Origin of the sequence: Pseudoalteromonas sp. PA2MD11 (assembly GCF_017808125.1) — a bacterium.
GTDB classification, from domain to species: domain Bacteria; phylum Pseudomonadota; class Gammaproteobacteria; order Enterobacterales; family Alteromonadaceae; genus Pseudoalteromonas; species Pseudoalteromonas simplex.
Window position 1 is genome coordinate 57,672 of sequence record NZ_JADKNF010000017.1, and the last position, 54,874, is coordinate 112,545.

The window sequence follows — 54,874 nt, forward strand, 5'->3', positions numbered from 1 at the left end:
TTAGAGTAAATAGCTGTCTTGCATCAACATCTTGCGAATCGACACCTAACTGATTTAGATAAGCGGCCAATAAACGCGCCGACCACACTTCACCATGAGCAAGTAAAGGGGCTTCAAGTAACTGCTGCTGACTAATTAATTCATTTAATACAGCAAGTTCATCTTTTAACTGTGCCAACGCCTGTTGTTTATTCTGCCCTATAAGTAGCTGCTCAATAAGCGCACGTTGATTGTTATCAATAAGCAATAGAATATCGCTAACAGCTTGGCTATCTTGCTGCTGGTAACTTTGCCAAAGCTTTACCAGGGTATCGGTTGTTTTACCCGATGCCGACACAACGACGCAATCGCCCTGCTCTGTATTAGCAAGAACGATGTTCGCTACCGCATGATAACGATCTGCCGAGCTTAAGCTTGAGCCACCAAATTTATGAACAATATTTACCATTTTTCTACCACAATGCCGTATGTGCTGGCGTTAACTTAAATGACGCGTTTTGTTGTGTATCTTGCTGTGCTTGCTTAGCTTCAGCTTTTGTAACTTGCTGGCCTTGACCTGGCTTAACTAAATTGAAAACACGGTCTAAGTCAGCAATGAGATCTTTTACGTCTTCAATGCCTACAGAAATACGGATCAAGGTATCGCCCACACCGGCTTCAAGACGCGCTTTAGGCTCCATGCCTGCGTGGGTCATTGTTGCAGGGTGACAAATCAAACTTTCTACCCCACCTAACGACTCAGCAAGGCTAAAGTCTTTAAGGCTTGTTAAAAACGCAGCAGCATCGTTGATGTCGCCTTTAATATCAAAGCTCACCATGCCACCAAAACCACGTTGCTGTGCCTTAGCAAGCTCATGTTGTGGGTGAGAAGCAAGGCCAGGGTAATAGACTTGGCTTACATAAGATGAGTTTTCTAAATACTCAGCAATGGCAAAGGCATTTTCTTGGTGCTGCTTTAAACGTACATTTAAAGTACGTAAACCACGAAGCGTTAAGTAGCTGTCAAATGGTGCTCCAGTAATACCGATATTATTCGCCCACCAAGCAAGCTCGTCGCCTAGCTCTTGCGTTGCAGCAATCACTGCACCGCCCACTACATCAGAGTGACCATTAATGTATTTAGTGGTTGAGTGCACAACAATATCAACACCAAACTCAATGGGGTTTTGTAATGCAGGTGATAAGAAGGTGTTGTCAGCCGCAACCAAAGCACCGCACTGCTTAGCAATGCTAGTGATTGCTTTAATATCTGTTAAACGCAAGATTGGGTTACTTGGCGTTTCAATCCAAATCAACTTAGGTTTAATCGCTAAAATTTCTTGGAGATTTTCAGATTTAGTTAAATCCAAAACTTTCAGTTTTAACAGGCCACGTTTTTCAAGCGAGGTGAATAAACGGTAACTACCGCCATAACAGTCATGTGGGATCACTAACGTATCGTCACTGTTTAATAGCTGAGTGGCTAAATGCACTGCAGACATACCTGTTGCAGTTATAATACCTCTAGCACCACCTTCAAGCTCAGCTAAGGTTTCAGCTAAGATATCGCGATTTGGATTACCGCTGCGCCCATAGTCATACTGGCGCTTAGTATCAAAATCAGCAAACGAATAGGTGGTTGATAAGTAAATTGGCGGTACAACCGCACCATGATGTTTATCGGCTTCAATGCCGTGACGAACAGCAATCGTCGCTTTATTTTTTTCGCTCATTTCATCACCTATTCTTTAATTGGATGTTTAGACGTCTAAAAGGTTAGATGATCAAATATGAGAAGTCAAAGCATTTATCGCTCACGCATAGAAGTTTATACATTTACACCACTAGATGGCCAAATAACTAGTATTTGACTATCTTTTTTAAAGAGATAGAATTTCCGCATCTTGCGCTGTGAATAAGGCGTAAATCACTGACAACCGAGGCAACGAAACAACTTATGGCTAAATGGAACGGTGAATACATTCACCCATATGCAGAACACGGTAAAAAATCAGAACAAGTAAAAAAGATTACCGTATCAATCCCACTCAACGTATTAAAAGTATTAACTGACGAGCGTACACGCCGCCAGATCAATAACCTGCGTCATGCGACGAATAGTGAGTTATTGTGTGAAGCTTTCTTACATGCTTTTACAGGTCAACCATTACCAAATGATGACGACCTACGTAAAGACAACCCTGAAAAGGTACCTGAAGAAGTTAAAAGAATTATGCAAGAAATGGGATTAGATATCCCAGTGCTTGATTCAGAATAAGTATTTCGGCCATCGGATCACCGCCGATAATCGCAGATATAAAAAAACTCAGCCTAGGCTGAGTTTTTTATTGCGCGTTATACCTAAGGCTAATTAAGTTTAACGCATGTAATCTTCTGGCATATCGATTTGCGCCACACCCGACTCTACAGCTGCTTCAGCAACAGCACGTGCAATACGTGGTAATAAACGCGGATCCATAGGCTTAGGAATGATGTACTCGGCACCAAACTCAAGTGACTCAACGCCAGCTGCTTTTAATACTTCACTTGGTACAGGCTCTTTCGCGATGCCGCGAATAGCATGAACTGCAGCAATTTTCATTTCATCATTAATTGCCGTTGCACGAACATCTAACGCGCCACGGAAAATGAATGGGAAACAAAGCACGTTATTTACTTGGTTAGGGAAATCTGAACGACCCGTTGCCATAATTAAATCGTTACGCGCACTGTGTGCAACTTCTGGAGCAATCTCAGGATCTGGGTTTGAGCATGCAAACACGACTGGCTTGTCTGCCATCAGCTTAAGATCATCTGCAGTTAACAGGTTAGGACCTGATACACCAACGAATACGTCGGCATCAGCAATAACATCTTGTAATGTACGCTTATCGGTATTGTTAGCAAATAATTGCTTATACTCGTTTAAGTCATCACGACGTGTATGGATCACACCTTTACGGTCAAGCATATAAATGTGTTCACGCAGTGCGCCACACTTAATTAAAAGCTCCATACAAGCAACAGCAGCAGCACCGGCACCTAAACATACGATGATGGCATCTTCGATGTCTTTACCTTGCACTTCAAGAGCGTTAAGCATACCAGCAGCAGTCACAATAGCGGTACCATGTTGGTCATCGTGGAAAACTGGAATATCACAGCGCTCGATAAGCGCTTTTTCGATTTCAAAACATTCTGGTGCTTTAATATCTTCTAGGTTGATACCACCAAACGTATCAGCGATGTTAGCAACCGTATTAATGAAATCTTCTGTTGTGCGGTGTTTAACTTCAATATCAATTGAGTCAAGGCCAGCAAAACGTTTGAATAGTAAGGCTTTACCTTCCATTACAGGTTTTGATGCAAGCGGACCTAAGTTACCTAAACCTAAAATTGCGGTACCGTTTGAAATAACTGCAACCATGTTGCCTTTGCCTGTGTATTTATAGGCGTTTGCTGGATCAGCAGCAATTTCACGGACTGGTTCAGCCACACCTGGGCTATAAGCTAAAGCGAGATCGTTAACCGTTTCGGCTGGCTTGGTTAGTTCAACACTAATTTTACCTGGAACGGGGTGGGCGTGGTAATGTAATGCTTGTTCACGAAAATCTGACATAACGCGATAGTATCCTGCAAAAAGTTAAAAAGTGAGAGAGCTTGCATCAGTACGATACCTGTAATGTATAAAAATTCCAAGTATTATCAGGTCTATCCTGTTATATGCTATATCGCTTAATTTTAAAGGATTTCCCAACAATTTCTGTGCATAGTTGCGATTAATCAGACATAAAAATTCATCTATTTATGACCTTTTAAGCACGTGTTGTTGTATTTTATGCGCACGTACACTGCAATTAGCCGAAATTAGCCCAAAACAGCCATTTCAACGAAGTTCACAGCATTTACTAACAAAGTTATTTAAATTTATTATTTCTAATAACTTTTAGATACCAATACGCTTAATTAAGTAGTCTATTTTGAGGCAATGAAACCTTGTTGATAGCAAGGCAAAAATTTCGTTATTTAGTTGTGTTCTAAATCAGAAATTTTTAACGCAGGTAGCGACAGGTTTAATCCCTCAAAATGATTAAGTATTATTGCGGATTGGTATACTCATTTATACAAAAAAGAATATAGCCAAGGGGTGGCACTTTGTCTGCAAAATTAGCGACATAATGGGCATAACAGCCAGAAATAGTTATGCAAGATACATAAGTGAAGATGATAAGTAAGTGGCAGGTTATACCAATTTGCTTAATTAAGTGATCTATTTTGAGGCAATAAAACCTCGTTGATAGCAAGGCAAGAATTTCGTTATTTAGTTGTTTTAAATCAGAAATTTTTAACGCAGATAGCGACAGGTTTAATCCCTCAAAATGATTAAGTATTATTGGAATTGGTATCAATAATGTCGTTTGTAAGTTTTAGGTATAAAAAAAGCACCCTAAGGTGCTTCTTTCAACTAAACAGCAGAGATTACTTCTTGCTGCTAAGTGCACCGAAGCGCTTGTTGAAACGATCAACACGGCCGCCAGTGTCTAAAATCTTTTGCTTACCAGTGTAAAACGGGTGACACTCAGAACATACGTCTAAGTGGATGTCTTTACAAAGAGTTGAGCTAGTTTCGAATTTGTTACCACATGAACAAGTTGCAGTGATAGCTTCGTACTTAGGGTGAATACCTTCTTTCATAGGGAACCTCTAGTTAAGGCCGTATCGCTCTCCAAACCCGAAGTCTGGCACCATACGCAGTTAATACAATTAATAGGCCGCGTATTTTATAGCTCAAGAAGCCTTACGACAAGCTTTAAATACATCTTTCGCTAAAAAAATAACCAAGTGGTCTGTTGTTCAGTATTTGTTGGTAGGTTTTTAACTGCAATTTTAGTACATTATCTTTCTATCTTTGTTTCAGTTGAGTTGTTATGCACTTTGTAGAAGTTGCCATAAAAGTCCCTTTACAGCGTACCTTCGATTATAAAGTTGAACAGCTGCTGCATAGCCCTGAGTTAAAGCCAGGTATGCGGGTTCGCGTGCCATTTGGTAGTCAAAAAAAGGTTGCCGTGGTACTGGCTCTTAAAACATCAACCGATGTTCCCGCTGACAAAATCAAGCCGATTATTGATGTTATAGACGACACGCCAGTGTTATCTGAGCAACATTTAGCATTACTAAAATTCACAGCACGCTACTACTGTTACCCATTGGGCGAGACCATTCATACGGCACTTCCGGCTGCATTAAGGCAAGGCGAATGCCCAGATAAAACCAGCATTAACATGGTTGAGCTAACCGATAAAGGTGCAAAGCTGCCGTCGCTGAAAGCAAAAACCCAGTTAAGTTTATTAAAACAGCTAGCCGAATCAGGCAAATCATCAGTTACAGAATTAAAAGCACTCGGATTTACCAAAAAAACCATCGACAGTCTGCTCGATAAAGAACTGATCACTCAATTTATTGAACATGATAACCAATGGCAGCAACGCGCGCCGACTGTTGGTAGCAAGCCGGTGCTTAATAAAGAGCAAGCTGTTGCCTGCACCAGCATTAACCAAGCTCGTGGCTTTACCAGCTTTTTGCTTGAAGGGGTTACCGGAAGTGGTAAAACCGAAGTGTATTTGCAATGCCTAGAAGAAGTGCTAAAAAAAGGTCAGCAAGCCTTAGTATTAGTGCCTGAAATTGGCTTAACACCACAAACGGTAAACCGTTTTCGTCGTCGCTTTCCTGATACACCAATTATGCTATGGCACTCAGCCCTAACAGATAACGAACGCTTACAGACCTGGCGTTTTTGTGAAAAAGGCAGCTGCGCTATAGTGATCGGCACACGTTCGAGTATTTTCTTGCCCTTTTTATCTCTTGGCATGATCATCGTTGATGAAGAGCACGACAGTTCGTTTAAGCAACAAGATACACTTCGCTATCATGCTAGAGACCTAGCCGCTTATAGGGCATACCAGCATAATATTCCTCTGGTTTTAGGTAGTGCCACACCAGCACTTGAGACCTTACATAAAGCAATTAATAACAAATATCAGCTGTTGAGCCTCACTGAACGGGCCCAAACCAGTACTGATAACCAGTTCCAATTAATGGACATGAAAGGTCAGCCTGAGCAAGCAGGGATTGCCCATGCCAGCCTTGCCTATATGCGCCAGCATTTAGAACGTGGTAAGCAAGTGATGGTGTTTTTAAACCGTCGTGGTTTTTCGCCTACCCTCATATGCCATGAGTGCGGTTGGCTAAGTGAGTGCTCACGTTGCAGCACTAGTGCAACCTTTCATAAAGCTATTGGCCAGATGATTTGTCACCACTGTGGTGAACAACACCAAGTGCCTCATCAATGCCCTGATTGTGGCAGTACGCAGATTTTTCCAAATGGCAAAGGCACTGAACAAATCGAAGAGTTTTTAACACAAACCTTCCCTGATATTCCGATTAGTCGTATCGACCGAGATTCAACTCGTCGTAAAGGCAGCTTAGAAAAAGCCCTTGATGATATTAACCAAGGCGGTGCGCGCATCTTAGTTGGCACGCAAATGCTGGCAAAAGGCCACCACTTTGCCGATGTTAGCCTTGTTTTAATCCTAGATGTCGACAGTGGATTATATTCGTGTGACTTTCGCGCCACTGAACATTTAGCGCAACTTGTTACGCAAGTGGCAGGCCGTGCAGGTCGCAGTGGTGAACCAGGGCAAGTATTATTACAAACTCACTTTCCTGAGCACCCGCTACTGCAAGACTTAGTTAATAATGGTTACCAAGATTTTGCCCGTTACGCACTGACAGAACGAGAAGACGCGCAACTTCCACCAATCACAAATATGGCTATGGTGCGTGCCGAAGGACATAACATAAATCAAGTGATGGATTTTTTAACTGATTTGGTTCCTGTCCAGAACGTATCTGGTATACAATTGCTCGGTCCGATACCCGCACCACTAGAACGTGTGGCAGGTAAATATCGCTTTCAGTTACATATTCAGGCGCAGGAACGCTCCCACTTACACCAATATTTAGCGCAAATGGTCGACTATATAAGTACCAGTAAATTAGCGCAAAAGGTGCGTTGGAGCTTAGATGTCGATCCTATAGATATGATTTAAAGGCCAATTAAGAGTCATGGCACAGCACGATTACATAAATAAAAAACCAGCAAATCGAAATAATAAAAAACAAGCCCCGGCGAAAAAGCCTTTCCCTATTATTCTTGTTTTAATTGCGCTTATCTTAGTAGGCGGGTTTGGTTACGGCCTATGGTATATCAAACATAATGCTGATCCTGAGTTAGTAGAGCAGCAAGCAAACCCGACTAAAAAAGAAGAAGTAGTTATTCCACCACCTAAGACACCTGAATTTATCAAAGAGATTAAAGAGCACGAAGTTCAGGTTGAAGTAAAAGAGATTGAACAAAAAGGCCCATATGTAATGCAATGCGGCTCTTTTAGAACATTAGAGCAAGCACAAACATTAAAAGCTAAAATTGCTTTTGCTGGCTTAGTGGCCGAAGTGAAGAAAACACAAGGCAGCAATGGTATTTGGTATAAAGTGCGCTTAGGCCCATACGAAACCAAACGTTTAGCCGAAAGTGACAAGAATAAACTTAAACGCATCAAAATAATGGGCTGCGGAATTTGGCTTTGGACTTGATTTTAGTTCATTCACCCATATAAACACCTCATCAATCGCTTTTTACGAGCGGCCTTGCCGCTCGATGATGAGGAATAATCATGACCACTATTGTAAGTGTACGCCGCGACGACAAGGTCGTTATTGGTGGCGACGGCCAAGTTTCACTTGGTAACACCGTAATGAAGGGCAACGCCCGCAAAGTTCGACGTCTTTATAATGGCAAAGTAATCGCTGGTTTCGCTGGCGGTACTGCTGATGCCTTCACCCTTTTCGAACGATTTGAAAGCAAATTAGAAATGCACCAAGGCAACTTAACCAAGGCTGCCGTTGAAATGGCCAAAGATTGGCGTAGTGATCGCGCACTTAGAAAGCTCGAAGCACTATTAGCAGTCGCAGACGAAACTGCTTCATTAATTATCACAGGTAACGGTGATGTTGTGCAGCCAGAAAACGACCTAATTGCGATTGGCAGTGGTGGTAACTTCGCACAATCAGCAGCCACAGCGCTACTAGAAAACACCGACCTAAGTGCACGTGACATTGTAGAGAAAAGCCTAACGATTGCAGGCAACATCTGCGTATTCACGAATAATTTCCAAACTATTGAAGAATTGTAATAGGAACTGCCATGTCTGAGATGACGCCAAGAGAAATCGTTCACGAGCTTGATCAACATATTATTGGCCAAGCTAAAGCTAAAAAAGCAGTTTCAATCGCGCTACGTAACCGCTGGCGCCGTATGCAACTGAGCGATGATTTACGCGCAGAAGTAACGCCTAAAAACATTTTAATGATTGGCCCTACTGGTGTGGGTAAAACTGAAATTGCTCGCCGCCTAGCTAAACTTGCTAATGCGCCTTTTATTAAAGTTGAAGCAACAAAGTTCACCGAAGTGGGCTATGTTGGTAAAGAAGTTGAAACGATCATCCGCGATTTAGTTGATATCTCAATTAAAATGACGCGTGAACAGCAAACCAAAAAATTCAAACATCGCGCTGAAGAAGCGGCAGAAGAGCGTATTTTAGATGCTCTTTTACCACCAGCACGCGATACCTTTGGTGAGTCAAAGACAGAAGAGAACTCTTCTACTCGCCAATCTTTCCGTAAAAAATTACGTGAAGGTCAGTTAGACGATAAAGAAATTGATATCGATGTTGCACAAGCTCAGCCAAATGTTGAGATCATGGCTCCTCCTGGTATGGAAGAAATGACCAACCAGCTTCAGAGCATGTTCCAAAACATGGGTGGCGATAAGCGCAGCAAGCGTAAGCTAAAAATCAAAGAAGCATTTAAGCTATTAGTTGAAGAAGAAGCAGCAAAGCTTGTTAACCCTGAAGAGTTAAAAGAGCAAGCTATCTTCGCAGTAGAGCAAAACGGTATCGTGTTTATCGATGAGATCGATAAAATCTGTAAACGTGGTGAAGCATCTGGCCCAGATGTTAGCCGTGAAGGTGTACAACGCGACTTACTACCATTGATCGAAGGTTCAACAGTAAGCACTAAGCACGGTATGGTTAAAACTGACCACATGTTGTTTATCGCATCTGGTGCATTCCAAATGGCTAAACCATCAGACATGATCCCAGAGCTACAAGGTCGTTTACCAATTCGCGTTGAGCTTGAAGCACTAAGTGCTGATGACTTTAAACGTATCTTAACTGAGCCTCATGCTTCATTAACTGAGCAACAACGTGAGCTGTTAAAAACAGAGCAAGTTGACGTTGAGTTTACTGATGATGCCATTGAACGTATCGCGAAAGCGGCTTGGCAAGTCAATGAGAAAACCGAAAACATCGGTGCCCGTCGCTTGCACACAGTGATGGAAAAACTAATGGAAGAAATTTCATTTGATGCTTCAGAAAAAGCAGGTTCAACACTAACAATTGATGCTAATTACGTTGAGCAGCATTTAGGTGCACTTGTTGAAGATGAAGACTTAAGTCGCTTCATTCTTTAATCAACAAATTAGCGTTATAATTAAAAGCCTCCAGTTGGAGGCTTTTTAGTTTATAAATCGTAGATTCGAGGCTGACATGAAAGAAGTCACTAAAGTGCATTATCACAGCGTTAGCAAAGTATTAGATGTTCATTTTGATGATCAGACTATTGCTCAATTTAGTGCTGAATTTTTGCGTGTTCACTCACCTTCTGCTGAAGTACAAGGTCATGGCAATGAACCAATGAAACTCGTACTTGGTAAGCAACAAGTAGGAATTAGTAAAATTGAGCCGGTTGGTCATTATGCGATTCGACTGGTGTTTAGCGATAATCATAATAGCGGTTTATTCAGCTGGCACTATTTAAGTGAGCTGCAAGCTAACCATGATGAGCTTTGGCAGCAATACCAAACAAGAGTCTCTGAGCACGAAGCAAGTAAAGACAGCGTGCCTATTAAGTTTGTGCCTTAGCGCCTAGTGAATTAGTTCCGAGAGCTAACCAAGCAAACTAAAAAACAAAAAAGCGCGATGACGACACCGTCACCGCACTTTTGTCTATATATAAAGTATCAAGTAATTATTAAACTTTAAACTTATCGATTGCCTGATAGAGGACACGCGCTTGCTCTGATACTTCTTCGCTGGTTTGTGCATTAGTCGCTGCGTGACCCGATGCCTCTTGGGCGATATCACGAATACGAACCACGTTTTTATTCACCTCAGAAGCCACTTGGCTTTGCTCATCAATCGCTGTGGCAATGTGAGTGCTCATATCCATAATGGTTTGTACATCTTCGGTGATAGAACGAAGTAACTCACCGGCTTTACTTGCCTGTGCTGCACTTTCGCCACCTTGCGTACGACATTGCTGCATAATGCTCACCACTTCTTGCGTACGCCCTTGTAAGGTCGAAATGATGCTCTCGATCTCTTGTGTTGAATCTTGAGTACGCTGCGCAAGTGAGCGAACTTCATCTGCTACTACCGCAAAGCCACGGCCTTGTTCACCAGCACGCGCCGCTTCAATAGCCGCATTGAGTGCCAGTAAGTTTGTTTGCTCAGCAATGCCACGAATAACATCCAGTACAGAGCCAATCGTTTCAGCGTCTTTTTCTAATTGCGACACCACACTTGACGCATTACCGAGTGAGTCTGATAAGTGATTAATTTGCACTACCGTTGATTCAACCTCAGAACGACCTTGCTGCGCACTTAAGTTAGTCGACTCTGCTTTTTTCGCTGCTGCTTCAGTATTGTGAGAGATATCTTGAATCGTCGCCTGCATTTCTGTTGCAGCAGTAGCAACCATATCAGCTTCATGAAGTTGCTCTTGCATACCAGAGCTAGTTGCCGCTGTCGTTTCTGATAAATGCTCTGTTGCCACATTGAGTGTGCCTAGAGCGGTATTGACTTCGTAAATTAGCTTTTTAAAGTCACTAATCAAGCTATTAAAGTCAACTGTCATCGTGGTGATTTCATCTTTACCTGACTGCTCAATAGACATACTTAAATCATTACTGCGACGTATTTCATTAATCGTGTGATATACACGCTCAATAGGCATAATGATTGAACGACTAGTAAAATAGACTAACAGCATGACCAAAACGCTGGCGACAATGAAAACAAGCAGTGCAACGAGTTGCGCTCGCTCGGCGCTAGACTCAACAAAAGCCTTAGTTTCCGTTGTTAATTGATTAACAATCGCATCGCTCTTTTCTACACTTTGCTTCATTTCACCTAGTGCGCCTGAGTCTAGATCTAAACCTAGGGTCACCTGTGCATCGACAAGCGCTTTAAATTTAACTTGGTAAGTAGCCAAGTTACTAAGTAATTGCTTCTCATAGCTAGTTTCAAATCCTGCATTTTTAATTTCAGACTGAAAATCACTCACTAAATCATCAAATTTAGCCAGATACTTCATATCAAATCGCAGCATAAAGTCTTTCTCTGCGCGACGAAGTTGCAGCATCAAAGTTAATAGCTGATAGTTTTCACGTTCACTGAGTAAGGTTTCAACTTGATGCACGGCTCCACGTAGCTCACCATACAACGCATCTTTAGGATGCAAACCAATTTTCTTTTGCAACACAACAACTTCATTAAAGTCATCGTAATATAATTTCGCTAAGCTTCTAAATTCATCAAGTTTTGCTGACTCCATTGATAAGTCATTAACTAGCTCGTCAAGACGTGCCATTTTAACTTTAAGCTGTGCATACTCTTTTTCAAAAAGCTCGAGACTTTCGACATCTTTATAAAACAAAAAGTTTTTTTCATGCTTGCGCATTGCAAGTTCATGAATATCAAGTTCCTCCGCATTTTGAATTGTTTCATTGAGTTTTAGCATCATGCGCGACTCAAGGATAATTACACACAGCATCACAATCATTGCAAGACCAACAACGAGCGCGTTTAATTGCAAACGACGCTTAATAGTTAAGTTTTGTAATACATTCATTCAAAGTGCCCTATAGAAACATGCATTTAAGAGTATAGCTAAACTATCTAAAGCAGCTAATAAAAAGTGATTAAACTTGTCGCACATTTTCTAATATTAGGAAGGTTTAAACAATTAGTTTTTGTTCTAAATCAACCTGTTGCCACAGGTATTTATGGAGCTTATCCACCTTTTCCCATTGCTTTTTTCTTATCCACTCAACCAAAGGTGCTGGATCGCTTGGGAAGTTGAGTTTTTTATTCTGTGGAGATTGCAGCCAATCATCCATCGCATTGGGGTTTAAATAACTCATCACATGAGCTGCCCCCATCGACAATAAAGTCTGTGCATTAATACCTTGCTCAAATTGTTTACCTAGCGGTTTTAACAATAATTTTTTACCAAGTTGTAATGCTTCACTTGCAAGTTCGAATCCAGCATTACCAATCACGCCACCCGCATTAGCAAGATCATTTAGAAACCCAACGCGTGATGGTGCTCGCAGATGGATATTACCAACTGAACAATCCTTAGCATCCGGGTGATAACAATAAAACTCTCTTTCAGGAAAATCTTTTAAGTACTCGACCACATTGTTAAGATTTTCGAATGGCAGATACACCAACACCTTATTTTCAACCATCACTGGGTTATCGTGATGATGAGTAGCAATAAATGGAGGGATGATATTTTCAGCATAAGGTTGCCAATGTACGCCTAAATAAACACTGGCTGGCGCATAGTTACGGATCAGCGCACGGCGAAAGAATGCGCGGCCAAACATCGGCACTTTATCAGATAAAAATGCCGCTTGATGACTCATGCCAATTACCGGAATATTTTGTTGTTTAGCAGCCCATGCTGTAATTGGCTCAAAGTCATTAAATACCAAATCATAATGACGTAAATCAAGGCCTTTTATATCTTTAATTAGTTGTAGTGGACGTGCATTTTTCAATGTTTTAAAGCTATCAACCTGCCCCGATTTACTGGTAAACGACAAACCTCGAAAAACTCGGTAATCAGCAAAATCATCCATATCAAAGTAGTCTTGCTCTTTTCGGCCAGAGAACACATAGTCAACATCGACTCCTAAAGTCCTAAAAGTGCTAGCCATCACACGTGCTCGCGTTATGTGCCCATTGCCTGTCCCTTGAATACCGTACAAAATTCTCATATAGACTCCACCACCATCACAGCTAATACAGCACAACTAGATCCCATTACTGCACCAATAACCACATCAGCGGGGTAATGCACACCAATAATCACTCTAGATGCAGCGACCCCTGATGCCCAAACCAACCACAAACCGGCAAATTCAGGTAAATACATAGTTAAAATTGTCGCCACTACAAATGCTCCCGCACTATGCCCCGATGGCAAACTAAACCTATCACTCGGCACTAAATAAGCACCTTGTACTAAGCAATCACAAGGTCTTACCCGAGCAATTCGCTTTTTAGCTAAAAAATAAATGGGTCGCTCAATGACAAAACCTACCAGTAGACTCATTGCAAGTTGTTGAAAATACGCTTGCTCCGTAAACCACCAAAAGCTCAAAAATAGTGCAACATAAAGACCGCCATCACCACTTTTTGAAAAGCCAATGGCTGATCGCCTTAACCACACTGGCGAAGCATCATTAAACACACTTAAGAACAGCTGTTCGTCCACCTTTGCCAATTTTGTAAGTATGTTGTTTGCCATGGTGAGCTCCTTGTCATACTTTGCGTCTAATTTTTATACTCACCTCAGCTTAGGCGCTAAAAATAACAATTAAGTGACGCTTTTGAGACACTAATGTTGCGGTGACAAAATTCCTTTGATTTAAACCAATAATCCGCTATTAAGTCGTTGTTATTGAGTTGTATCAGGGTATACTGAGTACTAAACAGACAGTCTCTTTAGAGGATGAAAAAATGGATTACAGCACTTCTGATTTATGCGACCACTTTGCAGATGTGGTTGATGTGCTCGAACCAATGTTTATCAATTTTGGTGGACGCCCAAGCTTTAGTGGTCGAGTAAAAACCGTTAAATGCTTTGAAAATAACGAGCTGATCCGCGAAATTTTATCAACCGATGGCACCGACAGCGTGTTATTGATTGACGGAGGTGGTTCAACCCGACGTGCCCTAATTGATATTGAGCTGGCTGAAATCGCATTAGAAAACAACTGGCAAGGAATTATTGTCTACGGTGCTATTCGCCATGTTGATGAGCTTGAAGAGCTAGACCTAGGCATTCAAGCAATTGCGTCTATTCCTGTTGCTGCCGATAGTGAAGGTGCAGGTGAAGACGGTATTGGCGTTAACTTCGCAGGTGTTTCTTTCTTTGATGACGACTTTGTTTACGCTGATAGCACCGGTATTATATTATCTGCTGAAGAATTAGAGTTAGAAATAATAGAAGACTAATCTCGGTGACAAACTACCTTAAAATTTATGATGAAGCGGCGGTAAAGCACTTATGTGTCCGCCGCGCTAACGAACTCAAAGCTTGGCAAGCCCTTGCCCTTCTCGACACTCAAGTTAACGCCCCACAAGCACTCATCGATGCAAAGCATTTCGGTATTCGCTATGTTTTAGTTGGCGTATGTGAGGATATTGGCCCTCGCGCTAACTTAGGTAACGGTGGCTCAGGACAAGCGTGGCAAGCATTTTTAAAGCGCTTTTTAAACCAAACGCATAACCAGTTTTTAAACCACGAGCGTGTGTTGCTACTCGGCGAAGTGGCCCTTGATGACTTAAACCAACAAGCTGCTGACCTTGATAATAAAAACGACGCCGACTTAGCCAAACTACGTGAATTATGCGCTGATATAGACACCCGCGTTGAGCAAGTGATTGCGATGATTTTTGCAGCTGGTCTTGAGCCAATTGTAATCGGTGGCGGCCACAACAACTGCTTAGGTATTTTACGTGCCCTTAGTAAGCAAGATGGTAAACCAGTAAATGCTATTAACTTAGACCCTCATGCTGATTTCAGAGAGTGTGAAGGCCGCCATAGTGGCAATGGCTTTAGATATGCTTACAGCGAAAACCACCTCGCTGATTATCACGTGATGGGGTTACACGAATTTAAAAATAACCAAGCGATTATTGATGCCCTGACAAACGCAAACTTCACGTTTGATAGTTACCAAGACATTCAAGTACGTCGTAAAGTTGATTTATCTTCAGCATGTCAACACGCACTAGCTCAGTTTGATAATGCCTCGCTTGGCGTAGAAGTAGACTTAGACAGTATTTCGTTAATGCCAGTTAGCGCATACACCAACTGTGGTTTTAATGTGAGTGATGCAGAACACTTTGTGCATTTAGCTGCCAGCCAAGCAACAGCCCGCTACTTACATTTATGTGAAGGCGCACCATCACAACACCCGGTTAGTTTAGAAACAGGTATGAACGATGCAGGCCAAATAATCACAGCTTTAGTAAACGCCTACCTGCAAGCCAGAGAGTCTTCTTAACTTGCATTAGGCGCTATTCTTACTGAAACGTCTACTTTGCGAATAAATTCACACCTGCTGCAAACAAGGTGATTTATTCGCCAAGATTTAACGATGGTAATAGCTCATCTTCAAACCAATCAGTAATTAAACGCTTGTCGTAATAATAGGCTTCATCACGCCCCATTTTCATGCGGTCCATAAAGCCCATATCTTTAAGCTTTACGTCTTTTGCTTCACTAATCACTTTACCGTCTTTATCAGTAATCGAATAATTAAGGTCTATGCGTGGGAAATAAATTGGCTTGATAATGCGCAGTTCATTCATCGTTCCAAAACGCACATCACCAGCAAGGTCAAGCTCTGTTACTTCCACATTGAAGGTGTAGCCATCAGGTAACTGTTCAGCAAGCTTGTTAAAGTGCTTCTCAAAGCTCTTTGCCACGTTTTTATGAAATGCACCTTTTGGTGAGTTATTTCCGGGGCGCACATCACGGTAATCGTTAAAGTCATGCCATTTAACCTTAGCCTCCCCTGCGTGAGCAAAAGCAGGTAGTGCAATAACCATTGCTAAGGCCATTTTCTTTACAATTTTCATCTTTATCTCCACTTAACAGGAATAGCTTTTGATTAAAATTTAGCAGCTGACAATTAACTATAGCTTAATAACTCAACGCTTGGATGTAACCAATATGGTGCAAAATGTAATCAAAAACAAGACACTGATATTTCTATTAAAGAAGATTAATCACATTTTATTCATGTAATTTAACGCGAAATGTGATGAAATAAGACTAATTCAACCAGGTATAGTTCATGGATATTTTATGACCATTTTAGTCACCGGCGGAGCCGGGTACATCGGTTCTCACACCGTTTTAGAGTTACTACAACAAGGCACAGACGTTGTTGTACTTGATAATTTAAGCAATTCATCAAATGAGTCATTGGCTCGGGTAAAACAAATCACCGGCAAAGACGTCACGTTTTATCAAGGTGATATTTTAGATAGAGCCTGTTTAGACAAAATCTTCAGTGAACACACGATTGATAGTGTTATTCACTTCGCTGGTTTAAAAGCGGTTGGTGAATCGGTTGTAAAACCTATCGAGTATTATCAAAACAACGTACAAGGTACACTGACTCTGGTTGATGCTATGCGTGATGCTGGCGTGTTTAAGTTAGTATTTAGCTCATCAGCAACCGTGTACGGTGACCCAGCAAGCTTACCAATTCGCGAAGACTTCCCAGTTGGCGGCACGACTAACCCGTATGGCACATCAAAGCTTATGGTAGAGATGATGCTGCAAGATATCGCGAAATCAGATGAACGCTTTGCCTTTGTTATCTTACGTTACTTTAACCCTGTAGGCGCACATGAGTCTGGCCTTATTGGTGAAGACCCTAATGGTATTCCTAACAACTTATTACCTTATATTTCGCAAGTTGCTGTGGGTAAACTAGAAAAGCTTGGTGTGTTTGGGGATGACTACGATACTGTAGATGGTACAGGTGTTCGTGACTATATCCACGTTGTCGATTTAGCATTAGGTCACTTAAAAGCACTGAACCGAATTGCAAGTGATACAGGTGCGCACGTATTTAACCTAGGCACAGGTAATGGTTATTCAGTACTGCAGATGGTTACCGCTTTTGAGAAAGCCAGCGGTCAAGCCGTACCTTACCAAATTTCGCCGCGTCGAGCGGGCGATATTGCAGCTTGCTACGCAGCTCCAGAAAAAGCGTTAAAAGAGCTTGGCTGGCAAGCTGAGCGTGGTATCGATGAGATGATGCAAGATACATGGCGCTGGCAAAGCAATAACCCGAACGGTTACAAATAGTCAGAAGAATTAAAAGGCACTTACAAATAAGTGCCTTTTTACTGGCTACTTTATAAAATCCTGCGTTTCAAAATAAACTATTTGGCTGTACTCACATTCTTTAAAGCTATTTGATAATTGCGTAAATGTTGGCACGTTTACTTCTACCTGCAAACGCTCAGCTTCACACTCTCTTACTAAAGCAATGGCGTCAAATGACGGGCTGGCCTGTATTTGATGTACCAATATTTGTATTCCTTGTTCATTTTCCGCTTTATTTATTCTTCGCCAGCGCGGTTGCGACACGTGCTGAGTCGATGACAGTGCTCGTTTATATACAAGAGAAACAAACTTAAAGTTTTCATCCTTTAGCCATTTTTTACCGCCTCGTTCGAAGTGACCAAAGAATAACTGGCTGGGCACACTCAGTGTCTGCCCTGCAATTAACTTATTCAAGTCAAACTTAGCAGGCAATAGAGTGATCATAGAGTTTAAATACTGAGGAATTGAATCACTTTCTTGCACAGTAAGCCAACGAATTAGTTCTTTCTCATAGCGAGTTTCTACACGATAAATTAATTGGTAATCATGCGGGGCGTGGTACAAAGGAAGGTGGCTGGCATAGAGCTCAACGCCATCGGTGAACAACACCATGCCATGCATACCAACTCGGCTATGCGCATGGAAATGCTTAACCTCTTTTGCTATGCTTTTAAAACTGACAATTAAACAGCAAAGTAACAACAGAACAGCGAAATTTGCTTTCATTTTTTAATACCTTTTATTTAACACGAACAATCGCTTTACCGATATTCTTCCCTTCGAACAATCCCTCAAGCGCGCTTGGTAAATTTTCAAAGCCATTAATTTCGGTTGTTTTAAATTGGATCTCTCCTGCTTTTAACCACGGCAAAATATGATTAATCATTTCAAGCATACGGTGAGTAAAGTCTCTTGCTAAAATCCCTTGAATTGTCGCTCGTTTATAAAGTAATTGATGAAGAAAGCGAGGGCCTAGTTCGGGGTTGTCAAGTGAACCATCGTACTGCGAGATTTGCCCGCAAATCACTACGCGAGCACGCAAGTTTAAGCTGCTCAACACCGCATCAGTGTTCATCCCGCCAACATTATCAAAATAAACATCAACACCTCCAAGCTCCATCAACCTTTCGTGCAACTGTTGGGCTGAGTCAAATTGCTTATAGTTAAGCGCATAAGCGACCCCGAGCTCTTCTAACCAAGTACATTTTTCTTCAGATCCAGCTAAGGCAATAACACGACAACCATTTTTTATCGCAAACTGAGTAACTAACGAACCCACAGCTCCTGCAGCACCTGAAACGACAACTGTCTCGCCGGCTTTTGGTTTACCTGCTTCCATTAAACCAAACCAAGCTGTTCGCCCAGGCATACCTAAAACACCTAGTGCCGTTTTTACATCGGCATCATTAGGGTTTAAGGCTTGTATTTCATTGGCATGGACAACTGCATGAGTTTGCCAACCTGAATAAGCGCTTACCCAATCACCTTGCTTAAAACGCTCGCTGTTTGACTTTAAAACCTGAGCAACAACCGCAGCCCCTTGCACTGTATTTAATGCATGAGGTTGCTCCCAGTTCGGCTTAGCAGCCTGTTGAATACGCATATATGGATCGACAGAAATATACTTTGCCTCTAGCAGCACTTCGTTTTTAGCCAATGTCGGCGAAATTACAGATTCTCGCAATGCATAATGCTGCTCACTGACACGTCCATCAGGGCGCTTAACATAAAACCACTGCTTAAGATTGTAAGACGTCATCGCTCTCTCATTTAATGAAATTTAATAACGAAATTATTGCACTTAAACAATTAACCATTAAGCTATTAAAACTATCTATACGTTTCCATATTGGAATTAGAGGCAAACTTGGATACAGAAGATTTACGAAAGTTTTTGGTCATCGCAAAGCACAACAACTTACAGCAAGCATCTGCAACATTAAATGTCACACCTGGCGCGCTTTCGAAGGTCATAAAACGGCTCGAAATTAAGCTAAATACACAACTATTTAAGCGAATTGGTCGAAATATAAAACTAAATCAGCAAGGTGAAAAATTTCGCCATTATGCGCTTAATTTGGTTCATGAGGCTGATCAAGCTATCAGCGAGTTTAATGGAAGCACGAAAAATACGGTTGTTAACTTATCTGGCCCCTCTTTGCTGCTACAGCATTACCTGCCTTTATTATTATCGCAATTTAATGTGCAAGGTTTTCAATTTAATATTGATACAAGTTGGGAAGGTCAAGCCATTGAACAGGTTGCCAGCGGCCATGCCCATTTAGCTTTAGTTACCGAAGTGGCATTAAATGAAAGTACTCTGCAAAGTGACTTTGAACGTATATATTTAGGCACAACTACTTTCAAAGTTGTAGCTGCGCACTCGCATCCATTATTCGAACAGTTTAGTAAGGGCTCACTCACCAACAGAGAGCTTTTTCAATTTAGTTTTGCTTGTCCGAGTATTTCACCATTTTGTGGCGTAACTAGGGGTGTCGGCTCAGATGGTTGGCGAGATGACAAAGTACCTAGAACCATAAGTTATCGCTGCAACGATTTCAGCACCTTGCTGTCACTCGTCAAACAAGGGATTGCATTAGCATACGTCCCTGACTTTATTGCAAACGATCCAGCCCTCAAAGTCATCGATGTATTAGACTGTAACTACACTTGCCAAGAGCGCCTCGAGCTGATTTACAAACCAAGTTTAGCTACTGGCTGGTTAAATCAATTCGCAGCAAAAGTGAGAGCCGCACATCAGCGCATTGCTTGAATGCTCTCAAGTGCTACAGCTAGCTGTGTTTTTAATTTTTTATAGCGTATATAAACAGCCAGCACGATAATGCCATTAATACCAAGCTGGATAAGCCATAGGCTGTATGTTTTAAACATAACCATATTAAACAAGGCAACGATTAGCAAAGCGCACCAAAGAGCAATGCAGCCAATAAAACTCACATGCCAATAATGAACTTGGTGCTTCAGCTGATTCTCTTTAAAATTAAGCATTGCATTGACGTCTAGCGTTTCTGCTCGCCAAAGCTTTCGCCTTAAACGGTATGACCAAATTCCAAAACCTAGAGGAATAGGCACTAATAGCGCAAACATAATGGTTTCATAGATATTTTTTGCCTCAAACAACATGGCGTAAATACAAAATACGGTTACCACAACACCTAGAAATGAGTCGATTAACCCTTTTAGCTTTAACTTAGTTCGCGACTTTTGCGTTTGTGCAATTAACGCTTCACTATCCACTTTCGGAGTTGCCTGCACGAATGCCTGCTGCCACTTAGCTAATTGATCATCTGCTTCGAATTTATCCACTTTATTTACTCCATTAGGCTCGCAATTTGCTGTCTTGCTCTACTGGCACGTTTAGCAACAGCATCTTCAGACAGTCCCAGCGTTTGAGCTATCTCACTTTGATTAAACCCTTCAAGCTGTAAAGCAAGCACCTGCCGATATTTCAGCGTTAATTTACGAAGGGCAGCCATTAAATCTAAACTGTCGTCTGGTGACTTATGCGCACTTAAGGCTTGGGTGTAATCAATACTTTCAGAGCTTGCCACCTCTTTGCGGTTTTGCTCTTTTATCACATGATCAACCGCTTTATTGTGAGCTATTCGGGCAATATAGGTTTTTATGCTGGCATCGCCCCGAAAGGCAACATCGGGTGATGAGTCATTACTTTCAAAAGCGCGCCAAACAGCCAGCGACATCTCTTGAATTAGCTCATCTTGTAGCGCTTGATTGATCTCGTAGGTTGCAGCAACACGCGCCAACAGCGGCGCGTATTCATTCAGCAATGTGTTTATTTGAACATCAGCTTTCACTGTACTTCCATGTTTTTATTATTATTTGAACAAACGATTATAGGCACAAAAGTAGGTACATGCTAATACCGGCCCTACCAACAACATAGGTAAAAGACTATAAGGGGCAGCAAAGGTAACGAGCATATTAATCAAACAAAGCATGCTTAATGGTTTAATCACCTTTAGTGCCGTTGTAATGCCTTCTTTAACAGCTGCACTAAGCGAAGCATTGTTTAAAAGTAACAGAGGTACCACAAACATAAGCAACATATTTACAGGAACAATTGATACAAACATGACCCCTACGCGCCAGCGCTCAACATCAACAAACTGACCTGACAATAAAGCCGATAACTGCTCACTACCAATCAAAGTACTCCCAACAGCAAATTGCACCAGCGCCAGTAAAATACCAACAACTGACCACACGGCAACTCGCCCCCACTTCGTCCATGTTGCATTGTGCTTAAATGAAAAGCCTTGCTGATTATTCAGGTTAAACAACAATGGCCACACCGTTGCCATTAACATAGGCGCTAACCATTTTGATACAGTTAAACCTGTAGGTGCAGGTAATAGCTGCACTAAGCCTGGCACAATAGCGAACAGCGTCATCAGTAAAAAAAGTTTAAACGGTGCTTTTTTAAATAGCCCCCAGCCTTCTTTTAACCAAACAGCAGCATCACTAAATGGTGCATTTGTTGAATCAAGTTTTAGCGTATTCACAGTTGATGTTGTAGTCGTCATGAGTTTGTCCTTTTCGTAAAAATTAATACACAAGACACTGCCTATCGCTACCACCTAATAGGAACAACTTCGTGTCATTTGCAGCTATAGACGAGACAAACACAGAAAACCTGACAAAATATTTTTAAAAAATTAAAAATAATTTTATTTCGTTGAATTTTAAAGATAAAAAAGAGGTGGAACAATAGTGGAACGCAGCTGCTTGAGATAGATTTAAGCTTTGGTTTTTGGTTTTTTACAGCAAGAAAATGGTGGCCCAAGTACACTAACCCCCTACTTTCAATCGCTTAAATATCAAGATAGGCTTATTGGCGTTGAAGCCGATAAGTTCTTTGAGTCAAATAGAATTATCAACTTAAACCTTCATCAAGTTTGTGGTGAGCTTGTTTTATCGGAGGAATCTGATTAGCTATTACTCTGCTTTGAAATGAATAAGCACCTAGCTTGGCGCATATTCGTGTTAATCTTCACAAATGCTATGAGTAATATTTATTTCATTAACTAATGCTTTGATCACTTCTACGCATTCTAAGTTCGATTCATCGAAAATAGCGTAGTTATCTCCATCACCTAAAGAGCTTTTATATATTACTCCATCATATTGCTGAGACTTTATAAACTCACAAAGATACTGACTTGAGAGGTACTCAAGGTGAGCTTTATCTTGTGATACTGGTTTAGTTAATTCAACTCCCAATGTTTCAAGTAGTGTTAACCCTTTATAAATATTGCGAAGACTGTCTTCCGAGTAACGAAAAGGTACAAGGGTTAGCCGTGGGTTTCTTAAATCGACGAACTTTAAATTGCGTATATTATCAAATTTAGCAATTGTTAAGTGTTCACCAATATGAGGTCTAACTTCAGATACTGCTGTATTTTCTGTTGAAGCTACGTATAAATAAGAAATCCCAAAAGGGTTGGCGCGTCCATTGCTCGCTAGTTCTGCGGGTGGTGCTCCCATTTTATCAGGTTCGTAAAGAGCGTCCCCGCTTTTGATTATCCGTGCACGATAAAAAGTGTTGCTATTAGAGTCTATTTCAAATGACAAATAACTAATTAAAGAAGCAAGCTCATTATGCTCAGGGAAAGATTTTGGGAAAAAACGATTGTTATGTTTCAATTCACTTTTAAACGAGTTCCAATCTAAAACGTCTTGTTGTTCTATTATCGGAACATAGTTTAAGCAAAGGTTATCGTCCCCATATTTTGCATTTCGTAATAGTTGCATCAATCTATCATTACTAACATTTTGAAATAGCAGCCAATCATCTTTCAGTAAATTTAATAGATTTTTACCATCAGGATCTGGTTTGTATAGATCGAGCACTGGTGCGATAAGAGTATGTAAATATTCAACCTTTATAATTGGAGTGTCATTTGAGCCGCAAACTTCACAATTACCAATAATATCAGAGTGCGCAGCTATGCTTTCCTTAATAAATTCATTTTCTAAGCAATTTCCGCAAAATTCCATTTTAATATTCCGCTAGTTTAAAAAGTCTGCGATTAGCTCAACATGGTGTTGCATAGATAGTTTCTTTACATAACCTAAACCTGGGAAGTGCTGTCTTTCTGCTAGCTTTTTGAACTCTCGATGTGCATTTGAGTGGAAAATATTAGGGTCGCTATCATTTACTAATTTCTCTAAAGCTTCTAGAAATTTCCCCCCTGGATCTGCTGGTGAATCTTTACGATCAGAAACATAGTGTTTGATGAACATATCATCATCATCTTCGATATCTATATAGGTAAGATGGATAGCTACAGCGTATGCAGGGCCTCCTGACTCACTGTATTCATCGCCATTTATTAGGAAATCTCCAAAACCATCCATTCCTTCATCCTCATACATGATATGAAGGTCTGAAAAGTGCTCTTTAGATGGGTGTTCTCGATTAGGTCTTTTTTTGAAGCCATCTCGAACTAAAACCCTGAAGTCGTCTTGAAAAGCTTTCCTATAACGCTTTTGGGCAAATTCCTCGATAAAGATATGTGTTAAGTCGATATTAAACTGTTCAAGGAGGCTTTTTAGGGGCTTGCTTTGACTAAAACCATAATGGATAAGAGTGATCTTTACATTTTGGTATAACTGTAAATAACCCTTTATGTCATCTAATGTTATCTCTTCGTCTAGTATTAAAGCTACACTGACATTTTCGTGGAATAAGATTTCTTCGTTAGTTAGCTCATTGATTAACAATGATGGATTATCTTGAAGGTCGCCACATTTGGGGTTGATGATTATCGAAAACTCACAATTTTCAGCAAGTAGTAATTGTAGTGATTTAACAAGAGGGTTTAGATTATTTTTTACAGGCTCTATAATAGGATGAATATTAGAAGCAGCGATTAATTCGGCATTTTCCCTTAACATTATGAGTTCATTCTGCTTGCCTCTGAAATAGGGGTAATACATTGACTTTCCTTAAATTTGCTCCTAGTTGTTCAAATTATGCCCCCTCCTAAAGCTGATGACAAATTGTTTATTTGTTTTTTTGTTAAATCAGTACAAAGAATAGGAGCCTTTAAAGATTTTGGAGCCTTTAGTACAAAATTTTTGTCCAATTTATTATTAGCTCGTAGCTTCAGGGTTTTAAGCACGAGAGAGTGAGCTTTATGGAGCGGTATATTTAGAAATAGAGTTTTGCATTCTTTATATATCAATGTATTGGGAGCTTTAGGCACATAACCATAATAGGTGCTTATTACTGATATATATTCATCTTTTCTCAGTGAATCGAACATAACAGCTAAGTCTAAGTTAGCAACATTTGATATGGCTTTCCTATGCACCTTCAAAGTATCTCTGATGGTGAATTCAATTAATCCAACATATTCAGGTAAGAAGTTTTCTAGCTTGGAAATATGTTTACCATCAGCAACGACGCTTACAAATTCTGCAAATTTTAGGTAATCACTAATCTGCTGTTCTAATCGCTCTAAAGAATCAAGCTCAGTTTTAATTTCATATATATGGCTTGTACCATTTAATATTACAGCATCTGCTTTACTGTTGGCTATTCTAAATTCAGATAACATTGCAGCTGTGTTTATAGAATGCCTGCCAAGTAAAATTTTATTTGCAATTGCGTTCTTATATAAATACTCATTTCGATAAATCTTTGAAAGTGCTTTATAAGCAAACTCAAAGAACTCACTTAAATTATTGAAGCTGTTTAATTGAAACCCAAGTTCCAATGTAAGAGATTGTAAGGTTGGTGAAAAACCTTTATTAGCAAGCTCATTAAATATCGATGCAGAAAAGACTCTTGCTAGTGTAATACCAGCAAAACCTTCTGATTCCATACTTTTGATTTGCATAATAGAGTTATTCATTTTCTTGATATTGACCTTCATTAGTTTCACTATACACTAAAACTAAGTTTGTGGCAGTCCCGATGTAATCTATCAATGTTAAGTTATTGATTTTAATTCTCTTTTTAGATTTTTAAATTTGAGCCTATAACGCCAAACTCAAAATTCAGTAAATCCTAATTGTTTGCCCAATGACGACTTTTCAGATTTCTGACATTCACGACTGTTTTATATTCATTACTTGCCTTTTTATCTTTGATGGCAATAAGGACACGATGAATAGCTCTGGCAATTTCTGAGTGGCCTCGGTAGTTGCGAGAGCCTTTGTCAGTGTGATGCAGTACCAACACAGCTTTGTTTTGTTCTCGTATCTCATCTAGACAGACGTTGTAGAAGCTCCAATAATTCTAGCCCCTAGTTGCAGGTAATTTAGAATCTCTTCCAAGATAAACCCCCACATACACTTAAACACTTAACATTTTAGTATTTATGCGACACGAAGTCTGTGTTGCATAATCGCTTTTTGGGCTGAGCCGCTAACTGCTCGGTGTGTCAGAGTCCGTGTTGTTTATGCTACTGGAATTTGTTTTTTGGTGGCTCTCACTTTCCTAGCTAATTTAATCAGCTTAGTTAGTGTTATGTAAGCTTTCCCTGCATTGATCAGCGACTATTATGTACTCATTACACCTAAATTTGCCTTAACCTTAATAAGCAATTATATTTTTTAACGTACAGAGGCCGCTAGCCTAAGCAATTAAGCAGGTTAACTAATTGATTTTAAGCAGTTCTCTTGTTCTACTTTGGGTACATCTCGTAGTTAGTTCAAATTCGACTCTAGAGCACCTGCTCTGAATTATTTTGGGGCAGAAACAGGTTACCCTTCCTTGCGCTCGTATTAAAAGAAGAATAACAGCTCAACATAACTGCCAGTCTGATAAAGCTTAACTTGCACTGTAAAGCTACAAGCACTTCCTCATAAACCGCACATATTTAACTTAGGAATTATACCGAGTATCAAATTGAGCTTGATTTAAAAGGTGGGACAATTAAACTCAAAGGTGGAATAAAACTGTTAAAAAACAGCACAAACTGTTGATTTTTAAGGTTTTATACAAGAAAGGTGGTGGCCCCTCCCAGCATCTAAAAATCGGTATAATGCGGGCTATAGGACGGTTTTACCCCACATTTTTAAGGACTTTACGCATTTTTTTACACTTTTAATTAATGTAAAAAAGGGTGTAAAAAATGAAATTATCAACGACTTTTAACTTCACAGATCGTCGCGTCAAAAGCATTTCTGCGGATGCTAAAACAAAGACCTATTCAGATCAAACATTAAGCAATTTAAAGCTAAAAATCACACCAAATGGCACCAAGACATTTTACGTTAGATTCAAACACAAAAATGTACCAATTAACTACAAACTAGGTGACGCTTCAACATTGTCAGTAGATGATGCTCGTAGTCGTGCTGTTGAGTATATGAACTTTACAACGGGATTGAAACTTGAACAGGGGACTGGTGCAACCATTAATGATGTGTTTGAGTTATACAGAGTTAATGAACTTGCCAAGAAGACAACGGTTGCAGGACGGACACACGCACTTGAAATCTCATACAACAAGCATGTTAAACCTCGTATGGGTAAGATGCTGATTGACAATGTATCGAGGAAAGTCGCTAGAGGCATATTTGCCGATATGGAGGCGCTAGGCTACTCAGTTCACAACAGATGCTTAACTGCAATCAAATCGGCTTTTGGTTATGTGATGGAGTATGAGGATGATTTAGAGATCTCACTAAACCCATTTGTTGGTATCAAAAAAATGACTGAGGTACAGAGAAATCGCTACTTAACACATGAAGAAGCGCGTCGTTTGTTAAAGGCATTAGCCAAAGAAGATAACCAGGATGTAGCAGATGTTTACCGTGTGGCGCTATTTACAGGTGCGCGGCTGTCAAACGTAAAAATGATGCAATGGCATGAAATTGATTTTTCAAGCGGTCAATGGCTGATACCTGCAACCAACACCAAAACAAGCAAGGTTTATCAGATCCCCTTGCATAACTTTGTACTCGATTTACTTAAGAAACGGCAGGCGAAACAAGGGGATTCCAATTATGTATTTGCCTCAAAACGCTCCAAATACGGCTATATTACAGGCGGTGATCCCATATGGAAATCGGCTATAAAAGAGGCTGGTCTTTACCATGACAACCCCAACATTAGGCCAAGACCTCACGATTTACGAAGAACGTTTGCAACTTGGCAGATACAAAGCGGTGCTGATATTAGCGTGGTTTCAAAAGCTCTTTGTCATACATCACTTAAGCATACGATGATTTATGCACATACGAATGTTGAGCAGGTTAGAAGCTCAATAGAAGAAGCATTTAAGTTCATTTGAATGTATTAAGGCTAGTTACACGAAACAAAATGTGTAACTAGCTCTACGGCCACAACTTTATTGATTTTTCATTAAATAACAAATAGATAAAATTTTTTTATACCGCTTTCTTCCCAACCACATATTTTGTGTCAGTATCAGCTCCGTTCAAAGATACAGACCTGAAGGTAAGTTTTCAGGTATCCAAATAATGACAATCCACGGAGGGACAGTTTTATGTCATTAGAACAAACACGTGCAATGGTGCAACTGGAGTTACCACTGGATATTCCAGATTCCTACTCAGTGCTGGCATCTCAAAATGCTTTACCGTTTCAACCGAAGTTAACGTCAAATATCGGCGATAATTTTAGTGATGGATTACATGTTGCTTATGGTTCTGAGGGCTATGAAGATGGAGTTAGCTGGCTGATTGAAGGAATCTTACCCGAACTTTCTACAGGCATTTATTATGGGGCTCCTGGAGGGAAAAAGTCTTTCTTAGCCACATCGCTCGCTTGTGCACTAGCTAATAGCCGAAACTTTGGCGAATTACGATGTGATGAACCGCGATTAGTGTTTTATGTTGCAGGAGAAGGTAGCCGCGGACTTGCTGGCAGGGTTAAAGCGAATGAGGACCACTATGGCTCTGTTGGTCAACGTATTATACGTATTGGGCAGCCACTAAACCTTGCTGTACATGAAGATGCAGCGGCCCTTGCTGAACGTATGAAGTTTGAGAGCAAACGGCAAGGAATACAAGCGGGACTCGTGATCATCGATACAATGTCACAATGTGCCGAAATTAAGGACGAAAACAACGCCGCAGAGGTGCGCAAATATCTTTCCGCATGCACTATGTTTGCAATCGAGAATGGTGTAACGGTTTTGAACATCCACCACACAAATAAAGCAGGTGATTTCAGAGGAAGCACGGCTGTTGCTGGCAATGTTGATTTCTTGCTTAGTTCAGTTGCCAAAAAAGGCAAGCTAGCAAGCCAACTAGGCATAAAAAAAATGCGAGATGCCGCTGACAATATTGCTATCGATTTCCAGTTAGAGTTACATGGTTTGGGTATAAATGATCAATATGGTCGAGAGATGACAACGCTGGTTGAATCTAGTGTGAATGTTAGCATGAGCGCTGGTGATGACAGCCCTGGCAAACAAACCTCCAAGTACGACAGGGATGAGTACCGATGGCTTGAGATGTTTCTAAAGACACTCCCTTCAAATGAAATCAGACGAGATCACCTGTCTGAAAAGCTAAAGCAAACATTTCCTGAAAAGAGCTGGAGTTCGACTGCTGTTGGGAGGTTTTTACAACCTCTTATCGAAGACAAATATATGTCAGAAGCAAGCTTAGGGAAAACTAAGCTGCTTACAGTCACGCCTAAGATGTTAACTTTTTAAACCTAAATAACATCAACAACACCCCCCTCTTTACAGAGGGGGGTGTTGTTGATGTTTATGTCTAATACAAAGCTAAATAAGTTCTTGTCCCAAAACAATACTGTGTTTATGCAACGATATTTGATATCGTGACAAAAATTATTAACGAGTGAGATGTGATGATTTCAGGATTAAATGGTGGAAACTGCATTCTTAGCTCTATGGCAAAAGAAAGAGTCAAGAGCGGCATTTTAGATCAGGCGCAAGTCGTGGGCTGCAAAGGTGAATACACGGTCGTATTTAACGGGATACAGTGGAAAGGTGAGCCGATTGTGCTGAGTAGTTCGAGACAGCCTTATGAGGCTCGTATCTTCAAGAGCTTAGACGGTGCTATCGCTGAGTTATTACGTATTGGGCTTACAGAAGCATCTATTAAAATCACAACAAAATCAGAAATAAATTAATCACAAGTCATTGAATTTGGAAAAATAATGAACGTTAAAGAAGAAACAGTATATTCAAATGTTGAGACTGCGAACAGCAAGCAGCTAACAATCCTCAAGAAACATTTCCCAAATTGTTTTGATCGTGATGGTAACTTCATTCAAGAACGAATGCTTGAAGTTGTTAACGCGAATGAAGTTGAATTATCAAAAGAAAGCTACTCTCTAAACTGGTTAGGTAAATCATACTCGCGCTTGTTGGCGAATCTACCACCTAAAACACTTCTTCATGAAGATATTGAGCATAATACCCAAGTGCAACATAAAGATAGTAAAAACTTGCTTATTAAAGGTGATAACCTTGAAGTGTTGAAACACTTAGTCAATGGATATAGTGAAAAGGTTAAAATGATCTATATTGACCCTCCTTATAACACAGGCTCTGATGGCTTTGTTTATAATGATGATCGCAAATTTACCAAAGAACAGTTATCCGAGCTTGCTGGCTTAGATATAGAGGAAGCTGAGAGAATTTTAAGTTTCACTGATAAAGGTTCAAGTACACACAGTGCATGGTTAACTTTCATGTACCCTAGGCTATACATAGCTAGGGAGCTAATGCAAGATGACGGCGTTATTTTTATAAGTATTGGTGAGGAAGAAGTTCATAACCTGAGAACGCTGTGTAATGAAATTTTTGGTGAAGCTAATTTCATAGGACTTGCAGCGAGAGTTTCTAAGAAAGCCAGTAATCAAGGAAGCTTTTGGTCTCCTAGCTTTGATTATGTTTTAACTTACAGCAAGAATATTGGCTTCTGTTTACCATTCTTTGGTGGAATTAATTACAACTCATACAAAGAAGTTGAAAGTGAGGGGGATAGAGCTGGAGAGAAATATCAATTAATTAGGCTCTATATGACAAGTTTAGATCCGATGAGAGGATGCAGCAATCAAAGGTATTTTATTGAATGCCCCGACGGTACATTCGTTATCCCCCCTGGAGATATATTTCCAAAGAAACTCGGTGACGGTGAAAAAGTATCTCCAAAAACTGGCAATGATAAAGTTTGGCGTTGGAGTCAGAAAACCTACCTTGAGAATAGACATTTACTTGAAGTTAAACAGGTTAAGTCATCAAATTTAGTCGATCAAAATGGTCAACCGGCCAAATGGAATGTTTACACAAAAACCTATTTGAAAGACGTTATCGAGAAGTCATCAGCATCACCAAATAATTTAATAGAAGATCATATAAACCAGGTTTCTTCACACGAATTAAATGCATTGGGGATACCTTTTGATTTCGCGAAACCTACGACCCTAATCGAATTTTTAATGGATACATGTAGAGTTGGTGATAATGATGTCGTACTAGACTTCTTTGCAGGCTCAGGCAGTACAGCAGACGCGGTTATGAAACGAAACGCGAAAAATTCAGGAAATGTTAATTTCATCACAGTCCAATTACCTGAATTAACGAGGGAAAATTCAGAAGCTTCTAAAAAAGGGTATCAAGATATATTCGAAATAACTAAAGCAAGAATTAATAAAGTAGTCGAAAAAATTAGCAACGAGAACTCGAATTACAGTGGAGACCTAGGCTTTAAAATTTTTGAAACCGTTGAAGACTTCCGTATTGAAGAGGACGATCAAGAGTTGACTTTATCTAATCTGACTATGTTTGATGACATGCTTTTAACTGATGAGCAATACCAAACCTTACTCACCACTTGGGCATTGTATGATGGCAGTGAATTAACGACACCTATTTACGATATTGATCTCGATGGTTACAAAGCACACCTGTGTGATAGACGCTTGTATATGATTGCCCCAGATTTCAGTAGCAATGCACTCAAAGCTTTACTTCACAAGCTTGATGATACGAATGACAAAGATTTTGATCCAAACAAGATTATTTATTACGCAAACAACTTTGACAGCGTAAAGCAGATGGAACTGAATGAAGCACTCAATAGCTATGCAAATAAGAAATCAATTGAGATTGCAGTGGTGGTAAGAAGCTAATGAGTAAAGGGTTTACATTTGAAAAGAATCTGCCACACCAGAAAGCTGGTGTCGAGGCAGTCCTCAATATGTTTATTGGTGCTGATTCCCAGTTAGATGAAGAGCAAAGCACTCGTTTATTAGCTAATCCTGAGTTGCTCATTACAAAGCAACAATTACGTTCAAATATCAAAGCCATTCATGAATTTAACGGCATTGAGCACTGTAAAGAACATTATAACGAAAACAGTAATGTCATTGACGTATCTATGGAAACTGGTACGGGTAAGACGTATACATACACTAAAACTATGTTCGAGCTGAACAAAGCTTTTGGTATCAATAAGTTTATTATCATTGTGCCAACGCTTTCAATCAAAGCAGGTACAGTTAATTTTCTCAAAAGCGATGCTCTCAAAGAACATTTCAAAGAAACAGAGCGTGAACTTAAAACGTATGTTGTAGAAAGCAAAAAGTCAGCTAAAAAAAATGCTAAAGCGTTTATGCCTCAAGCCATTCACGATTTTGTAGAAGCAAACAATTTTAATAAGAAATACATCCATGTTTTAGTGATTAACTCTGGAATGGTGAATTCTCGCTCCTTATCTGATGAGTATGATCAAGGTTTACTAGGCAACAGGTATAGCACACCAATTGAAGCAATTAGTGCAGTTAAGCCATTTATCATTATTGATGAACCTCATAAATTTCCAAAAGCAAAAACAACGTGGAACAACATTGAAAAATTCAATGCTCAAAGCATTATCCGCTATGGCGCAACGTTTAATGAGGATTATGAAAACCTAGTTTATCGCCTAACAGCCGTAGATGCATTTAATGATGACCTAGTTAAAGGTATTAATACTTTTATCGAGGAGATGGTAGGTGATGATGTTGCTAACTTAACACTCAAAAAGTCGTCAACAAAAGAGGCAAGCTTTGAGTTAAATGAAAATGGTACAAAGGCCACCATCAAAATTGGTAAAGGTGAATCTTTAGCAAAGGCTCACCATGAAATTCACGATCTATTTATTGAGTCGATGAACACAAAAATAGTCGTTCTTAGTAATGGTGTTGAGCTTAAAGTTAATGAATCAATCAACCCATATTCATACTCTGATACGCTTGAAGACAACATGATGCGTAGGGCGATTAAAGAGCATTTCAAGCTTGAGCGAGAAATGCTAACACAACGCCCGCGAATCAAGCCTCTGACCCTGTTTTTCATCGATGACATAGAGGGCTACCGTGATGGAAATAATATCTCAGGAAGCTTGAAAACCAAATTTGAAGAGTGGACTTTGGCTGAAGCTAAGGCACTACTAAAAACAGAAACAGATAAGTTCTATAAGCAGTATTTGGAAAGAACTATCGATGATATAAGCAGTGTTCACGGTGGTTATTTCTCGAAGGATAACAGTGATAAAGATGAAAAAATCGAGCAAGAGATAAATGAGATTTTGCACGATAAAGAGCTGCTTTTGTCTTTAGATAATCCTAGACGATTCATTTTCTCTAAATGGACGCTGCGAGAGGGTTGGGATAATCCCAACATTTTTACACTATGTAAATTGCGCTCAAGTGGCAGTACAACGTCAAAGCTTCAAGAAGTGGGACGAGGTTTACGTTTGCCAGTTAATGAATATATGGCTCGTGTAAATGGTGAGTTTAGGCTGAACTACTTCGTAGATTTTACTGAGAAGGATTTTGTTGCGTCTTTAGTCCAAGAAGTGAATGAGACATCATTCAAAGAGACTGTACCATCTAAGTTAACTCAGGAGCTTGAGGATAAAATCTTATCTAAATACCCTGATCTTGAGGCTTTGGATTTGATGATGAACTTACTTGGAAAAGGGATCATCGACAAAAGTAAAAACTTGCTTGGGGCAACAGCTTATACGCAGTTAAAAGAATCTTATCCTAACGCTTTCCCTAGCGGTGTTAAGAGCGGAAAAATCAAAGTTGCTACAGAGGGAAAAACTCGTTCCAAAATGCGAGTTGGTAAGTTTGATGAGTTAAAACAACTCTGGGAAATGATCAATCAAAAGGCAGTATTAGAGTATAAAATCACTAGTGAGAATGATTTCCTAAAGCTCTTCACTAACTATCTACTTGAAGAATCTGAGAAATTCAAAAAGACTGGCGTTCAAACACGTATTGAAAAAGTGTATGTGAGCAATGATACGGCAATGTCAAAAACAGTATTTGGCGATGATGATGACTTCACCAAGTTCTGTACTATGAACTACAAAGAGTTTGTTAATCGTCTATCGCAAACGGCATTTATCAAACCATCAACGTTGCACAAAGCATTTGTAGCCGTGCAAGACACGATTGATATTACTGATTATTTGAACATTCAAACTATCAGAAAGATTAAATCAGGCTTTAGTAAATTCTTGTTGCATAACTCATTTAATAAATTTGGTCTTGGGTATAACATCATTTCCAACAGCCTACACCCAACTAAATTTACAGATGATGCTGGTCAAGCTCTGAATGATGTTGCAGCAAGCGATCTCGGTGTCCATTCAGCTCATTCTTTAACACCGCTGGACAGCTACCTCTTTGAAGATGTGTTTTATGATTCTGAGCTGGAAAAGCTCAACATCACCGATGGTGAAATTGAATCTGTATCGGTCTTTACGAAGATCCCTAAAAACTCAATAAAGATCCCTGTAGCAGGTGGTTATACCTACTCCCCTGACTTTGCCTATGTCGTGAAAACAAGTAATGGAGATTATCTGAATTTCATCATAGAAACTAAGAATGTTGAAGGTAAAGATAGCCTTAGAAAAGAGGAAGAGCGTAAGATTGAGCACGCTAAAACGCTTTTTAATCAAATAAGTAAAGACGTTAAAGTCGAGTTTAAGACTCAGTTTGCCGGTGATGTTATCCATAATTTAATTCGACAAGCTAGCACAAACTAGTGTCTTTTTTTGGCACCTGTTTAGGTTATTTACTTAGTCTAAGCTGGTGCCAAAAATGTTTATCTGGGCTTATTTGTTACTTTGACCGAATATTTAGCCTGTTTTCCTAAGATAGAAGCCAAAGCTGCCCTGCATCCCTGAGTAATAGCTTTGCTCATATCTCTTTTTAATTCAGATAGTTTAGTTACTTGTTCAGTAAGCCATTTGTATTCTTGCTTCTTTTGAAGAATAGCTTCATTAGCTAAGGATAGCTTTTCTGCTTTCTTCTTTAGTTGTTGTTCGAGTTCACTGCACTGTGCTGTTAATTTACTAACAGAGCGCTTATGTATCTTTAATTTCTCTTTTACGAAATCTTCTTTTTGGAGATGCTCTCGCCCTGTTATCGATTTAGCTGTACCTCGAGAAAACCCCCACTCCTTAAATTGCTCATGTACTAAATTTTGTAACATCTCAAATTTTGGATTCGAAGAGTGGGTTTTTCCATTCTTATCCTTACCTTTTTTCATCATATGGCGTAATGGTGCGCGGCGTGCTGAAAAATCGTAATTGAAAAATGCAACATGAGCGTGAATGTTTCTAATAAATTTACCTGAATCATCTATGTGTCCCTCATCCATGTGTAGGTCAATACCCAGCGGTTCAAAGCCGAACTCTGCTTTTACTGATTCAGCGTAACGTTTGAGCCTATGGAGAAAAGCCTTTTTGACTCTTTCTTGCCCGTACCTCATTTCTAATCGTGAATATTGATACTCACTCAGCCACACTACATGCTCAAAAAGCGCATTATTGTCACGCCGCACCTTTTTACCCGTGACTTGCTTATGCTTCTCATACATGAGCTCAAGTGCTTCTGCGCTTGAGTTTGATTCATGGTAATAAAAGCCTAAATTGTCATGAGATAATTCAGATACAACATTCTGAGACTGTGTAAAGCCGTTTCGAAGAGCATGAGCATGGTCGAGGACGGCAATAGCCGCCCCTTTTTTGTAATAACGCGCTTTTACACCTGAGTATGCACTCATCACAAGAGCTCATCATCTTTAACTGAGTTTGTTACCATTAGGAACTGATTACACTCCTTAGCCGTAGCTTCATTTCCAGAAATTAAACATCGTTTGATAGGCATTTTTTCAGATGTTGTATCATAGACATGACAGTGAGAGCACAGAGAGCAAAGATCAATAACGCTCCTTTTTATAAGCACTGTTTGCTCTTCAGTTAGCGTTTCTAATCCGTTTCGCAATGCCATTCTTGAACTATCAGACTCTTCATTCACATCAAAGCCCTCAGCTTTTAGCTGCTCAACCATTTCATTTACCTGTTTAGCTTGGTCTTCCCTGAACAGGCTAAAAAGTAAGTAATTTCTACGCATTGTGTCACTCCAAATTGGTAACTCAGATTGCTGAGTTACCACATTTGATGCTCTACTAAGAATCCTAAAGAGGGCTGTGAGCTCATCGAGCGGTCTTTCAATTAGTTCACCATCGAAAGTGGTTACAACTTTTGTGTTAAGTACACTTTTTGCAACGTCTAATAATGATTGCAGCTCAGGGGTGATGTAACCCCCGCCCAGTTGCTTAACTAATTCATTACAACGTTCAGGTGTCAGTACGTCGATTCCTTGTTTCATATCCATCTCCTTGTCCATTGGATACTAATATCGTAACAGGATTTTGTAAGTTGGGCGGTTCGTACCTTAATTTTTTTTTGCATAGCAAACCCACCGCTTGCGACCTATAGCATAGGTTTTAGTGGGCTAAAACCTATCAAGATAAGCCTGAGTATAGGACCGGATTAATTTTGATTTTTCAGACATTGAAATAGAAATAATGGGTGATTGTCAGGGGTAATAAAGGGAAGAGTAAAGATATGTAACATAATATAACCAAGCAAAAAACAAATCTAACTAGTTGATATATATTTATTTTGTTATTGGCCAGCCCGATTGCGGATAATACGCTAACATCCGCATCACTTCCAGGACGGAGGTGTTGTAGAAGGATGAGTGCGCATGGATGCGATAGTAAAATCAGTGCCTGATGGGCACATTGAAAACCAAAAAATTCGAGCCGTTAAAAAGCTCATTTTGACTTTAAAGTTGAGTCAGTCAGAAATGGATCAATTAGTTGCGGAATTGGTTCTAGATGAAAGTGATTTAGTTCAACTGAATGAAACAGTGACCCTTGGTAATGATTTCAATGTTGTTAATATTGCTGCTAGCAAGAAGAAATTAGGTTCTCCGGTTATTACGCTGTTACCCCAAGAGGAGAGTAATTCAACTCTAAAAGAGTTTATTCAGACGTTTGAAGGACAGCCCAAGGTATTGAAGGGTTATCCAGGTATGTCTATCAAAGTCTCGCGCAAGGAAAAAACCATTCAACTAAGAGATGGTGGCGATGCTCAATATTTTAAGCTGATTTCATATCCATTAGAGCACCAATTCACTAATGAAGACATCAAGACGATAATTGATGCTCACAAGCGATTTGTGGGTAGACGAAAAGCCGGCATGCCTTGGCGGGAAAGAGGCTACCTGCTGAGTGGCAGTTATCGTGAGTTGATTACATTCCATGACTTATTCGAATTTTACAAAGAGTCAGCTTCAAAAAAACGTGCTCGTGCGATTAGCCGTATTCAAACACGATATTTCTCAGGTCAGTGGGGAGAGAAAATAATGGCTAACTACAGTATTGCAACATTTAGGATAGATTACTTAGACAGGTATGTTTCTTCTCGCTGTAAATCTGACCGGAATGAAATTATCAAAATGGTTAAGGCCGCGATAAACATAGCCAAAGCTGATGTAAGTATCAGAATAAATGTACAGGAACTGGTCTTGAAAGGAGAGCGTTCTAGAGCTGATAAATCAGACAAAACCATACCTGAAATGTCAACTTTAGCTCAGTTTATAATTGAGGCGTATGAAAGTGGTTGCGAGTCTTTAGGCTTGAAACTGATATCTCAGTTCATGGCATCCACTCGTGAGGCAAATACTAACAAATGGCGGTGGAGTCGCGTCAAGCTAGATGACCTGTATATTGAAGTGCCGACCCCTGAAAGTAAAACGGGGTTTAGGCGACATCCCATTCCTAAGCGATTAGTTAATATTCTGAGTGCAGAAAAAAGTAAACAACAAAGAGATATGAGCGTAACTAAGGGTCGCAATAGTGAGCCCCTGCTCATGTTTGAAAGCCCATACAACCGTGGGAAAGTTGATACAACCTTAAACAAACAGTTTAACGATGTGAAGGCTAGCTTATTAGCTAAAAAGGAGTTTGAAGGGGCAACTAAGGAAGATTTGAAAAGCATAAGCAGTTTCACTCAACACAGGATCAGAGATTTAGTAGAGCAGGCGCTCCTAGATGTTGCAGCTTCAGAAGGGCAAAAAGAAAAATGTTTGGGCCGTTTACCGAGTGAGCAAGCTGAATCATATGGAAATCTCAGTATTGAAAAACTCAGCGAATTGAAAGACCGCATGGTAGAGAAAGCGGAACTGGAATACCCAGAGTTAAAAGTGCTGTTTCAACGTCTCATAGACAAAAAAGTTGGATAATGATAGCGTAATGGGGTGTAAAAAAAGGTGTAAAAAAATTTCTTAATATCCTTTAACTATCTGATATTGATTAAGTTAAAGGTAGAAAATGGTGGCCCCTCCCAGACTTGAACTGGGGACCTAACGATTATGAGTCGTGTGCTCTAACCAACTGAGCTAAGGGGCCATTGTATTAGCGAAAGCTAAATTTTTTTGATGCGTTTAGCAGGTTTAACTGACTAAAGCGGGATGCAGTATAAAAAGTTTTTGCAACCTTGTCACTAGCAAAACCCTTTATTTTAACAATCACTAAATCAACTGCTCAAATAGTAAACTCTTTGTTTTTACAACGACCTTAAAGCATTGCCGATTCGTTTCTATTCTCCGACATTGTTCTAGATCAAATAGCTAACTTGCTAAACTCGTTAAAATAGCCGCTCAATCAATTGCGGAGTGCTGACTGTGATAAATTTACCAAGCTGGGATCAATCTCTGATCAACAAGTACAATATTTCTGGGCCTCGATATACATCTTACCCAACGGCATTGTCTTTAGCTGATGGTTATAAGCAACAAGATATGATTAACGCGATTGCAGCGTCGAAAAGCCGTTCTTTATCGCTGTATATCCATATCCCTTTTTGCAGTCAGCTTTGTTATTACTGTGGTTGTAATAAGGTGATCACTCGTCATCAATCTAAAGCCGATTTATACCTAGATAACTTAGCGCTTGAAATTGCTGAGCAAGCAACACTTTTTGCCGATTATAACGTTGAGCAACTGCATTTAGGGGGTGGTACACCAACGTTCTTATCGGCAGAGCAAATGAGTCGCTTAATGGCGCTGGTTGAGCAGCATTTTAATTTTTCTGATGATGCCGAACGCGGTATTGAGATTGACCCTCGTTCTTTAGCTGATGGCATGCTAGTTCACCTACGTCAGCTTGGCTTCAATCGTGTCTCGTTTGGTATTCAGGATTTCAATGATGATGTGCAGCTGGCAGTTAATCGCCCACAAAGCGTGCAATCTGTAAAAGGTTTAATAAGTGAGGCTCGTGAACTTGGCTTTAAGTCTATTAATGCAGATATGATTTACGGTTTGCCACTGCAAACACCAGAGAGTTTTAAAGAGACGATTGCGCAGCTGATAGAGTTAAACCCTGATCGCGTGTCGGTATTTAACTATGCCCACTTACCAGATAGATTCGCTGCTCAGCGTAAAATTAAAGACGCTGACTTACCATCTGCTGGCGACAAGCTCACTATGTTCAAAAATACCCTTGAGCAGATGTTAGCGGCGGGTTATCAGTTTATTGGTATGGACCACTTTGCCCGTAAAGACAATGAATTGGCAATTGCACAAAACGCGGGTCAATTACACCGTAATTTCCAAGGTTACACAACGCATGGCCAATGTGACTTATTAGGTTTGGGTGTGTCATCTATTTCGCAAATAGGCAATGCCATTTTACAAAACGAAAAAGAGTTAAAGCACTATTACAAAGCCGTGCAAGAAGGCTTTGGTAGTGCAATCTGTAAAGGTGTTGCTTTAACTGATGACGATACGTTACGTGCAGCGGTTATCAAACAATTGATCTGCCAGTTTGAGCTGGATATTCCAGCAATCGAAAAGCAGTTTAATATCAATTTTGCTAGCTACTTCTGCGAGGCGTTACAGGCGCTCGACCCATTACTAGCTGATGGCTTGGTGTCTGTTAGCCAAGATAAGATCACAGTAACAGCGCGCGGTAATTTGTTTATTCGTATTATTTGTATGTGCTTTGATGCGCACCTACAACAACAAATCAAGCAAACTCGTTTCTCACGAGTTATCTAGCCCAACAAAAAGCAGAGCCTGGGCTCTGCTTTTTATTTTGTTTAATTCAACGGTACGTCAACTTAATTAAATACTACGTTTTCGCTGCCTGGAGCGGCTTTAAACTCTTCAATTATACGTGCGCAATCCGCTTTGATTTCATCGCTATGTTGCTCTTCAGCACGCCAGCGAGCAGTGTCCATTTTAAAAATCTCTTTTTTAGAGTATTTCTTACGGGCATCGTGCGTTGGCATATCTTTTACGACTTCGTACATTTTAAATATGCCTGGGTAGCGCTCACTTAGCTCAAACTCTTCAGCAAAGCTATATTGAGAGATCAGCACCCAAATACGTAAGCAGCCTTCTGAGAACTCACATTGCTCTTCATTCATTGCACGGGCAATTAAATGAATGCTATCGGCTAGCTTTGCATTACGCTTTGCTTTTGATTCCGCAAGTTTTTGCTCATGCTCAGCTTGCTTCTTGGCGATAAGCTTATTTTGCTCTTTTAGTTTATACAGAAGTTGTCCTGCATAAAACGCAAGCCCTGCGATAATTGCCGCACCAATTAAGATGGCAATAATCAAGGTTGTGCTCATCGCTCATCCTCATCTTCGTCATCAAACCATTCGTTGGCTAAATCATCAGATAAGTACTTATCGAAGTCAGATTCACCTTCATCGTATGAATCATCTTCAAAGTCATCTTCGTACTCGTCTTCATCTTCAATGCCTAATAACTCGCAAAGTGCTTGGTGGCGAGCAATACGGCTATTGAAGTACTTAGCGTCTTTACCTGTTAATAACTCACCGCGCTCATGACGCTCAACCAGCTTAAGTAGACGCTCGTCATTCTCTAGCGCTTCTAACTCTTGCTCTGGTGTTAGTTCAGGCTCAGTAACTTTCTTAAGCTCAACCATAGGTTTTAAGTTGCGTTTCATTTCAACTTTCGGCTCAGCCTTAGGCGCAACTAAAGAAACCGGCTTTTTACTACCAACACGCTTATCTTTCGGTTGATTGTTTGCAGCAGTGTTTTCTGCACTTTGTGCATCAGGTGCATTTCGAGACCCAGGTTTAGCACCTTTGGTCTTTTTAACTCGCTGTTCTTTTAACGCGCGCATCTCTCTAAGCTTTTCTTTGCTTAGACGTACAGGACCATTCGATGGAATTTTACGCGACTTTTTCTTTCTACTCATATCTTGATCATCTCACTTAAGAGGTTGTGCACAACGCCTTTGTGGCATTGTAATGCTGGCATAACCAGAAGAATTCGATGTGCGGATGTGGTTGGTCAACTTGACGAACTGCGCACTTTTCATACTTTTAGTACAAACGGTGGCTATTGTAACAGGACAAATAAAAAGGCGGTAGAGAAAACGTCTCTACCGCCTACTAATCTGAGCGCCAATTATCTGGACACTTCTCCCTTCGACTTTTTAGTCTTTATTATTTTTATTATTATTGTTTATCCATTTTGTTATTGTTTTAACCTTCCGTGTAGCATTCCATTTTGTTTTTATTATTAAACTTCCATGAGCTTTTATTATTCCCGGTCAATCCTGACACTTTTTTGTTATTTCCTTTAGGACACCTAACTAGTGTCAACCCCTAAAGATTTGCCGCAGTTACTTTCCTTATTACATTGTCCATGTTGTTTTTGCTGTCTCAGCGACAGTGGTTAATTTACTTATTAATAAAATTGTTACAACTAATTTATATAATTTTTCTTACAGATGACTTATTGCAACATTGTCATTTTAATTAATAACAAAGACTTAGCAAAAATAGTGAAATAAAAATAAGACTTGGCTTACAGCTAGATATGGTCAATGTCTCACAAGGGAGTGGGAAATTTCGACATACGTTAGGTACAAAAAAAGCAGCTTGCGCTGCTTTTTCAAACTCTTTACATACTACTGCGGAGCATTTCTTTCCGCAATCAGACTTTAGTGTAAGCCACCTAAGTATTTTGAAAGTACTTCAATGTCTTTGTCTGTTAGCTTTTTAGCGATGTCTTGCATCATACCGTTTAAGTCGTTATTACGCGTACCATCACGGAATTTTTCAAGTTGTGACTTGATGTATTCTGGATGTTGGAACGAAATTTTCGGGAATTTAGCTAGTGACGTACCGTTACCACGTGGACCGTGACACGCAGCACATGATGGAATACCACGCTCTGCATCACCGGCTTTATAAAGCTGCTGACCTACTTCTACTACATCTTTAGGTGTTGCACCTTCAGACATATTCAAAGAAGAGAAGTAAGCTGCTAGGTCTTTCATGTCTTGATCGCTAAGCGGCATAGCCATACCACTCATTACTGGATCCATACGACCTTCTTTGCCGCCAGATGTCATACCTAATTTAAACTCTTGTAATTGTTTATAGATATAATCTGCGTGTTGGCCTGCAATTTTAGGGTAGATATTAACCGGTGCATTACCGTCTGGGCCGTGACAAGCCGCACACGTTGCCGATTTCTCTTTACCTGCGTTTACATCGCCATCAAATGCTGTTGCGTTGCTTGCTGACAACGTACCAAGCAATATAGTTAAAGATAGTGCTATTTTTTTCATGGTGAATTCTCTGTTTCCGACCCTGTATCATCTACAATATGGATGTTGTGATTTCTATATTCTACACGATAATAAATTCTCTGGCACGTTTTCTGCCCACATTAAGCTCATAATTTATAGGGATTTGACTTAGATTAAGTTTACACCTAGTAATTTTCCTAATTTAAAGCCAATTTAGCACGCTTAAATACGCTTTTGAATGCTGCTTTAATAGTATAAAATACGTGCCTTAAGTGGAAATTAGCCACTGTTTGTTATTTTTTATAAAAGACTAGGAGAGCCTGTGCTCAAATCTCGTATCAAATACAATACTGCGTCCTTTGTTACCAGCGCACCTGATATCTCACGCTTACCTGCTGATACGGGGATTGAAGTCGCGTTTGCTGGTCGCTCTAATGCGGGTAAATCAAGTGCTTTAAACACGTTAACTGATCAAAAGTTAGCGCGTACTTCTAAAACACCTGGTCGTACTCAGCTGATCAATACCTTTGAACTTGATGCCGATAAGCGCCTTATCGACTTACCGGGCTATGGTTTTGCGAAAGTGCCTATCGAAATGAAAAAGAAATGGCAAAAGTCGCTAGGTGAATATTTACAAAAACGTCAAAGCTTAAAAGGTATCGTTGTTTTGATGGATATTCGCCACCCGTTAAAAGATTTAGACCGTGACTTAATCGACTGGGCGGTGGGCAGCGAAATTCCAGTACTGGCACTATTAACTAAAGCCGACAAGCTAAAGCAAGGCGCGCGTAAAGCTCAAGTTTTACAAGTTCGTCGTGAGTTAAGTAGTTTAGATGGTGATATTACAGTACATGCCTTCTCTTCACTAAAAGGCACCGGCTTACCTGAAGTTGCTAAAAAGCTCGATGAGTGGTTTTTAGGCCCTATTGAAGCGCAAGCACCTGAGTCTGACGAACAACCAGAAGACTAAGTGCTTAGGCCAAGTAATAACGCTTGGCTAATGATTCTATATAATAGCCCTGCTCATCTGAGCAGGCTATTTCAGCCCACTGATAATAAACATTTCTCGATACCCTCGCAGCCAAGCCATGTGCTAATTGAAGATAAGGCACACTGACACCTTCAAACTCTCTCAGTAATAGTGGTTGCTTTGCTGATACCAACCAAGCGCGCTGTAAATTATCGACACAACATAGAGCAAGGCCTTGCTCTGTCTCTTCAAAACGCCAATCAACAATAATAAAAGGCACATCAATGACAGTGATGGCCATTTTCTCGACGGGTGTTTTTAAAAAATAACTATCTGCCTCTTTGCAAAGCACAGAGGCAAAGAGTTTAACCATTGCCTCGCGTTTTATTTCACTGCCGCCATAAAACCACCGCCCTTGCGCATCAATCGTTATTGGCACTTGCCCACAGTTTTGCGGCTGCCATTGATCAAAAGGTTTATCGGGTGTCTGAAGAGCGGCTTCTAAGTCAGCAAGTGATTGCATTATTTTTCTTTATCTAGCGTCAAAGAAAATGTTACAGGAACCGCTGTTGCAATTGATGGTAAGCCCGCAAGCTTTTGTAGTTCACTAATGCCTTCTGTTACTTTGAAATCACTCGCATTAATAATAACTGGCGTAAAAGATGACACGCTAATATCGCCTTTTGCTGACATATTGGCTAGAACATCTATCGTAAGTTCTTTTTTGATACCATGAAAATCTAACTCAGCTTTTAACCCTTTCAGCACATGTTGACCTGGTTTCAGTGTTGATAATGCTTTACTTAAATCAGCAGTTAACACAGCATTAGGAAATTTAGCTGTTTCAAATAACAACTTGGTCATGCGCTCATTGCGGATAGGGATCAGAGTTTCAACCGATATCAGGTCGATCATCAACTTAAATTGACCTTGTTCGTTAAGTGTACCCGACACGTTTTTGAAATGATGTGCTTCTGCAATAGAGTTCTTTTTAATAGATACAAAGCTTACGTTACTTTGCTCATTATTAACTTGCCAATTTGCGCTGGCTAAAGGGGCAACTAAAATACTCGATAATGAAAAGGCAGCTATTGCCAAAGATTTAAACATAACGCATTCCTTCGAAAGTAAATAAGAATCACTTTGATGGTATCACTTGCGTGTATTTGTGCAATGAATTGTATGATAAGAAAAGAAAAAGCGACTCACTCAACAAGGAGTGAGTCGTTATAGCAAACTGGGGAGAAGCTATCAATACGTTGCATCCTTTCAGATGCATCATCAACAGGATGTCCTACAGGATGAGGACGGCGCGGACTTTATCAAATACCAGATTAAAAATAAATTGCTTAACCGCAGAAAAAACACAAATTGATAAACATGTAACGAAACACTAAAACCATCTTTTCCTGCTTACTTTAATTTAACATTACAGAGAACCCAAATTTGAGGTAAGGTGAATTAAAAGCACACTAAAATCAGGCTTTTTTAAGGCTTGTTGGTGATAAATATTGAAGTAGAAGAGTAAAAGGTATGAAAAAAATCCCGTTAATTTTATTTGTTACCTTACTTTTTTTGTTGAGCCCTTGGTGCAATGCCAAAAAAACAACTACCCAATATCCAGTTGTTTTAGTTCATGGGTTAATGGGATTCGATAACATGCTCGGAATCGATTACTTCTACAATATCGCTACAATTCTGGAAAAAGATGGTACTTTAGTCTTCACACCTGCCGTTTCTGCTATCAATAGTTCAGAAGTCCGAGGCGAGCAATTACTCACTCAAATAGAATCAATCTTAGCTCTGACTAGTGCTAAAAAAGTAAACTTGATTGGTCACAGTCAAGGTGCGCAAACTGCACGCTATGTTGCATCTATCAGGCCTGATCTAATTGCCTCAGTTACCAGTGTAGGTGGTGCAAATTATGGCAGTGGCATTATTGATCTTATTAATAAGGAGCTAACACCCGGCTCTCAAGCAGAATATACAACTCGATTAGTATTCGATGCATTCGGTGGTGTTATTTCGTTATTATCAGGCAATAGTCAATTACCACAAAATACACTCGGTGCAATAAATAGTTTAAGCACACAAGGAGCAGCAACATTTAATCAAAAGTACCCCGAAGGCTTGCCCAAAAAAGAGTGCGAACAAGGTAATATACTTGCTAGCAATGGCGTATATTACTTTTCTTGGAGCGGCACAGAAACACTCACTAATATCTTAGATTTAAGTGACTTATCCATGTTATTTGGCTCATTATTTATCTTAGGTCACAGTGACGGTCTCATTTCACGCTGTAGTAGCCATTTAGGGCATGTGATCAAAGATGATTACAAAATGAATCATCTCGATGAGATTAACCAATTTATTGGTTTGCATAGTTTTCGTGAAGTTGATCCAGTTGAACTTTACCGTAGCCACGTGACAAGGTTACAGAAACTAGGGTTATAAAAGCGGTGTTGTAACGTGAAGCCTACCAGAGAGAGCACAGCTTTACGCTTACTGATGTTCCAAACGCCATTGTTTAAGCCATGACATCATACCAACACTACTCAATGGGTAATTAAAATAATAGCCCTGTGCAGCATAGGTTTTAAGCGACTTTACAAACTTAAGTTGCTCTAGAGTTTCAACTCCTTCACAAATCACTTTTGCATTATTTTGATTGTGCATATCGACCATGCCCGAAACGAGGCTTCGAATTTGACTTTGATGAGCAAAATCAGCGGTGAGTGAAGCCGCCACTTTAATATACTCAACATTAAGATTCGGAAGCTTAGCTAGCCAAATAGGTGTGTCACCAAAACCATCTATACATAATTTAATACCAATACTATTGAGCCTTGCAACCATCGCTTTACCTTGATCATCTAAACTCATAAATAAATCGAGCGGGCACTCGATAATTAAATCACCCGGCTCTAGTCGATGCTCAGCCATGATACGGTCAACAAACTCAATAAATTCTTCGTGCAGCATCTCAGGGCCAAACACATTTATACTAAGAGGTAATTCAATACCTTCCATTCGTAGTGCCATAGCAAGTTCTGCTGCACGCTCAATAACAAAAGCAGCCACAGGATAGCTTAGGCCTGCAACACGTATATCATCTATAAATTTATTCGCAGAAAGAATCCCTTGCTTAGGATGCTGCCAACGTAACAGCAATTCTAAAAATTCGATTTGCTCATCGCTATTACGAATAACTGGCTGAAAATACAACTCAAGTTCACTTGCAAAATCAAGGTGTGCTAACTCACGTAGTCGTGCTTGCTGCTCCAATTGCTCAATCATCATTTGTGGATGATAAGGCACAATCGCTTTGTCTGGATTAGAATCAAGCGCTAGATTGGCAAACGAAATGAAGTTTTCAAAGCTGTATTCAGGCTCATCACAAACTACATAACTAGCACGAACTTTAACTTCAATGGTGCAATTGGCAACATTAAATGGCTTTAAAGTAACATGGCGAATTTGACTAATTAGTTGCTCATGAAGGTGCTTTTGTTCCTCTAATGAGCTAATAAACGCAAAGTTCAAGCCCCCTAAATGCGCCAACTTTTCGGCTTTGCCTGAATTACCCACTATATTAAGAACATTATCAACATTGAGCTGCTGTTTAATTCGGGTTGCTGATTGCGCTAATAACAAATCACCAAAGTCTCGACCGATGTGTTGGTTTACATCGTTAAAACCTTCAAGGCGAAGCATCACTAACGCGCAGTTAGCATCATGCTCCTCGGTCCAAGCAATAAAGCTATTTTTTAGGGCGTTGCGATCGGGTAAGCCTGTAAGAGGTGTCGCATCTAACTCGTCAGTGTGAAGTGGCTCAACGACCACCTGCTCTTCTTCAGGTTCTTCATAGTTAAAAAAGCCTGATATACACAAAATAACGACAGAAAAAACAAGCCAGTAAAGAGCAGTATGTAACAATAAATGAGCTGAATAAAGTACTGTTAATACAATCGCAGCAACAACTGAAATAATGATCGCTAGCCAATTAGTTGTGCGAAATGCCTGCCACAAATGAAAACAAACACTTGCACTTAACAATAACACTAACCAAGGCATGCCAAGACTAAGAATTGCTAATCCAAGCACGCCATTGACGACTAAGCTCAGCCTTAAAATAGAATTTTGAGTAACACATAAGGCACAAATCATTGCCATAAGAACGCAACCAGCTAAAAACACTGGCACAACATCGCTACTTAAATTTGCAAGGCTCACGCTACTACTTGCTAAGCTGGCAATCAAAGACATGTAAAAATACTACGTAAAAAAGACTTATCTAATTAAGTCTACCCAAAATCCACAGATTTAACAGTTTATTTACGCCAAATTGGTAACTTAATTGTGCTGGGTGGGTTATTTGCCAATGGGCAATATCAGCACGTGCGCCTACCTTTAACACACCACGATCATCAAGTCCTAAAGCACCTGCAGCGTTTCGTGTTACCCCAGCTAATGCTTGCTCTGGTGTCATTCGAAAAATAGTGCATGCCATGTTCATCATCAAATGCAATGAACATAAAGGCGAAGTGCCCGGGTTGAAGTCAGTTGAAATAGCAATTGGAACTTGGTACTGCTGCAGTAGTTCAATTGGCGGATACTTTGTTTCACGTAAGAAGTAAAATGCACCTGGTAATAAAACTGCTGCAGTACCCGCTTTGGCCATTGCCTGAATACCAGCTTCATCTAAGTGTTCAATATGATCCGCAGATAAGCCATTAAATTCAGCAACAAGCTCTGCACCATGTTGATTAGATAACTGCTCAGCGTGCAACTTGACTGGTAAGTTGTGTTTTTTAGCCGCTTCAAACACGCGGCGAGTTTGCTCATTACTAAAACCAACGTTTTCACAAAAAGCATCAACTGCATCAGCTAAATCAGCTTCAACAACACGGTCAAGCATTTCACCGCACACCAGATCAATGTACTCATCGCTACGGCTTTTATATTCAGGTGGTAATGCATGCGCACCTAAAAACGTGGTTTTAACATCAACAGGGTGATTTTCACCGAGTAAACGCGCCACTTCGAGAAGTTTAATTTCGTTTTCGCAATCAAGACCGTAGCCAGATTTAATCTCTACCGTAGTCACACCTTCTGCATATAATGCATTTAAGCGCTCTTTTGCACTGACAAATAAAGCTTCGTGATCGGCTTCTCGCGTTGCACGTACGGTACTTGCAATACCGCCACCGTTTGCAGCTATTTGCTCATAGCTTACACCTTGTAAACGCTGCTCAAATTCTTCTGCACGGCTACCCGCGAACACTAAGTGAGTGTGGCAATCAATTAACCCGGGGGTTAACCATTGCCCTTTTGCTGACAATGTTGGCGTAGCTAGCGCATCAAACTCTGGTAAATCGGCTTGCTCACCTAACCAAGCAATTTTGCCATCTTTAACAGCAATAGCTGCATTTTCAATAGCACCATAAGGTGCTTCGATGGCTGGGTCCATTGTGGCGATGTTGGCATCTGTGATCACTAAATCCCAGAAAGCTTGATCATTATTGGTTGTGTGCATTTTTCACCTACATTGATACTTGCGATAGGCCCATTACGAGACTAAATTTAAATTTGCTTAAAGTTTATCAACTCACCTTGTATATACAAGATAATTATGTCACCTTCAAACATACTGTTTACTCACCACATATAAACGCATAATGAGTGTTCCTAAATTTGCGCAAATAAAAGAGTTCATTCTGGAAAATATTCGTTCTGGAGCTTGGCAAGAAAATCACCGAGTGCCCTCTGAAAATGAGCTTACCAACCAGTTTAAAGTTAGTCGTATGACTGCAAGACGAGCACTCAGTGAATTAACAGATGCAGGTATATTAACCCGTAGCCAAGGCCTAGGTACTTTTGTGGCTAGCTTTAAGTCACAATCATCTTTATTAGAAATTAAAAATATTGCTGATGAGGTAAAAGCGCGAAGTAACCATTATAGCTGTACCATTTTAGTAATGGAGTCTATAAGCGCTATAGCACCAATTGCGATTGCTTTGGGTGTCGAGGTCGACAGCCATGTTTACAGAAGTGTGATTGTACACAATGAAAACGAGCAACCTCTGCAAGTTGAAGAACGCTTTGTGAACCCCGCTCTTGCTAAAGATTACTTACAGCAGGATTTCCATAGCCTAACGCCTCATGAATACTTATCGCAAAACGCCCCGCTCACCGAGGCACGCCATACAGTCGAAGCGATTATGCCCAACCAAGAAATGTGCGAATGGCTGAACCTTTATAACGAAGAGCCATGCTTACAAGTGATCCGCCGAACTTGGTCATCACAAGGTATTGTGAGCTTTGCCCGTTTAGTCTCACCGGGCAGTAAATACCGATTAGGCGGCCACCTTACTTTTAAAAGATAACTAAATGGACATTTGATAACGAAAACTCAGTGACTCAATCGCTGAGCCATCAATAAGGCGCTCGCCTTTATCATGACTAGTAAAAGTCGGTGGCTGGTTGCCCTGCTCAGCACATTTTTGTTGGTAGTAATCTGCTTTTGTAGGATGTGCCGGATTAACCACATTATAAATACTGCTCGCGTTTGACCAATTTTCAAGTACTGAAAAAATCGCCGCTATCACATCTTGCTGCTGAACCATGTTTACCACTTGCTGACTTGAACTAGTCAGTTCTTTACCGGCAACAAACCTACCCGGATCGCGCCCAGGCCCTACAAGACCAGCCAAGCGCAATACTTTACCACCAGCATTTAGCACTAACTGTTCAGCATCATATAGCTGCTGTTGACGTGCTGATTGGCAAATAATTTCTGTAGTTTCGTCATATTGACCATTGTTAGATGGATAAACTCCTGTCGAAGAACATAAAATAAAGCCTTTACAATTTAGTTGCTTAGCAAGTTCAAGCCCTACTTTCAAAGTCGCTAAATAGTTACTTTCTGAGCTACGACTACGCGGTGGAATAGCGCAGACCCACCAAGCATTTTCAAGCGACAGCTCATGCTTGAGCACATCACCTTCAAGTATAAACTGGCGCTGAAAGTCATATTCGTGCTCGCCACCGCGATGTGTTCCCTGTACTTGCCATGCGAATTTATTTGCCTCAACACAAAGTGCATTTCCAAGCCAGCCGGCACCTAAAACAACCAGTTTATTATTTTCAGTACTCATTTACTCAACTGCCCCTTAGTATTTATTATTAACCTTCGCTTAACAGTGTAGCGATTTAGGTGCAAATATGATTAGATAGATAACTCTAACCTATAATAAAAACGCGTGCACTATGTTAAACAACCTCTCTTTACGTAAAAAAATACTTCTGCTAATTGGCGGGACGATAAGTGTGCTACTAATCATCGCGTCTAGCTTTTTTGTAAACCATATTGCTGATCTCTCACGTCATGCAATTCAACGCGAAGCCGACAGCTATTTGCAAAGTGAGCGACTGTCAATGCAGGCCTATTTTGCCAAATACGGCAAAGTTGTCGAAACCTTTGTAACAAACCCGCATTTAGTTAATTGGTTCGATAACTGGACTCAGCGCGATCAAAGCTTAGATAGTCAGCCTGGTTACAGCAGCGTTAATCAAGATTTTGTGCGTATTAGTGGTAACGATGATAACATTTTATCAGCCTTCTTTGCTTCTGCGACCACAGGTGAGTACTTCAAAGAAAACGAGCGTACCGCCACTTATAATGGCCAACCATATTACGCTTACAAACGTGGTTGGTGGCAAGATGCATTAAAAATTAATAAGTTGTATGTTGGCCCTATTTCTGTTGATTTAACCACAGGTATCGCCTCTGCAGTTGTACAACAGCCAGTTTATAAACAAAACAAGCTTGTTGGTTTTGGTGGTGTTGATTTACAGCTTAATAATATCAACGACATGGTTGAAGCTATTCGATTTGATGGCCAAGGCTTTGGCTTTTTACTCGACAGCAACCAGAAAGTAGTGCACTTTTCAAAACGAACTGGACATAAACTATCTATCACAGACGAAGGCCCTAATGGCAAAGAAGGCTTAGATGCCCTCGAAAAGCAATTTAACGACACCTCGGGCTTTAGCGAATTAAACCGCGCGATGAAAAGCCAAAAAGAGGGTAGCAGCTTTGTCACATTCAAAGGCGAGCAATATTACGTTGTATACAATCGCCTTGAATTAGAAAGCCCTTACCTTGATTGGTATGTGGGTATTTTAATTCCGACCAGTATGATTGATGAGCCAGTAAATGATGCGGTGATGACAACCACAACATCCGTGATCATCATTCTTGCGATTATTATTGCGATGATCTTCTGGGCCACGCAAATGATCACCAAGCCGCTGACTAAACTCACTTACATCATGCGTGATATCGCATCAGGTGATGGCGATCTAACACAAAAAATCGAGATAAAAAGTCAGGATGAAGTAGGACAGCTTGCTCATCACATGAATACTTTCATCGATAAATTACGTGCAATGATGCTGAATACTGCAGCTCAAGCTGAGCAATTAAGCCAAGCCGCAGCCCAATTGAAAACCGTATCGCAAAAAACCAATGATGAAATTCAGCAAGAAAAGCAACAAGTTGATAGCGTAAGTGCGGCAGTAACCGAAATGGCGTCTACAGTGATGGAAATCTCGCGTAATGCCCAGCACACCAATAATGCAGCTGAAGAAGTGCAAACCATTACCGCAGATGGCACCAAGCGCTCAACTCAAGCTCAGTCAGTCATGACCGCTCTTGCAAGTCACATTGGTGAAGCGTCTAAAGTCGTTGCGGGTCTTGAACAAGAAAGTGGCAATATCGGCGCGGTGGTTGATGTTATCAACTCAATCGCTGAGCAAACTAACTTACTGGCACTTAACGCAGCGATAGAAGCAGCCCGTGCTGGTGAGCAAGGCCGAGGTTTCGCAGTTGTTGCTGATGAGGTTCGTTCACTAGCAAGCAGAACGCAAGAGTCAACAGATGATATTCGCAATATGATCAGCCGTTTACAGCAAATTGCCCAACAAGCATCAACCATGATGCAGCAAGGTCAAGAGCGTGCTGAAGGCTCAGTTGAGCAAACACAAATCGTCTTGCAAGCATTGCAAGATATCGCGCAATCTGTGACAAATGTACAAGATCAAAGTCATCAAATTGCGACTTCGACAGAGCAGCAAACTGTGGTTGCAGAAGATATTAACAATAGCTTGGCAGCGATTAATCACTTAGTAAATAGCACTGCAGATCATGCCCATGAATTGGCGGATGAAGCACGTGATTTGAATGAGTTAGCAGAGTCTCTAAATAAGACAGTAAATCAATTTAAGTTATAAAGATAAATAGCTGAAGTAGTTAAAAACCCGATGTCACCTGAAGATGACATCGGGTTTTTATCGTCAGCCTTCCCTGTTAATCGTGGCGCAACCGCTTTCGCGTGTTCCATAAATTCGTGCCACTGTTGCTTGTTCCATAAAGCAACTCCATTATTGGTCAATCCTTGTTTTGATTGCGTTTGTACTTGTTCCATATAGTCTCCTCCTTACGCTAGCTTCATCCTGTTTGGCTCCAAGCCTAAGCTTAATCCTTGCTGTCATCTCCATTCACCTTATCCATAAAGCGTTGCCATTGTGCGCTACTCCATAACGCCTTGTTACTTCCTTGTTGTCCTTTGTGCTTAGTTACATTATCCATACTGTAAACTCCTTGCGGTTTATCATCCGTTACTCCTACAGCCCTTCCTTGCTGTGCTCCATTACCCATCCTTGTAGATTAATGCGGTGATTATCGCTTAGCGATGATATACACAGCATGAATCAAACCTGGAATATACCCTAATAGAGTTAAAAGAATATTAATCCAGAACTGCGCACCTAAACCTACCTGTAAAAATACGCCGAGAGGTGGAATTAAAACCGATAAAATAATACGTATTAAATCCATGACTCACTCCTTGATAAAGTAAGCCCAGCCAAAGCTGGGCTATATAGGGCTTGCTATTATTCAGCAACAATCGTTAATTCATCGATTACTTTGCGAACATCTTCAGCGTTTTCAGCAATGCTTACCGCTAATTGCTTTTCTGCATCAGACTCAACAGTACCTTTTAGTGTTACTACACCGTTGTCGGTATCAACATCGATATCTGTACCACCTACTTCTGAGTTAAATAAATAACGTGTGGTGATTACAGTACTGATTTTTGCATCGGTTAAGTCGCTTTCTGCAGAATCAGCTTTGTCTGATTTCATGTGCTTAGCTTTCATGTTTTTAACAACCGTTAATTTGTTATCAACAGAGCTAACACCGTCTAGGCTAAGAACTAACTCTTCAGCAAGCTCTTTATCTAATTCGCTATCAACTTTACCTGTAAGTACAACCTTGCCATTCGTTACATCAGTGTTGATGTCAAAGTTGTTAAGGTTTGTGTTCATAAGAAGCACAGTTTCCGCCTTACCATCAATCCAAGCATCTTTACTTTCATTTTCCCAGCTGCTTGCCTGAGCTGACATGCTAGTTGCACCAATTACTAAAGCCGCAATCATAGATTTGTTAAAAGTGTTCATAATCTTTCTCCTTTTGATTAAAGACAGTTTAAGTAATGCGACTATGATGCCAACTATTTATTCTTTAAATTTCAGCGAGTTAAATACCTATTCAGCGGTGATTTATATTCATTTCGGTAAAGATTTACAAGCTGCTCGGTAAGAAGTTCACGATGTTGCAAAAATAACCATTTAGTTGCTGATTTTATTAATCTGTGGTTAATTTAACGAAATTGCTTATTCGCCTAAAAAGACAACCTCATGATTTATATATAAATAAAATCTGGCCTAAGCTTTGCTTTGTAATTAATAACTAAAGAATCACCTTTAAAATCACAACAGGGAACTACCATGGCCGTTAAACTTGAAGACCGCCCAATCGATCAAGTAAGAGAAGAAGTCATTGATCAACTCATTTATAACTACAGTCATGCTGTTATTTCAGCCGAAGCATTTGAACGTCGACTAGATCAGGCAATGGAAGCCACCAGCAACGAAGTACTGGTTGAGCTTGTTGCTGATTTAGATCTGAAAGCGGATATTGACTACAAATCGCAAAAGCATGCGCAATTTAAACCTCACTACAGCCACAGCAGCGACAACGAAAGCCTGCAGCTACGCAGTATTCTGGGCTCAAATGAGCGCAGCGGCCAATGGGTAGTACCAAAAGAAATTCACCTAACAAACTGCCTAGGCTCAATTGAACTCGACTTTAGCGAAGCGATTTTCCAACATCAGCATGTCACCATTTACGTGAACTGTATTTTAGGTAACGATGAAATCTACGTGCCAGAACATGTAAATGTGGTATCTAAATTATTTAGCGTGATTGGTAGTGTAGAGAATAAATCAGTTGCCTTAAACAAAGGCCAAGGCCCAACCATCACTATTGAAGGTAATGTATGGCTTGGCTCAGTCGAGATTTCAGTTAAACGTACCATGAAAGAAAAGTTCATCAGCTTCGCCAACAGCCTAAAAGCCAGCTGGAAAGAAATGAATAAGATGCAGTAAAGGTGCGAGGTGCGATTATGCAATGTAAGTCGTCATTTATGGCGACAAGATATTACATACGTTTCATCAATGACGCGCTAAAGCACGACCTTGTATCTCTCAGTATTAAATGGTTAGCTACCAATTAATACATCAAGAAGTCAGTGAGTTTGAGCAC

53 protein-coding genes and 1 tRNA gene (1 of these 54 running past the window's edge) are annotated in these 54,874 nt (G+C 40.2%); 23 read left to right on the forward strand and 31 right to left on the reverse strand.

The genetic code is table 11. From position 1 onward, the window contains the following. Both metL and metB read right to left on the reverse strand, forming a co-directional pair. A protein-coding gene (gene metL / locus ISP07_RS16685) for a bifunctional aspartate kinase/homoserine dehydrogenase II (protein WP_209328288.1) crosses the window boundary here: on the reverse strand, positions 1 to 448 show its start. Its footprint begins 1,898 nt before the window's first position; the window shows 448 of its 2,346 coding nt (coding positions 1-448); its start codon is at positions 446 to 448; its stop codon lies beyond the left edge, outside the window. A 4-nt stretch (positions 449 to 452) separates the two neighbouring features. Beyond that, on the reverse strand, positions 453 to 1,712 hold the full coding sequence (gene metB / locus ISP07_RS16690) for a cystathionine gamma-synthase (protein ID WP_209328289.1): 1,260 nt from the start codon (positions 1,710 to 1,712) through the stop codon (positions 453 to 455). Between the two features lie 224 nt (positions 1,713 to 1,936). On the opposite strand from metB, the gene metJ reads away from it, so the two are divergent. Next, positions 1,937 to 2,257 carry a met regulon transcriptional regulator MetJ gene (gene metJ / locus ISP07_RS16695; RefSeq protein WP_036973203.1) on the forward strand — a complete coding sequence of 107 codons (321 nt, stop codon included), beginning with the start codon at positions 1,937 to 1,939 and terminating at the stop codon, positions 2,255 to 2,257. A gap of 99 nt (positions 2,258 to 2,356) precedes the next feature. On the opposite strand, the gene ISP07_RS16700 is transcribed toward metJ, so the two are convergent. Both ISP07_RS16700 and rpmE read right to left on the reverse strand, forming a co-directional pair. Then, on the reverse strand, positions 2,357 to 3,598 hold the full coding sequence (locus ISP07_RS16700) for a malic enzyme-like NAD(P)-binding protein (RefSeq protein WP_054552813.1): 1,242 nt from the start codon (positions 3,596 to 3,598) through the stop codon (positions 2,357 to 2,359). Between the two features lie 860 nt (positions 3,599 to 4,458). Continuing rightward, positions 4,459 to 4,674 (reverse strand): 50S ribosomal protein L31, encoded by a 216-nt coding sequence (gene rpmE / locus ISP07_RS16705; RefSeq protein WP_036973208.1) that lies wholly within the window; start codon positions 4,672 to 4,674, stop codon positions 4,459 to 4,461. 233 nt (positions 4,675 to 4,907) lie between these two features. Between rpmE and priA the strand changes: the two genes are divergently transcribed. From priA to ISP07_RS16730, 5 genes are all read left to right on the forward strand, one after another. Then, positions 4,908 to 7,088: a primosomal protein N' gene (gene priA / locus ISP07_RS16710; RefSeq protein ID WP_138599279.1), complete on the forward strand. Its 2,181-nt coding sequence runs from the start codon at positions 4,908 to 4,910 to the stop codon at positions 7,086 to 7,088. Between the two features lie 16 nt (positions 7,089 to 7,104). After that, a complete protein-coding gene (locus ISP07_RS16715) occupies positions 7,105 to 7,632 on the forward strand; it encodes an SPOR domain-containing protein (protein WP_054552815.1) in 528 nt (175 codons plus the stop codon). Positions 7,633 to 7,712: 80 nt separating this feature from the next. Further along, positions 7,713 to 8,231: an ATP-dependent protease subunit HslV gene (gene hslV, locus ISP07_RS16720; protein WP_054552816.1), complete on the forward strand. Its 519-nt coding sequence runs from the start codon at positions 7,713 to 7,715 to the stop codon at positions 8,229 to 8,231. Between the two features lie 11 nt (positions 8,232 to 8,242). Further along, a complete protein-coding gene (gene hslU / locus ISP07_RS16725) occupies positions 8,243 to 9,571 on the forward strand; it encodes an HslU--HslV peptidase ATPase subunit (RefSeq protein WP_054552817.1) in 1,329 nt (442 codons plus the stop codon). A gap of 76 nt (positions 9,572 to 9,647) precedes the next feature. Next, on the forward strand, positions 9,648 to 10,022 hold the full coding sequence (locus ISP07_RS16730; RefSeq protein ID WP_055021375.1) for a gamma-butyrobetaine hydroxylase-like domain-containing protein: 375 nt from the start codon (positions 9,648 to 9,650) through the stop codon (positions 10,020 to 10,022). A gap of 109 nt (positions 10,023 to 10,131) precedes the next feature. Here ISP07_RS16730 and ISP07_RS16735 read toward each other — a convergent pair whose 3' ends face one another. The 3 genes from ISP07_RS16735 to ISP07_RS16745 all read right to left on the reverse strand — a co-directional run bounded on the left by ISP07_RS16735 (position 10,132) and on the right by ISP07_RS16745 (position 13,701). Continuing rightward, on the reverse strand, positions 10,132 to 12,012 hold the full coding sequence (locus ISP07_RS16735) for a methyl-accepting chemotaxis protein (RefSeq protein ID WP_209328290.1): 1,881 nt from the start codon (positions 12,010 to 12,012) through the stop codon (positions 10,132 to 10,134). A gap of 106 nt (positions 12,013 to 12,118) precedes the next feature. Further along, positions 12,119 to 13,168, reverse strand: coding sequence for an MJ1255/VC2487 family glycosyltransferase (locus ISP07_RS16740; protein WP_209328291.1), 1,050 nt, complete (start codon positions 13,166 to 13,168; stop codon positions 12,119 to 12,121). After that, complete coding sequence (locus ISP07_RS16745; RefSeq protein WP_209328292.1) at positions 13,165 to 13,701, reverse strand: phosphatase PAP2 family protein; 537 nt, start codon at positions 13,699 to 13,701, stop codon at positions 13,165 to 13,167. Before ISP07_RS16745 ends, ISP07_RS16740 begins: the two co-directional genes overlap by 4 nt. A 212-nt stretch (positions 13,702 to 13,913) precedes the next feature. Here ISP07_RS16745 and rraA point away from each other — a divergent pair, with 212 nt between their 5' ends. Next, the gene (rraA, locus tag ISP07_RS16750; RefSeq protein WP_054552822.1) at positions 13,914 to 14,411 is read left to right on the forward strand and encodes a ribonuclease E activity regulator RraA; all 498 of its coding nucleotides are present in this window, start codon (positions 13,914 to 13,916) and stop codon (positions 14,409 to 14,411) included. A gap of 5 nt (positions 14,412 to 14,416) precedes the next feature. Continuing rightward, entirely contained in the window at positions 14,417 to 15,466 is a 1,050-nt protein-coding gene (locus ISP07_RS16755) for a formimidoylglutamase (RefSeq protein WP_199529269.1), read from the forward strand. A 73-nt stretch (positions 15,467 to 15,539) separates the two neighbouring features. Here ISP07_RS16755 and ISP07_RS16760 read toward each other — a convergent pair whose 3' ends face one another. Next, positions 15,540 to 16,043 (reverse strand): DUF3016 domain-containing protein, encoded by a 504-nt coding sequence (locus ISP07_RS16760; protein WP_138616123.1) that lies wholly within the window; start codon positions 16,041 to 16,043, stop codon positions 15,540 to 15,542. 229 nt (positions 16,044 to 16,272) lie between these two features. Between ISP07_RS16760 and galE the strand changes: the two genes are divergently transcribed. Beyond that, the gene (gene galE, locus ISP07_RS16765) at positions 16,273 to 17,286 is read left to right on the forward strand and encodes a UDP-glucose 4-epimerase GalE (RefSeq protein WP_054552825.1); all 1,014 of its coding nucleotides are present in this window, start codon (positions 16,273 to 16,275) and stop codon (positions 17,284 to 17,286) included. Positions 17,287 to 17,331: 45 nt separating this feature from the next. Here galE and ISP07_RS16770 read toward each other — a convergent pair whose 3' ends face one another. Both ISP07_RS16770 and ISP07_RS16775 read right to left on the reverse strand, forming a co-directional pair. Beyond that, positions 17,332 to 18,033, reverse strand: a complete 702-nt coding sequence (locus ISP07_RS16770) for a hypothetical protein (protein ID WP_209328293.1) — start codon at positions 18,031 to 18,033, stop codon at positions 17,332 to 17,334. Between the two features lie 13 nt (positions 18,034 to 18,046). After that, positions 18,047 to 19,066 carry an NADP-dependent oxidoreductase gene (locus tag ISP07_RS16775; protein ID WP_209328294.1) on the reverse strand — a complete coding sequence of 340 codons (1,020 nt, stop codon included), beginning with the start codon at positions 19,064 to 19,066 and terminating at the stop codon, positions 18,047 to 18,049. Between the two features lie 108 nt (positions 19,067 to 19,174). Between ISP07_RS16775 and ISP07_RS16780 the strand changes: the two genes are divergently transcribed. Further along, the gene (locus ISP07_RS16780; RefSeq protein WP_209328295.1) at positions 19,175 to 20,080 is read left to right on the forward strand and encodes a LysR family transcriptional regulator; all 906 of its coding nucleotides are present in this window, start codon (positions 19,175 to 19,177) and stop codon (positions 20,078 to 20,080) included. Here ISP07_RS16780 and ISP07_RS16785 read toward each other — a convergent pair. Genes ISP07_RS16785 through ISP07_RS16795 form a run of 3 tightly spaced genes read right to left on the reverse strand, consistent with a single transcriptional unit; the run spans position 20,065 to position 21,872 of the window. Further along, complete coding sequence (locus tag ISP07_RS16785) at positions 20,065 to 20,634, reverse strand: hypothetical protein (protein ID WP_209328296.1); 570 nt, start codon at positions 20,632 to 20,634, stop codon at positions 20,065 to 20,067. The genes ISP07_RS16780 and ISP07_RS16785 overlap by 16 nt on opposite strands. 5 nt (positions 20,635 to 20,639) lie before the next feature. After that, positions 20,640 to 21,143, reverse strand: coding sequence for an RNA polymerase sigma factor (locus tag ISP07_RS16790; RefSeq protein ID WP_054552830.1), 504 nt, complete (start codon positions 21,141 to 21,143; stop codon positions 20,640 to 20,642). 21 nt (positions 21,144 to 21,164) lie between these two features. Further along, positions 21,165 to 21,872, reverse strand: a complete 708-nt coding sequence (locus ISP07_RS16795; RefSeq protein ID WP_138616114.1) for a hypothetical protein — start codon at positions 21,870 to 21,872, stop codon at positions 21,165 to 21,167. Between the two features lie 220 nt (positions 21,873 to 22,092). On the opposite strand from ISP07_RS16795, the gene ISP07_RS16800 reads away from it, so the two are divergent. Next, positions 22,093 to 22,281: a hypothetical protein gene (locus ISP07_RS16800; RefSeq protein WP_209328297.1), complete on the forward strand. Its 189-nt coding sequence runs from the start codon at positions 22,093 to 22,095 to the stop codon at positions 22,279 to 22,281. A gap of 51 nt (positions 22,282 to 22,332) precedes the next feature. Here ISP07_RS16800 and ISP07_RS16805 read toward each other — a convergent pair whose 3' ends face one another. From ISP07_RS16805 to ISP07_RS16815, 3 genes are read right to left on the reverse strand one after another with little or no spacing between them, the layout of a single operon-like run. Further along, entirely contained in the window at positions 22,333 to 23,346 is a 1,014-nt protein-coding gene (locus tag ISP07_RS16805) for an RES family NAD+ phosphorylase (RefSeq protein WP_209328298.1), read from the reverse strand. 12 nt (positions 23,347 to 23,358) lie between these two features. Then, positions 23,359 to 24,288, reverse strand: coding sequence for a sce7725 family protein (locus ISP07_RS16810; protein WP_228290660.1), 930 nt, complete (start codon positions 24,286 to 24,288; stop codon positions 23,359 to 23,361). 29 nt (positions 24,289 to 24,317) lie between these two features. Then, on the reverse strand, positions 24,318 to 25,208 hold the full coding sequence (locus ISP07_RS16815) for a sce7726 family protein (protein ID WP_209328300.1): 891 nt from the start codon (positions 25,206 to 25,208) through the stop codon (positions 24,318 to 24,320). A 1,224-nt stretch (positions 25,209 to 26,432) separates the two neighbouring features. Between ISP07_RS16815 and ISP07_RS16820 the strand changes: the two genes are divergently transcribed. From ISP07_RS16820 to ISP07_RS16840, 5 genes are all read left to right on the forward strand, one after another. Next, positions 26,433 to 27,596: a tyrosine-type recombinase/integrase gene (locus ISP07_RS16820; protein ID WP_199527150.1), complete on the forward strand. Its 1,164-nt coding sequence runs from the start codon at positions 26,433 to 26,435 to the stop codon at positions 27,594 to 27,596. Positions 27,597 to 27,812: 216 nt separating this feature from the next. Continuing rightward, positions 27,813 to 28,988: an AAA family ATPase gene (locus tag ISP07_RS16825; RefSeq protein ID WP_209328301.1), complete on the forward strand. Its 1,176-nt coding sequence runs from the start codon at positions 27,813 to 27,815 to the stop codon at positions 28,986 to 28,988. 155 nt (positions 28,989 to 29,143) lie between these two features. After that, positions 29,144 to 29,431, forward strand: a complete 288-nt coding sequence (locus tag ISP07_RS16830) for a hypothetical protein (RefSeq protein WP_209328302.1) — start codon at positions 29,144 to 29,146, stop codon at positions 29,429 to 29,431. Between the two features lie 27 nt (positions 29,432 to 29,458). After that, positions 29,459 to 31,438, forward strand: coding sequence for a site-specific DNA-methyltransferase (locus ISP07_RS16835; protein ID WP_209328303.1), 1,980 nt, complete (start codon positions 29,459 to 29,461; stop codon positions 31,436 to 31,438). Beyond that, positions 31,438 to 34,347 (forward strand): type III restriction-modification system endonuclease, encoded by a 2,910-nt coding sequence (locus ISP07_RS16840; RefSeq protein WP_209328304.1) that lies wholly within the window; start codon positions 31,438 to 31,440, stop codon positions 34,345 to 34,347. The genes ISP07_RS16835 and ISP07_RS16840 overlap by 1 nt, the downstream gene beginning before the upstream one ends. 59 nt (positions 34,348 to 34,406) lie before the next feature. Here the strand turns inward: ISP07_RS16840 and ISP07_RS16845 are convergent, their stop codons facing one another. Together ISP07_RS16845 and ISP07_RS16850 are read right to left on the reverse strand one after the other, a co-directional pair. Further along, on the reverse strand, positions 34,407 to 35,369 hold the full coding sequence (locus tag ISP07_RS16845) for a hypothetical protein (RefSeq protein WP_209328305.1): 963 nt from the start codon (positions 35,367 to 35,369) through the stop codon (positions 34,407 to 34,409). Next, positions 35,369 to 35,977 carry a hypothetical protein gene (locus ISP07_RS16850; protein ID WP_209328306.1) on the reverse strand — a complete coding sequence of 203 codons (609 nt, stop codon included), beginning with the start codon at positions 35,975 to 35,977 and terminating at the stop codon, positions 35,369 to 35,371. The genes ISP07_RS16845 and ISP07_RS16850 overlap by 1 nt, the downstream gene beginning before the upstream one ends. Before the next feature lie 381 nt (positions 35,978 to 36,358). On the opposite strand from ISP07_RS16850, the gene ISP07_RS16855 reads away from it, so the two are divergent. Next, positions 36,359 to 37,900 carry a hypothetical protein gene (locus ISP07_RS16855; protein ID WP_209328307.1) on the forward strand — a complete coding sequence of 514 codons (1,542 nt, stop codon included), beginning with the start codon at positions 36,359 to 36,361 and terminating at the stop codon, positions 37,898 to 37,900. An 89-nt stretch (positions 37,901 to 37,989) separates the two neighbouring features. On the opposite strand, the gene ISP07_RS16860 is transcribed toward ISP07_RS16855, so the two are convergent. Continuing rightward, a tRNA-Ile gene (locus ISP07_RS16860) sits at positions 37,990 to 38,066 on the reverse strand. Between the two features lie 275 nt (positions 38,067 to 38,341). On the opposite strand from ISP07_RS16860, the gene hemN reads away from it, so the two are divergent. After that, positions 38,342 to 39,715: an oxygen-independent coproporphyrinogen III oxidase gene (hemN, locus tag ISP07_RS16865; protein WP_209328308.1), complete on the forward strand. Its 1,374-nt coding sequence runs from the start codon at positions 38,342 to 38,344 to the stop codon at positions 39,713 to 39,715. Positions 39,716 to 39,777: 62 nt separating this feature from the next. Here hemN and ISP07_RS16870 read toward each other — a convergent pair whose 3' ends face one another. The 3 genes from ISP07_RS16870 to ISP07_RS16880 all read right to left on the reverse strand — a co-directional run bounded on the left by ISP07_RS16870 (position 39,778) and on the right by ISP07_RS16880 (position 42,272). Continuing rightward, positions 39,778 to 40,293, reverse strand: coding sequence for a DUF2489 domain-containing protein (locus ISP07_RS16870; protein WP_209328309.1), 516 nt, complete (start codon positions 40,291 to 40,293; stop codon positions 39,778 to 39,780). Further along, on the reverse strand, positions 40,290 to 40,889 hold the full coding sequence (yihI, locus tag ISP07_RS16875) for a Der GTPase-activating protein YihI (protein WP_209328310.1): 600 nt from the start codon (positions 40,887 to 40,889) through the stop codon (positions 40,290 to 40,292). The genes ISP07_RS16870 and yihI overlap by 4 nt, the downstream gene beginning before the upstream one ends. 750 nt (positions 40,890 to 41,639) lie before the next feature. Continuing rightward, positions 41,640 to 42,272 (reverse strand): c-type cytochrome, encoded by a 633-nt coding sequence (locus tag ISP07_RS16880; RefSeq protein ID WP_209328311.1) that lies wholly within the window; start codon positions 42,270 to 42,272, stop codon positions 41,640 to 41,642. A 283-nt stretch (positions 42,273 to 42,555) separates the two neighbouring features. On the opposite strand from ISP07_RS16880, the gene yihA reads away from it, so the two are divergent. Beyond that, the gene (yihA, locus tag ISP07_RS16885) at positions 42,556 to 43,203 is read left to right on the forward strand and encodes a ribosome biogenesis GTP-binding protein YihA/YsxC (protein ID WP_138599290.1); all 648 of its coding nucleotides are present in this window, start codon (positions 42,556 to 42,558) and stop codon (positions 43,201 to 43,203) included. Between the two features lie 4 nt (positions 43,204 to 43,207). Here yihA and ISP07_RS16890 read toward each other — a convergent pair whose 3' ends face one another. Both ISP07_RS16890 and ISP07_RS16895 read right to left on the reverse strand, forming a co-directional pair. Then, positions 43,208 to 43,726: a DUF1285 domain-containing protein gene (locus tag ISP07_RS16890; RefSeq protein ID WP_054552857.1), complete on the reverse strand. Its 519-nt coding sequence runs from the start codon at positions 43,724 to 43,726 to the stop codon at positions 43,208 to 43,210. Further along, on the reverse strand, positions 43,726 to 44,313 hold the full coding sequence (locus tag ISP07_RS16895; RefSeq protein ID WP_209328312.1) for a YceI family protein: 588 nt from the start codon (positions 44,311 to 44,313) through the stop codon (positions 43,726 to 43,728). The genes ISP07_RS16890 and ISP07_RS16895 overlap by 1 nt, the downstream gene beginning before the upstream one ends. Before the next feature lie 423 nt (positions 44,314 to 44,736). Between ISP07_RS16895 and ISP07_RS16900 the strand changes: the two genes are divergently transcribed. Next, entirely contained in the window at positions 44,737 to 45,657 is a 921-nt protein-coding gene (locus ISP07_RS16900) for a lipase family alpha/beta hydrolase (protein WP_209328313.1), read from the forward strand. A gap of 48 nt (positions 45,658 to 45,705) precedes the next feature. Here ISP07_RS16900 and ISP07_RS16905 read toward each other — a convergent pair whose 3' ends face one another. Together ISP07_RS16905 and hutI are read right to left on the reverse strand one after the other, a co-directional pair. Further along, a complete protein-coding gene (locus ISP07_RS16905; RefSeq protein ID WP_209328319.1) occupies positions 45,706 to 47,376 on the reverse strand; it encodes a GGDEF domain-containing phosphodiesterase in 1,671 nt (556 codons plus the stop codon). Between the two features lie 121 nt (positions 47,377 to 47,497). Continuing rightward, positions 47,498 to 48,739 (reverse strand): imidazolonepropionase, encoded by a 1,242-nt coding sequence (hutI, locus tag ISP07_RS16910; protein WP_209328314.1) that lies wholly within the window; start codon positions 48,737 to 48,739, stop codon positions 47,498 to 47,500. Positions 48,740 to 48,881: 142 nt separating this feature from the next. Here hutI and hutC point away from each other — a divergent pair, with 142 nt between their 5' ends. After that, complete coding sequence (gene hutC / locus ISP07_RS16915; protein WP_166341071.1) at positions 48,882 to 49,589, forward strand: histidine utilization repressor; 708 nt, start codon at positions 48,882 to 48,884, stop codon at positions 49,587 to 49,589. On the opposite strand, the gene ISP07_RS16920 is transcribed toward hutC, so the two are convergent. Then, complete coding sequence (locus ISP07_RS16920) at positions 49,590 to 50,360, reverse strand: NADP-binding protein (RefSeq protein WP_209328315.1); 771 nt, start codon at positions 50,358 to 50,360, stop codon at positions 49,590 to 49,592. Positions 50,361 to 50,472: 112 nt separating this feature from the next. On the opposite strand from ISP07_RS16920, the gene ISP07_RS16925 reads away from it, so the two are divergent. Then, the gene (locus tag ISP07_RS16925) at positions 50,473 to 52,497 is read left to right on the forward strand and encodes a methyl-accepting chemotaxis protein (protein ID WP_209328316.1); all 2,025 of its coding nucleotides are present in this window, start codon (positions 50,473 to 50,475) and stop codon (positions 52,495 to 52,497) included. On the opposite strand, the gene ISP07_RS16930 is transcribed toward ISP07_RS16925, so the two are convergent. The 4 genes from ISP07_RS16930 to ISP07_RS16945 are packed head-to-tail and all read right to left on the reverse strand — an operon-like array spanning position 52,482 to position 53,727. Beyond that, positions 52,482 to 52,691: a hypothetical protein gene (locus tag ISP07_RS16930; RefSeq protein WP_054552865.1), complete on the reverse strand. Its 210-nt coding sequence runs from the start codon at positions 52,689 to 52,691 to the stop codon at positions 52,482 to 52,484. The two genes, ISP07_RS16925 and ISP07_RS16930, sit on opposite strands and share 16 nt — an antisense overlap. A gap of 50 nt (positions 52,692 to 52,741) precedes the next feature. Beyond that, positions 52,742 to 52,924, reverse strand: a complete 183-nt coding sequence (locus tag ISP07_RS16935; RefSeq protein WP_054552866.1) for a hypothetical protein — start codon at positions 52,922 to 52,924, stop codon at positions 52,742 to 52,744. A 21-nt stretch (positions 52,925 to 52,945) separates the two neighbouring features. Beyond that, a complete protein-coding gene (locus ISP07_RS16940; RefSeq protein WP_064971745.1) occupies positions 52,946 to 53,104 on the reverse strand; it encodes a YqaE/Pmp3 family membrane protein in 159 nt (52 codons plus the stop codon). Positions 53,105 to 53,160: 56 nt separating this feature from the next. Then, the gene (locus ISP07_RS16945) at positions 53,161 to 53,727 is read right to left on the reverse strand and encodes a BON domain-containing protein (RefSeq protein WP_054552867.1); all 567 of its coding nucleotides are present in this window, start codon (positions 53,725 to 53,727) and stop codon (positions 53,161 to 53,163) included. A gap of 330 nt (positions 53,728 to 54,057) precedes the next feature. Between ISP07_RS16945 and ISP07_RS16950 the strand changes: the two genes are divergently transcribed. Then, positions 54,058 to 54,717, forward strand: a complete 660-nt coding sequence (locus ISP07_RS16950; protein WP_209328317.1) for a LiaF domain-containing protein — start codon at positions 54,058 to 54,060, stop codon at positions 54,715 to 54,717. Positions 54,718 to 54,874: the final 157 nt, after the last annotated feature.

Excerpts from the sequence above, each read along its gene's own strand:
- ISP07_RS16775 (WP_209328294.1), bottom strand. The coding sequence starts at position 19,066 with ATGACGTCTTACAATCTTAAGCAGTGGTTTTATGTTAAGCGCCCTGAT.
- ISP07_RS16825 (WP_209328301.1), top strand. The coding sequence starts at position 27,813 with ATGTCATTAGAACAAACACGTGCAATGGTGCAACTGGAGTTACCACTG.
- ISP07_RS16890 (WP_054552857.1), bottom strand. The coding sequence starts at position 43,726 with ATGCAATCACTTGCTGACTTAGAAGCCGCTCTTCAGACACCCGATAAA.
- ISP07_RS16895 (WP_209328312.1), bottom strand. The coding sequence starts at position 44,313 with ATGTTTAAATCTTTGGCAATAGCTGCCTTTTCATTATCGAGTATTTTA.
- ISP07_RS16770 (WP_209328293.1), bottom strand. The coding sequence starts at position 18,033 with ATGAAAGCAAATTTCGCTGTTCTGTTGTTACTTTGCTGTTTAATTGTC.
- ISP07_RS16905 (WP_209328319.1), bottom strand. The coding sequence starts at position 47,376 with ATGGCAATGATTTGTGCCTTATGTGTTACTCAAAATTCTATTTTAAGG.
- ISP07_RS16715 (WP_054552815.1), top strand. The coding sequence starts at position 7,105 with ATGGCACAGCACGATTACATAAATAAAAAACCAGCAAATCGAAATAAT.
- ISP07_RS16745 (WP_209328292.1), bottom strand. The coding sequence starts at position 13,701 with ATGGCAAACAACATACTTACAAAATTGGCAAAGGTGGACGAACAGCTG.
- ISP07_RS16735 (WP_209328290.1), bottom strand. The coding sequence starts at position 12,012 with ATGAATGTATTACAAAACTTAACTATTAAGCGTCGTTTGCAATTAAAC.
- ISP07_RS16855 (WP_209328307.1), top strand. The coding sequence starts at position 36,359 with ATGGATGCGATAGTAAAATCAGTGCCTGATGGGCACATTGAAAACCAA.
- ISP07_RS16880 (WP_209328311.1), bottom strand. The coding sequence starts at position 42,272 with ATGAAAAAAATAGCACTATCTTTAACTATATTGCTTGGTACGTTGTCA.
- ISP07_RS16810 (WP_228290660.1), bottom strand. The coding sequence starts at position 24,288 with ATGTATTACCCCTATTTCAGAGGCAAGCAGAATGAACTCATAATGTTA.
- ISP07_RS16940 (WP_064971745.1), bottom strand. The coding sequence starts at position 53,104 with ATGGATTTAATACGTATTATTTTATCGGTTTTAATTCCACCTCTCGGC.
- ISP07_RS16845 (WP_209328305.1), bottom strand. The coding sequence starts at position 35,369 with ATGAGTGCATACTCAGGTGTAAAAGCGCGTTATTACAAAAAAGGGGCG.
- ISP07_RS16920 (WP_209328315.1), bottom strand. The coding sequence starts at position 50,360 with ATGAGTACTGAAAATAATAAACTGGTTGTTTTAGGTGCCGGCTGGCTT.
- ISP07_RS16870 (WP_209328309.1), bottom strand. The coding sequence starts at position 40,293 with ATGAGCACAACCTTGATTATTGCCATCTTAATTGGTGCGGCAATTATC.
- ISP07_RS16820 (WP_199527150.1), top strand. The coding sequence starts at position 26,433 with ATGAAATTATCAACGACTTTTAACTTCACAGATCGTCGCGTCAAAAGC.
- hslU (WP_054552817.1), top strand. The coding sequence starts at position 8,243 with ATGTCTGAGATGACGCCAAGAGAAATCGTTCACGAGCTTGATCAACAT.
- ISP07_RS16795 (WP_138616114.1), bottom strand. The coding sequence starts at position 21,872 with ATGACGACTACAACATCAACTGTGAATACGCTAAAACTTGATTCAACA.
- rraA (WP_054552822.1), top strand. The coding sequence starts at position 13,914 with ATGGATTACAGCACTTCTGATTTATGCGACCACTTTGCAGATGTGGTT.
- metB (WP_209328289.1), bottom strand. The coding sequence starts at position 1,712 with ATGAGCGAAAAAAATAAAGCGACGATTGCTGTTCGTCACGGCATTGAA.
- galE (WP_054552825.1), top strand. The coding sequence starts at position 16,273 with ATGACCATTTTAGTCACCGGCGGAGCCGGGTACATCGGTTCTCACACC.
- ISP07_RS16840 (WP_209328304.1), top strand. The coding sequence starts at position 31,438 with ATGAGTAAAGGGTTTACATTTGAAAAGAATCTGCCACACCAGAAAGCT.
- priA (WP_138599279.1), top strand. The coding sequence starts at position 4,908 with ATGCACTTTGTAGAAGTTGCCATAAAAGTCCCTTTACAGCGTACCTTC.
- rpmE (WP_036973208.1), bottom strand. The coding sequence starts at position 4,674 with ATGAAAGAAGGTATTCACCCTAAGTACGAAGCTATCACTGCAACTTGT.
- hutI (WP_209328314.1), bottom strand. The coding sequence starts at position 48,739 with ATGCACACAACCAATAATGATCAAGCTTTCTGGGATTTAGTGATCACA.
- ISP07_RS16835 (WP_209328303.1), top strand. The coding sequence starts at position 29,459 with ATGAACGTTAAAGAAGAAACAGTATATTCAAATGTTGAGACTGCGAAC.
- ISP07_RS16935 (WP_054552866.1), bottom strand. The coding sequence starts at position 52,924 with ATGGGTAATGGAGCACAGCAAGGAAGGGCTGTAGGAGTAACGGATGAT.
- metJ (WP_036973203.1), top strand. The coding sequence starts at position 1,937 with ATGGCTAAATGGAACGGTGAATACATTCACCCATATGCAGAACACGGT.
- ISP07_RS16950 (WP_209328317.1), top strand. The coding sequence starts at position 54,058 with ATGGCCGTTAAACTTGAAGACCGCCCAATCGATCAAGTAAGAGAAGAA.
- hutC (WP_166341071.1), top strand. The coding sequence starts at position 48,882 with ATGAGTGTTCCTAAATTTGCGCAAATAAAAGAGTTCATTCTGGAAAAT.
- ISP07_RS16925 (WP_209328316.1), top strand. The coding sequence starts at position 50,473 with ATGTTAAACAACCTCTCTTTACGTAAAAAAATACTTCTGCTAATTGGC.
- ISP07_RS16760 (WP_138616123.1), bottom strand. The coding sequence starts at position 16,043 with ATGAAAATTGTAAAGAAAATGGCCTTAGCAATGGTTATTGCACTACCT.
- yihI (WP_209328310.1), bottom strand. The coding sequence starts at position 40,889 with ATGAGTAGAAAGAAAAAGTCGCGTAAAATTCCATCGAATGGTCCTGTA.
- ISP07_RS16945 (WP_054552867.1), bottom strand. The coding sequence starts at position 53,727 with ATGAACACTTTTAACAAATCTATGATTGCGGCTTTAGTAATTGGTGCA.
- ISP07_RS16900 (WP_209328313.1), top strand. The coding sequence starts at position 44,737 with ATGAAAAAAATCCCGTTAATTTTATTTGTTACCTTACTTTTTTTGTTG.
- ISP07_RS16730 (WP_055021375.1), top strand. The coding sequence starts at position 9,648 with ATGAAAGAAGTCACTAAAGTGCATTATCACAGCGTTAGCAAAGTATTA.
- hslV (WP_054552816.1), top strand. The coding sequence starts at position 7,713 with ATGACCACTATTGTAAGTGTACGCCGCGACGACAAGGTCGTTATTGGT.
- ISP07_RS16805 (WP_209328298.1), bottom strand. The coding sequence starts at position 23,346 with ATGGAATTTTGCGGAAATTGCTTAGAAAATGAATTTATTAAGGAAAGC.
- ISP07_RS16815 (WP_209328300.1), bottom strand. The coding sequence starts at position 25,208 with ATGAATAACTCTATTATGCAAATCAAAAGTATGGAATCAGAAGGTTTT.
- ISP07_RS16850 (WP_209328306.1), bottom strand. The coding sequence starts at position 35,977 with ATGAAACAAGGAATCGACGTACTGACACCTGAACGTTGTAATGAATTA.
- ISP07_RS16740 (WP_209328291.1), bottom strand. The coding sequence starts at position 13,168 with ATGAGAATTTTGTACGGTATTCAAGGGACAGGCAATGGGCACATAACG.
- ISP07_RS16930 (WP_054552865.1), bottom strand. The coding sequence starts at position 52,691 with ATGGAACAAGTACAAACGCAATCAAAACAAGGATTGACCAATAATGGA.
- ISP07_RS16700 (WP_054552813.1), bottom strand. The coding sequence starts at position 3,598 with ATGTCAGATTTTCGTGAACAAGCATTACATTACCACGCCCACCCCGTT.